This is a genomic window from Gordonia marina (assembly GCF_052036135.1).
Classification (GTDB): Bacteria; Actinomycetota; Actinomycetes; order Mycobacteriales; family Mycobacteriaceae; genus Gordonia.
Map to the genome: position 1 here is coordinate 137,309 of NZ_JBPSDN010000005.1, position 57,671 is coordinate 194,979.

At 69.6% G+C, this 57,671-nt stretch carries 44 protein-coding genes (1 of these 44 cut by a window edge); 6 read left to right on the forward strand and 38 right to left on the reverse strand.

Going from position 1 to position 57,671, the window contains the following annotated elements; genetic code table 11:
- Window positions 1–154 precede the first annotated feature (154 nt).
- From ACSEEN_RS04515 to ACSEEN_RS04545, 7 genes are all read right to left on the reverse strand, one after another.
- Window positions 155–1,615: an aldehyde dehydrogenase family protein gene (locus ACSEEN_RS04515; RefSeq protein ID WP_440712445.1), complete on the reverse strand. Its 1,461-nt coding sequence runs from the start codon at window positions 1,613–1,615 to the stop codon at window positions 155–157.
- Entirely contained in the window at window positions 1,615–2,757 is a 1,143-nt protein-coding gene (locus ACSEEN_RS04520; RefSeq protein ID WP_440712446.1) for an NDMA-dependent alcohol dehydrogenase, read from the reverse strand. Before ACSEEN_RS04520 ends, ACSEEN_RS04515 begins: the two co-directional genes overlap by 1 nt.
- A 31-nt stretch (window positions 2,758–2,788) precedes the next feature.
- The gene (locus ACSEEN_RS04525; protein ID WP_440712447.1) at window positions 2,789–3,052 is read right to left on the reverse strand and encodes a hypothetical protein; all 264 of its coding nucleotides are present in this window, start codon (window positions 3,050–3,052) and stop codon (window positions 2,789–2,791) included.
- Window positions 3,049–5,025: a hydantoinase B/oxoprolinase family protein gene (locus ACSEEN_RS04530; RefSeq protein ID WP_440712448.1), complete on the reverse strand. Its 1,977-nt coding sequence runs from the start codon at window positions 5,023–5,025 to the stop codon at window positions 3,049–3,051. Before ACSEEN_RS04530 ends, ACSEEN_RS04525 begins: the two co-directional genes overlap by 4 nt.
- A gap of 1 nt (window position 5,026) precedes the next feature.
- On the reverse strand, window positions 5,027–7,093 hold the full coding sequence (locus ACSEEN_RS04535; RefSeq protein ID WP_440712449.1) for a hydantoinase/oxoprolinase family protein: 2,067 nt from the start codon (window positions 7,091–7,093) through the stop codon (window positions 5,027–5,029).
- Between the two features lie 123 nt (window positions 7,094–7,216).
- Window positions 7,217–8,329 (reverse strand): helix-turn-helix transcriptional regulator, encoded by a 1,113-nt coding sequence (locus ACSEEN_RS04540; protein WP_440712450.1) that lies wholly within the window; start codon window positions 8,327–8,329, stop codon window positions 7,217–7,219.
- A gap of 13 nt (window positions 8,330–8,342) precedes the next feature.
- Window positions 8,343–10,409: an acetate--CoA ligase family protein gene (locus ACSEEN_RS04545; RefSeq protein ID WP_440712451.1), complete on the reverse strand. Its 2,067-nt coding sequence runs from the start codon at window positions 10,407–10,409 to the stop codon at window positions 8,343–8,345.
- Between the two features lie 178 nt (window positions 10,410–10,587).
- On the opposite strand from ACSEEN_RS04545, the gene ACSEEN_RS04550 reads away from it, so the two are divergent.
- Window positions 10,588–11,232 (forward strand): TetR/AcrR family transcriptional regulator, encoded by a 645-nt coding sequence (locus ACSEEN_RS04550; RefSeq protein WP_440712452.1) that lies wholly within the window; start codon window positions 10,588–10,590, stop codon window positions 11,230–11,232.
- On the opposite strand, the gene ACSEEN_RS04555 is transcribed toward ACSEEN_RS04550, so the two are convergent.
- Both ACSEEN_RS04555 and ACSEEN_RS04560 read right to left on the reverse strand, forming a co-directional pair.
- Window positions 11,216–13,168, reverse strand: a complete 1,953-nt coding sequence (locus ACSEEN_RS04555; protein WP_440712453.1) for an AMP-binding protein — start codon at window positions 13,166–13,168, stop codon at window positions 11,216–11,218. The two genes, ACSEEN_RS04550 and ACSEEN_RS04555, sit on opposite strands and share 17 nt — an antisense overlap.
- Window positions 13,169–13,217: 49 nt before the next feature.
- A complete protein-coding gene (locus tag ACSEEN_RS04560; protein WP_440712454.1) occupies window positions 13,218–13,724 on the reverse strand; it encodes a MaoC family dehydratase in 507 nt (168 codons plus the stop codon).
- A gap of 82 nt (window positions 13,725–13,806) precedes the next feature.
- On the opposite strand from ACSEEN_RS04560, the gene ACSEEN_RS04565 reads away from it, so the two are divergent.
- Window positions 13,807–14,991 (forward strand): acyl-CoA dehydrogenase family protein, encoded by a 1,185-nt coding sequence (locus ACSEEN_RS04565; RefSeq protein ID WP_440712455.1) that lies wholly within the window; start codon window positions 13,807–13,809, stop codon window positions 14,989–14,991.
- Between the two features lie 179 nt (window positions 14,992–15,170).
- Here the strand turns inward: ACSEEN_RS04565 and ACSEEN_RS04570 are convergent, their stop codons facing one another.
- The 17 genes from ACSEEN_RS04570 to ACSEEN_RS04650 all read right to left on the reverse strand — a co-directional run bounded on the left by ACSEEN_RS04570 (window position 15,171) and on the right by ACSEEN_RS04650 (window position 35,099).
- Window positions 15,171–16,313, reverse strand: a complete 1,143-nt coding sequence (locus ACSEEN_RS04570; protein WP_440712456.1) for a lactonase family protein — start codon at window positions 16,311–16,313, stop codon at window positions 15,171–15,173.
- A 300-nt stretch (window positions 16,314–16,613) separates the two neighbouring features.
- Window positions 16,614–18,095, reverse strand: a complete 1,482-nt coding sequence (locus tag ACSEEN_RS04575; protein WP_440712457.1) for an aldehyde dehydrogenase family protein — start codon at window positions 18,093–18,095, stop codon at window positions 16,614–16,616.
- 54 nt (window positions 18,096–18,149) lie between these two features.
- Window positions 18,150–19,412 carry a CaiB/BaiF CoA transferase family protein gene (locus tag ACSEEN_RS04580; RefSeq protein WP_440712458.1) on the reverse strand — a complete coding sequence of 421 codons (1,263 nt, stop codon included), beginning with the start codon at window positions 19,410–19,412 and terminating at the stop codon, window positions 18,150–18,152.
- Between the two features lie 352 nt (window positions 19,413–19,764).
- Window positions 19,765–20,451 carry a GntR family transcriptional regulator gene (locus tag ACSEEN_RS04585; RefSeq protein ID WP_440712459.1) on the reverse strand — a complete coding sequence of 229 codons (687 nt, stop codon included), beginning with the start codon at window positions 20,449–20,451 and terminating at the stop codon, window positions 19,765–19,767.
- Window positions 20,452–20,780: 329 nt separating this feature from the next.
- The gene (locus tag ACSEEN_RS04590; RefSeq protein WP_440712460.1) at window positions 20,781–21,653 is read right to left on the reverse strand and encodes an SDR family NAD(P)-dependent oxidoreductase; all 873 of its coding nucleotides are present in this window, start codon (window positions 21,651–21,653) and stop codon (window positions 20,781–20,783) included.
- A 175-nt stretch (window positions 21,654–21,828) separates the two neighbouring features.
- Complete coding sequence (locus ACSEEN_RS04595) at window positions 21,829–22,770, reverse strand: alpha/beta hydrolase (RefSeq protein ID WP_440712461.1); 942 nt, start codon at window positions 22,768–22,770, stop codon at window positions 21,829–21,831.
- Between the two features lie 147 nt (window positions 22,771–22,917).
- The gene (locus ACSEEN_RS04600; protein ID WP_440712462.1) at window positions 22,918–23,562 is read right to left on the reverse strand and encodes a PaaI family thioesterase; all 645 of its coding nucleotides are present in this window, start codon (window positions 23,560–23,562) and stop codon (window positions 22,918–22,920) included.
- A gap of 11 nt (window positions 23,563–23,573) precedes the next feature.
- On the reverse strand, window positions 23,574–24,698 hold the full coding sequence (locus tag ACSEEN_RS04605) for a CaiB/BaiF CoA transferase family protein (protein WP_440712463.1): 1,125 nt from the start codon (window positions 24,696–24,698) through the stop codon (window positions 23,574–23,576).
- A gap of 27 nt (window positions 24,699–24,725) precedes the next feature.
- Window positions 24,726–25,898: an acyl-CoA dehydrogenase family protein gene (locus ACSEEN_RS04610; protein WP_440712464.1), complete on the reverse strand. Its 1,173-nt coding sequence runs from the start codon at window positions 25,896–25,898 to the stop codon at window positions 24,726–24,728.
- 5 nt (window positions 25,899–25,903) lie between these two features.
- A complete protein-coding gene (locus ACSEEN_RS04615; RefSeq protein ID WP_440712465.1) occupies window positions 25,904–27,865 on the reverse strand; it encodes an AMP-binding protein in 1,962 nt (653 codons plus the stop codon).
- 16 nt (window positions 27,866–27,881) lie between these two features.
- Window positions 27,882–28,343, reverse strand: a complete 462-nt coding sequence (locus tag ACSEEN_RS04620) for a MaoC family dehydratase (RefSeq protein ID WP_440712466.1) — start codon at window positions 28,341–28,343, stop codon at window positions 27,882–27,884.
- Between the two features lie 72 nt (window positions 28,344–28,415).
- Window positions 28,416–29,819 (reverse strand): MmgE/PrpD family protein, encoded by a 1,404-nt coding sequence (locus tag ACSEEN_RS04625; RefSeq protein WP_440712467.1) that lies wholly within the window; start codon window positions 29,817–29,819, stop codon window positions 28,416–28,418.
- Window positions 29,820–29,851: 32 nt separating this feature from the next.
- Window positions 29,852–30,535: a GntR family transcriptional regulator gene (locus ACSEEN_RS04630; protein WP_440712468.1), complete on the reverse strand. Its 684-nt coding sequence runs from the start codon at window positions 30,533–30,535 to the stop codon at window positions 29,852–29,854.
- A 34-nt stretch (window positions 30,536–30,569) separates the two neighbouring features.
- Window positions 30,570–31,469 carry an HpcH/HpaI aldolase/citrate lyase family protein gene (locus ACSEEN_RS04635; protein ID WP_440712469.1) on the reverse strand — a complete coding sequence of 300 codons (900 nt, stop codon included), beginning with the start codon at window positions 31,467–31,469 and terminating at the stop codon, window positions 30,570–30,572.
- A gap of 42 nt (window positions 31,470–31,511) precedes the next feature.
- Window positions 31,512–32,690: a CaiB/BaiF CoA transferase family protein gene (locus tag ACSEEN_RS04640; protein WP_440712470.1), complete on the reverse strand. Its 1,179-nt coding sequence runs from the start codon at window positions 32,688–32,690 to the stop codon at window positions 31,512–31,514.
- Between the two features lies 1 nt (window position 32,691).
- A complete protein-coding gene (locus ACSEEN_RS04645) occupies window positions 32,692–33,915 on the reverse strand; it encodes an acetyl-CoA C-acetyltransferase (protein ID WP_440712471.1) in 1,224 nt (407 codons plus the stop codon).
- 32 nt (window positions 33,916–33,947) lie between these two features.
- Window positions 33,948–35,099, reverse strand: coding sequence for an acyl-CoA dehydrogenase family protein (locus ACSEEN_RS04650; protein ID WP_440712472.1), 1,152 nt, complete (start codon window positions 35,097–35,099; stop codon window positions 33,948–33,950).
- Between the two features lie 97 nt (window positions 35,100–35,196).
- Here ACSEEN_RS04650 and ACSEEN_RS04655 point away from each other — a divergent pair, with 97 nt between their 5' ends.
- The gene (locus tag ACSEEN_RS04655) at window positions 35,197–36,660 is read left to right on the forward strand and encodes an aldehyde dehydrogenase (RefSeq protein WP_440712473.1); all 1,464 of its coding nucleotides are present in this window, start codon (window positions 35,197–35,199) and stop codon (window positions 36,658–36,660) included.
- Window positions 36,661–36,874: 214 nt separating this feature from the next.
- Here ACSEEN_RS04655 and ACSEEN_RS04660 read toward each other — a convergent pair whose 3' ends face one another.
- The 5 genes from ACSEEN_RS04660 to ACSEEN_RS04680 form a co-directional block, all read right to left on the reverse strand.
- Window positions 36,875–38,356, reverse strand: a complete 1,482-nt coding sequence (locus ACSEEN_RS04660) for an aldehyde dehydrogenase family protein (protein WP_440712474.1) — start codon at window positions 38,354–38,356, stop codon at window positions 36,875–36,877.
- A gap of 45 nt (window positions 38,357–38,401) precedes the next feature.
- Window positions 38,402–39,418 carry an alcohol dehydrogenase catalytic domain-containing protein gene (locus ACSEEN_RS04665; RefSeq protein WP_440712475.1) on the reverse strand — a complete coding sequence of 339 codons (1,017 nt, stop codon included), beginning with the start codon at window positions 39,416–39,418 and terminating at the stop codon, window positions 38,402–38,404.
- A gap of 80 nt (window positions 39,419–39,498) precedes the next feature.
- Window positions 39,499–41,433, reverse strand: a complete 1,935-nt coding sequence (locus tag ACSEEN_RS04670; RefSeq protein ID WP_440712476.1) for a hydantoinase B/oxoprolinase family protein — start codon at window positions 41,431–41,433, stop codon at window positions 39,499–39,501.
- The gene (locus tag ACSEEN_RS04675) at window positions 41,430–43,481 is read right to left on the reverse strand and encodes a hydantoinase/oxoprolinase family protein (protein WP_440712477.1); all 2,052 of its coding nucleotides are present in this window, start codon (window positions 43,479–43,481) and stop codon (window positions 41,430–41,432) included. Before ACSEEN_RS04675 ends, ACSEEN_RS04670 begins: the two co-directional genes overlap by 4 nt.
- Window positions 43,482–43,529: 48 nt before the next feature.
- Window positions 43,530–43,733: a hypothetical protein gene (locus ACSEEN_RS04680; protein ID WP_440712478.1), complete on the reverse strand. Its 204-nt coding sequence runs from the start codon at window positions 43,731–43,733 to the stop codon at window positions 43,530–43,532.
- Window positions 43,734–43,976: 243 nt separating this feature from the next.
- Between ACSEEN_RS04680 and ACSEEN_RS04685 the strand changes: the two genes are divergently transcribed.
- The 3 genes from ACSEEN_RS04685 (at window position 43,977) to ACSEEN_RS04695 (ending at window position 47,957) form a co-directional block, all read left to right on the forward strand.
- Entirely contained in the window at window positions 43,977–44,960 is a 984-nt protein-coding gene (locus ACSEEN_RS04685) for an AraC family transcriptional regulator (RefSeq protein ID WP_440712479.1), read from the forward strand.
- Window positions 44,961–45,092: 132 nt separating this feature from the next.
- Window positions 45,093–46,253 carry a lactonase family protein gene (locus ACSEEN_RS04690; RefSeq protein WP_440712480.1) on the forward strand — a complete coding sequence of 387 codons (1,161 nt, stop codon included), beginning with the start codon at window positions 45,093–45,095 and terminating at the stop codon, window positions 46,251–46,253.
- A 108-nt stretch (window positions 46,254–46,361) separates the two neighbouring features.
- Window positions 46,362–47,957, forward strand: coding sequence for a sigma-54-dependent Fis family transcriptional regulator (locus ACSEEN_RS04695; RefSeq protein WP_440712481.1), 1,596 nt, complete (start codon window positions 46,362–46,364; stop codon window positions 47,955–47,957).
- Between the two features lie 337 nt (window positions 47,958–48,294).
- Here the strand turns inward: ACSEEN_RS04695 and ACSEEN_RS04700 are convergent, their stop codons facing one another.
- From ACSEEN_RS04700 to ACSEEN_RS04730, 7 genes are all read right to left on the reverse strand, one after another.
- Window positions 48,295–49,719, reverse strand: a complete 1,425-nt coding sequence (locus ACSEEN_RS04700; protein WP_440712482.1) for an MmgE/PrpD family protein — start codon at window positions 49,717–49,719, stop codon at window positions 48,295–48,297.
- 135 nt (window positions 49,720–49,854) lie between these two features.
- Window positions 49,855–50,688, reverse strand: a complete 834-nt coding sequence (locus ACSEEN_RS04705; RefSeq protein WP_440712483.1) for a mycofactocin-coupled SDR family oxidoreductase — start codon at window positions 50,686–50,688, stop codon at window positions 49,855–49,857.
- Window positions 50,689–50,699: 11 nt separating this feature from the next.
- The gene (locus ACSEEN_RS04710) at window positions 50,700–51,815 is read right to left on the reverse strand and encodes an NDMA-dependent alcohol dehydrogenase (protein ID WP_440712484.1); all 1,116 of its coding nucleotides are present in this window, start codon (window positions 51,813–51,815) and stop codon (window positions 50,700–50,702) included.
- Window positions 51,816–51,905: 90 nt separating this feature from the next.
- A complete protein-coding gene (locus ACSEEN_RS04715; protein WP_440712485.1) occupies window positions 51,906–53,405 on the reverse strand; it encodes an aldehyde dehydrogenase family protein in 1,500 nt (499 codons plus the stop codon).
- Between the two features lie 143 nt (window positions 53,406–53,548).
- On the reverse strand, window positions 53,549–54,298 hold the full coding sequence (locus ACSEEN_RS04720) for an SDR family NAD(P)-dependent oxidoreductase (protein WP_440712486.1): 750 nt from the start codon (window positions 54,296–54,298) through the stop codon (window positions 53,549–53,551).
- Window positions 54,295–56,250, reverse strand: a complete 1,956-nt coding sequence (locus ACSEEN_RS04725) for a flavin-containing monooxygenase (protein ID WP_440712487.1) — start codon at window positions 56,248–56,250, stop codon at window positions 54,295–54,297. Before ACSEEN_RS04725 ends, ACSEEN_RS04720 begins: the two co-directional genes overlap by 4 nt.
- Window positions 56,251–56,264: 14 nt before the next feature.
- On the reverse strand, window positions 56,265–57,671 hold the 3' portion of the coding sequence (locus ACSEEN_RS04730; RefSeq protein ID WP_440712488.1) for a class I adenylate-forming enzyme family protein. 165 nt of this gene lie beyond the right edge of the window; the window shows 1,407 of its 1,572 coding nt (coding positions 166–1,572); its start codon lies beyond the right edge, outside the window; its stop codon occupies window positions 56,265–56,267.

Genomic DNA, 57,671 nt, shown 5'->3' on the forward strand with positions numbered 1-57,671 from the left:
AGCCCCCCCCCCCCCCCCCCCCCCCCCCCCCCCCCCCCCCCCCCCCCCCCCCCCCCCCCCCCCCCCCCCCCCCCCCCCCCCCCCCCCCCCCCCCCCCCCCTCCCCCCCCCCCCCCCCCCCCCCCCCCACGACGTGGCCGGCGGTTCGTCTCAGGTCAGCGGATCGGCCACTGCACGTGCTTCACCTCGAAGAACTCGCGGTACCCCTCCTCGCCGCACTCGCGGCCGATGCCGGAGTGACCGGGACCGCCCCACGGCGCGTCGAGCCGGCGCCCGCCGCCGCCGTTGATGGTGACGGTGCCCGAACGCAGTCGCCGGGCCACCGCGATGGCGTCGGTGGTGATCCCCCAGATGTTGGCGTTGAGCGCGTACCTGGCGTCGTTGGCCATCGCCACCGCCTCATCGACGTCGTCGTAGGGCAGCACCACCGCGACCGGTGCGAAAAGTTCCTCCTGCGCGATCTCCGACGAGTTGTTCACACCGGTGATGAGCGTCGGCGCGTAGAAGTGTCCGCGGGGCAGGCCCTCGGGACGCCGTCCGCCGGTGACGATCGTCGCCCCCGCATCCACCGCACGCTGCACATAGCCTTCGACGCGGCGCAGGTGCTCGTCGCTGATCAGCGGCCCGACGAAGCTCTTCGGATCGCTCGCGTCACCGACGACGAGGCCCGCCATGTACGCCGCCGATTCGGTGACGAAGTCGTCGAAGTCGGGCCGGGGCACCAGGGTGCGCGTGGTGGCCCCGCATGCCTGGCCCGCGTTGGCGCAGAAGCGCAGCGCGGAGCCGGCGATCGTCGAATCGATGTCGGTCCCGGGCAGGATCAGATTCGGCGACTTGCCGCCGAGCTCCAGCACCACCTTGGTCAGATTCGGAGCGGCGAGCCGCTGGATGATCGTGCCGACCGCGGCCGACCCGGTGAAGGTGGCCATGTCGATCCGCGGCGAGCCGACCACCTGTTCGGTGACCTCCGGGCCGCCGAACACCAGGTTCACCGCGCCGGGCGGGAAGCCCACCTCGTCCATCAGCCGGACGACGGCGACGGTGCAGGCGATCGCCCGGGGCGACGGGACCAGCACCGAGGTGCAGCCGGCCGCCAGCGCGGCGCACACCTTCCAGACGATCAGCATGATCGGGTAGTTGTAAGCGGTGATCGCCGCCACCACCCCGATCGGCTCGCGCAGCAGCATGCTCGACGTGGTGACCGGTTCGTAGTGCAGCGGCAACTGCTGCTCCAGGCCGTCGGCCGGACCGCGCTCGGCGGCGTCGGCGAACCACCGGATGAAGGCGATCGGGCTGAGCACCTGCTGCTGCGCGGTGCTGATCGCGGTACCGACCTCGCGGGCGATCAGCGCCATCAGCTCGTCGGCGTCCCGTTCCATCAGGTCGGCGAGCGCGCGGAGGAGCCGTGCCCGTTCGGTGCCCGGCAGCGCGCGCCAGGCGCCGCCGTGGAACTCGCGGTACGCCGCGTCGAGCGCGGCCCCGACCTGTCCGGCGTCCGCCGCCGTCGCCCGGAACAGCGGTTCCTCGGTCGACGGGTTGTACGACGTCATCTCGGCACCACCGCCGACGACCCATGCGCCGTCGATGTAGTTGCCTGCCTGCGTGTCGGCACTCATCACTGTTCTCCACTCGACGCCGCGTGCCGGTCCTCGAACGAGATGACACCGCGGATGTTCTTGCCCGCGTGCATGTCGAGGTATGCGTCGTTGACCTGGTCGAGCGTGTACTGCGTGGTGATCATCTCGTTCAGCCGCAGGGCACCCCGCTTGTACAGGTCGAGCAGCATCGGCACCTCGCTCTGCGGTCCGGCCATCCCGTACAGCGCACCCTGGATGCGCTTCTCGCTCATCGTCAGATCGAGCACCGGAATGCTCATCTCTGTCAGGGTGTGCGGCGCGGCGCTGGTCACGACCAGGGTGCCGCGCTTGCCGAGCACGTCGTAGGCCTGCTTGAACTGCTCCTGCGTCGGCACACCGATGCAGACGATCACCGCGTCGGCCCCCTGCCCGTTGGTCAGCGACCGGGCGAGTTCCCCGGCCTCGTCGATGGTCTCGACGGCGTCGGTGGCGCCGAGCTTGAGCGAGAGGTCCCGCTTCATCGGGACCGGATCGACGGCGATCACGCGGCCGGCGCCGCGGAAGGCCGCGCCCTGGACCGCGCTCATGCCGATGCCCCCGGTGCCGACCACGACCACCACGTCGCCCACCTCGATGTCGGCGGCGCGGGTCGCCGATCCCCAGCCGGTCGGTACCGCGCAGCCCACGATGCAGGCGGTCTCGAACGGGATGTCGTCATCGATCTTCACGACGCATTCCACGGGTACGGTGGTCCACTCCGAGAAGGTGGACAGGCAGGCGTTCTGCGCCACGCCGACATCGTCGATGTGCATGCGGAAGCTGCCGTCGGGGCGGGTGCCCTTGGTGATCAGGTGCCCGGCGTCGCAGAGGTTCTGGTGCCCGGTCACGCACATCCGGCAGTGCCCGCACGCCGCGATGAACGAGGTCACCACGTGATCGCCGGGCTCCACCCGGGTCACGCCCGGGCCCACCGCCTCGACGATTCCGGCGCCCTCGTGCCCGCCGCACGCGGGATACGAATGGAACTGCATGTCGCCCTTCGCGAAGTGGTCGTCGGAGTGACACAACCCTGAGGCCATCACCTTGACCAGGACCTCGCCGTCGCCGGGCTCGTCGAGCTCCACCTCACGGACGTCCCAGTCCCCGGGCGCCTGCCACAGGATCGCTGCTGTCGTCTTCATCGTTCGTTCTCCTTCGGGGTCGTTCGGATACTCAGCCGGCGCGCGAGGCGTCCCAGTCGATGGTCGGCGAACGCCACGGCGGCCAGTGGTCGTCTTCAGCGGGCACGTCCACGGACAGCGCGCAGAAGCAGTCCTGGCACTTGGTCACCATGCGCGGACCGATGTAGTTGGCGACCGGGTAGCGGCGGACGTCCGCCGATCCGCACTCGGGGCAGACCGCGTCCACCGGCATGCGCTCGACGTAGATCCGGTCCTCCGCCGGCGGCGGGAACAACAGACGATCGACTCCACTCATGCTGAGACCTCCTTGACAGTGCGGCTCCCGCGGAAGTTGGGTGAGCACGCGGTGGGTACCTTCCATTCGCCCGCTTCGCGGGCGGCGGCGAGTTCGGCGCGGCGCACGGCCGTCGCCTCGCGGTCGACGGTGCCGTCGGCGCCGAACACCAGGCCGTAGGCCCGCTCGACGAATTCGGCGCTGTAGACGCCGTCGTCGACGTCCTCGAGGACGGCGTCGACCTCCCGGCGCAGCGGGTCACCCCAGCCGCCACCGCCGCCGACGATCAGGCGCAGGCCCTGCCCCGGCGCCAGCAGCACCTGGCTGATCTTGCCGGTCTGATACTTGGCGCCCTTGCCGAACTCGCCGTGGTCCGGATCGGGGCGGCCGTCGTCATCGAAGATGCCGAACAGCGGTTCCGCGCCGGTGTAGTCGAGCGAATCCATCGCGACCGACGGATCGAGGTCGTGCAACAGCCAGCCGTAGAACGGCATGCCGGTGCCGCCGCCCTGCACACCCGGCGCACCGGCCCGGATGCGGTCACCGGTGATGGTCACGACGGTGGGGGCGAGCGCCTCGACGGTGTAGAGCGAACCTGAGCCACCGCGATGCTCGCCGGCCCCCGCGGTGTCGGGCATCAGTTCGTGCTCCCAGACCACCACCGGGTTCTCCCGCTCCACGTGCTCCTGCACCGACGAACGGCAGTTGCCCATCGAGACCAGGCACAGGCTCAGTCCATCGCTCTTCCAGGTGCCGCCCCAGCCGCCGCCGGGCAGCGAGAACGTCGCCCACGGGGTGCCCTCACGGCCGGTGCGGGTATCGATGCCGCCGATGTTCATCATTCCGGCGGTACCCGAGTCACAGGCGATCGCCTGGTCACTGAGCGCAACCGCCATGGCCTGGGTCATCAGGTTGACGATGCGGCTGCCGGTGTCGACGTGGTTGGAGCAACTCGACGGCGGCAACACGCACACGGCGCTGCCCGGCGGCATGATCGCCTCGACCGGCCGCAGCGTGCCGCTGTTGACCGGCGACGACGGGTCGAGGATGAACTTGGCCCCGATGATCGCGCGGGTCGACTCGATCCAGGCGGTACCGACGTTGCCGTTCGGCTGACGCGAGGTTCCCGAGTAGTCGATCTCCATCGAATCACCGCGGACCTTGACGGTCATCACGATCTCCACCGGCACCGGGTCGATCGAGTCGTCGTCGAGGAAGTCGCTGACCCGGTAATCGCCGTCCGGCATGGCGGCGATCCCGGCGCGCATGGCCGCCTCGGTGACGTCCATGCCGTAGGCCGCACCGGCCTTGACCCGGTCGATGCCGTACCGGTCCAGGACGCCGGTCAGCTGCCGTGAGCCGACCTGCAGGGCGCCCGACAACGCACGGATGTCGCCGAGCACCAGGTGCGGTACCCGGTTGTTCTCCAGGATGTAGTTGAACACCGGACGCACCGGCACGCCCTCGGCGTACATCAGGGTCGGCGGGAACTTCAGCTGCTCCTCGAAGCAGGTCTGGGTACCGTTGGCGAAACCGCCGGGGATGGGCCCGCCCATATCGGCCACGTGCGACGTGGTGTGCAGGAGGAATTGCACCTCGCCGTGCCAGAAGACCGGCATCAGCAGGTTGATGTCCGAGCAGTGCACGGCACCGCGCCACGGATCGTTGACCATGATCACGTCGCCCGGTTTGAGGATGGACTCGTCCCACTCGTCCATCACGAAGTTGGCGATGTGCTGGCTGACGAAGGCGTGCTGCACGCAGCCCTCCCACGACGCGGCCATCTCCCAGCCGGCGTCGGTGCGCACGTGCACGGCGGCGGTGCAGTCGCGGACGTCTCGCACGATCGGCGAGAAGCCACCGCGCATCAGCGTCTCGTGCATGTCCCGCGCCACCTCGATGAGGCCGTAGCGAAGAGTCTCCAGGTCGACGAGGTCGAACCCGTACTTCTCGTGCGCGTCGACCGCCGAGATGATCTGTTTCTGTTCGGTCATGTCACTCTCCCAGGTGGACGATGAGGTTTCCGGACGCGTCGATACGGGCCACCGAGCCCTCGTCGATCGCGGTGGTGGCGTACTGCTCGACGATGATCGCCGGGCCGTGCACGCGGTCGAGGGTGCTCAGGCGCGCCCTGTCGTGCACCGGGACGACGCCGAAGTCCCGGCCGGCCAGCCTCAGCGGGGCGTGCCGGATCAGGCTCTCGCCCTCCGCGTCGACGGTGCTGCGCGGCGCCTCGGCGGGGCGCGCGGCGGCCGCGGTGACCTCGATGGTGGTCACCATGATCGGCAGTTCCTCGGCGGTGAAACCGAACCGCTGGCGGTAGAAGTCGTGCACGCTCGCGGCGATCTCCTGCAGGCCGTCGTCATCGATGTGGTCGAGCCGGACGGGAATGCGGTTGTCCCAGGTCTGGCCCGCATACATGGCGAAGATCTCGCGGGTGGTGTGCACATCGCTCTCGGTGACGCCCTGGTTGAGCAGGTCGGCCCTGGCCTCGGCCGACAGTCTGCTGAACTCCGCCTCCAGGGTCTGCGCGCCGAGCGCCGTCAGGGTGTCCATCGGCGAGACCGCCTTGGTGACCCGCAGGTCCGAGGAGATCAGGCCGTAGGCGGAGAACTCTCCCGGATGCCGCGGAACGACGACGGAACCGAGGCCGAGTTCACGCGCCACCTGGATCGCCATCATCGGCCCGGCGGCGCCGAATGCCAGCAGCGAGAACTCGCGCAGATCGAGGCCGCGGTAGGTGGAGATCGACCGCAGGGCGCCGGCCATGTCCGAGCACGCCAGGCGGTACGCGCCGTCGGCGAGTTCGGTCGCCGACATGCCCAGTTGCGCGCCGACCGTCGCCAGCGCCTGTTCTGCCAGTTCCGGCCGCAACCGTAGGGAACCGCCGGCGAACAGGTCCGGCTGCAGGATCCCCAGGTGCAGGCACGCGTCGGTGATGGTCGGTTCGGTGCCGCCGCGGCCGTAGCTCGCCGGCCCCGGCACCGACTGCGCCGACTTCGGGCCGACACGCAGGGTACCCAGCTCGTCGACGTGGATCAGACTGCCCGCCCCCGAACCGACCGACTGGACGTCGACCGCGGGCATCGTCATCACGAGACCGTGCTCGACGGTCCACAGGTCGGTCATCGGGGTGCTGCCCTCGCGTACCGCGGCGATGTCGGTACTGGTGCCGCCGACGTCCATCGTCAGGTAGTTGCCGGTCCCGCCGCCGTGAGTGCGGGCCAGCTGCACGGCCCCGGCGACGCCGCCGACCGGTCCGGAGACCAGCTGGAAGACCGGCGAGTTGGAGGTCTCCCGGATGGAGCCGACACCACCGTTCATCGTCATGATCCACAACGAGCCGCTGAAGCCGATGTCGGCGAGCCGCTTCTCCAGGCGCGACAGATAGCCGGTGACGGTCGGGCCCACGTAGGCGTCCATCGCGACCGTGGTGGTGCGTTCGTGTTCCTTGGTGACCGGGTAGAGCGCCGAGGTCTGGATGTAGATCTCCGGGCACTCCTCGCGGACGATCGCGGCGGCGCGGCGCTCGTGCTCGTCGTTCAGGTACGAATTCATGAAGCAGATCGCGACCGCCTCGACGCCCTTCGCCGTGAGCGAGCCTGCCACCTCGCGGACCTGGTCCTCGTCGAGTGGCAGGATCGGGGCGCCGTCGTAGCCGATGCGCTCCCGGATGCCGTACCGATCGCGGCGCCGGACGATCGGCCGCTCCTGATGCGGACGGAGCCAGGTGGGGTCGTACAGGCGCGGGCCGAACTCGCGGTCCATGCGGCCCAGGTCGAGGAGGTCGCGGTGTCCGGCGGTTGCCAGCAGCGCGGTGTGTGCGCCGGTGCGGCTGAGCACCGCGTTGATGCCCTGGGTGTGGCCGTGCACGATCTCGTCGATGTCGGCGACGGCGATCCCCGACTCGGTCACCGCCTCGAGCACACCGTCTTCCTGGTGGGGCCGAGTGGTGAGCACCTTGAGTTCCTTGATCTCGCCGGTGGTGCGATTGATCGCCACCAGATCGGTGAAAGTGCCGCCGACGTCGATCCCGAGCCACCAACGTTCGCCGGTTGCCATGGTCTCTCCTTCGTGAGTGAATGTGTCACTTCTCACTCTCGCTTTCCGATGTGACCTGGCGGATCAGTCATCGGTCGCGGTTTTCTCATCCCTTCGAAGGAGATCGGGGGCGCACGGCGGCCGTCAGGCCCGACCGGCCCGCAGCCAGCGCGCCACGGCGTCCGAGCGGCTGGCGGCGCCGAGTTTGCGCAGCACGTTCGACACATGCGATTTGACCGTCGCCTCGGAGAGGTTGAGGCGGCGCGCGATCTGCCGGTTCGACGCTCCCTCGGCGAGGAGCCCGACGACCTCGGACTCGCGCCGGGTCAGCGGTCCCTGCGGCAGCGGTGCGGGCACCGCCGGCGACGGCGGCGAGGCACCCACCGGGTCGCAGACCAGCGCGGCCAGACCCTCCCGCATGCGAACCAGTGTCAGGCTCTGGGCGAAGCCCTCGGCCAGAGCCTCCAGCAGCACCCGGTCGGCCGGCGTGATCACCCGCTGCTCGAAGTACTGGTCGGCGTGGACCATCCCGACCGCACGGCCGTTCACGACGACCGGCGCCATTCCGTACGACTGGGACAGGCCGACCTCGGCGAACTCGCGGAACACCCGCGGGTTGCCCGGCACCTCGGTGACGATCGCGGCGCGGCCGTAGGTGACGACGTCGGTCTCGATGAGACTCGCATCGAGGACGTGCGGGTCCGCCATCCCGACCGCGAGCATCTCGGCGGCCCAGTCGGGTGCCTGGGGGACGTGCATCGCCCGCATGTTCCAGCGCCCGCCCTCGACGGTCGAGATCAGGGTGCGGTCGAATCCGAGGCAGTCGTGCCCGACATGCGAGGCGATGATGCAGAGCTCGTCGAAGGTCGCCGCGGTCCGCATCTCCGCGATCGCGTCCCGGATCCCGCGGGCGACGTCGAGCCGGTGCCGTTCGGCCCATTCACGTTCGGCGCACACCTGCAGTTCCCGAATCTCGGTGAGCAGCCCCGACACACGGGAGGCCAGCTCCGGTCCCGGCACCGACGGTCCCACCGTCATGGAGGCGACCGCCGCATTCGACGCCTCCTGTAGGACTCTCTCGAACGCGGCCCGGTCCGGCCGCGCGGGGGGCCGCGACAACGTCCCGCCGGGCAGTTCACTCACCCGACGCACGAGCTCGGCCAGCCGTTCGGCGAGTTCGCCGGGCATGCGCGCGGGGCCGCTACCGGTGATCGACACCGGTGACGGCCCCTCATGGTGCTGTGGTTGCGCGGTCATGTCACCGACGGCCTCACTCCCCGGTATCCCGCGGCGCGCCGGCCAGGCGGGCGGCGCGGATCATCCGGGCCGGGTCGTCGAACACCGGAATGCCGGCCGCACGCAGCATGCCGAGTCCCTTGGGGGCGAGTTCGGCGGCGATGGTCCAGGCCACCAGGACCGGTTTGCCGGTCGCCTCCACCGCACCCCGGATCTGTGCGGCGAGTTCCTCGGCCATCGGGTCGGCGACCGTGGTCACCAGGACCGCGACGGCGTCGGCCTCGTCCGACGCGGTGATCGCGTCCAACGTCTTGCCGTAGATGCCGGGGTCGGCGGTCACCCGGCCGGTCACATCCACCGGGTTGGCGATGGCCGCGTAGCTGGGCAGGATCTCCCCGATCGCCGAGCGCAGCCGCTCGCCGAAGACCGGCACCTCGAAGCCGGCCTGGGTGGCGAGGTCGGCGAGCATCGAGCAGGCGCCGCCCGAGGTCGATACGATACCGATCCGCGCCCCCGCGTCCAGGCCCGCGCCGATGTTGCGGAGCGCGAGGGCGTCGAGCAAGTCGGTGATCGTGTCGATCGGCGTCGCGCCGGCCCGGGTCAGCAGCGACTGGTAGACGGCGTAATCGCCGGCCACGCTGCCGGTGTGCGAGGCCACGGCCCGCGCACCGACGGCGGTGCGACCCACCTTCAGGACCAGCACGGCCTTGTCGCGCGCGGTCGCCCGCTCGACGGCGCTGAGCAGCCGACGGCCGTCACTGACACCCTCCACCACCACAGCGATGGTGTCGGTGGAGTCGGTGCCTGCCAGGTAGTCGATGTAGTCGGCGATCTGCAGCGCGGCCTGGTTGCCGACACTGATGAAGTGGCTGATGCCGATGCCGCGTTCCCACGCCTGCGAGGCGAGACTGCCGCCGAGCGCGCCGGACTGGGCGATCAGCGCCACCTTGCCCCGCGGGATCTCCGCCATGCTCTGCGCCTGCGAGAAGCAGACCTGCACGTGGCGCTCCGGGCTCATGATGCCGACGGTGTTGGGCCCGCAGAGGGCGATGCCGTACTCGGCGGCGACGGCGGCCAGCCGCTCCTCCGCCTCGTGGTCGCCGACCTCGGAGAAGCCGGAGCTCAGCACGACGGCGGCACGCACCCCGATCTCACCGCACTGAGCGAGGACGTCCTCGCAGGCCTTGGCCGGGACCGCGATGCAGGCGAGGTCCACCGAACCGGTCTCCAGGTCGCCGATCGACGGCACCGCCGGGTAGCCGTCGATCTCGGTCGCGGTCGGGTGCACCACGGTCACCCGTCCGGCGTAGCCGTGCTGGCGCAGGTAGCCGAGCACCCGGTTGCCGGGCTGCAGCGCGGTCGCGCTCGCGCCGATCAGCACCAGCGACTCCGGCTCCAGCAGGGGCGCGAGATCCGGGATCTCGTGGGCGGCGCCGGACACGGAGGTGTCGAGCGTCGAGTCGACGCCCATCCGCGCGTCGACCACGAACGGCCCCTGGTCGGTGATCACCAGCGGGTTGAGGTCGGCCTCGACCAGCCCGGGCACCAGCGCGGGCAGCGCGGTGGCGGCGGCGATCACCTCCGCGACCTCGCGGGTGACGTCGGGATTGCCGCGGAACTCCCCGAGGGCGGTGCCGATCGCGAGGCCGCGCAGCAGGTCGTGCGCCTCGTCGACGGTCAGCGGGCAGGCGGCGATGGCGCGTTCGGGCATGATCTCCACCAGGCTGCCGCCGGCGCCGAGCACCACGACGTGCCCGAAGGTCTCGTCCCACTTGAGGCCGATGAAGATCTCCGGGCGGCGGGTGGAGACCATCTGCTGCACCAGGATCTGCCAGGCCTCGTCGATCAGGCCCTGCCCGGCGGCGACCTCGGCCAGTCGCCGCGCCGCGGCCTCGGCGTCGTCGCTGGTGGCGATGTCGAGGATCACCGCGCCGACGTCCGCCTTGTGCACGATGCTCCGGCTGATCAGTTTCATCACCACGGGGCCCGGGATCGCGGCGGCGGCCTCGATCGCCTCGTCCGGGGTACCGACCAGGCGTTCGGCGGCCACCGGCACGCCGGCCGCCGAGAGGTGTTCGGTCAGTTCGGTGTAGTCGAGCATCACTGTGAGTGTCTCCGCTTTCGATCGTCTTCGGCGAGTGGCGCCGATCATAATTCTAACGTTACGTTTGATTTACGACAACGCTTGGTTCCGGAACGTCCACCACCGGTCGTTTAGGCTGGGACGGACGCTCACGAGGAGGTAATCCCGGGAGGTTTCCGGTAGAGGAGGAGTGGGTATGACGGTCGCCAAGACGGACGGCGCGCCGGCGCGGCGCGTGTCCAAGTCCGAGGCCACCCGCGCGCGGATCATCGCCGCGGCGGGCAAGGTTCTCGCCGAGCAGGGCTACGAGCACACCCGCCTGTCGGCGATCGCCGAGGAGGCCGGCCTGCAGACCGGCAGCCTCTACTACTACTTCGACTCGAAGGAGGAACTGGTCGAGGAGGCTCTCGGCGGGGGCGTCGAGTACACCCACCGCCGGGTGCGCGACGCCGTCGACGGCCTGCCCGAGTCCGCGACCGCGGGAGAGCGGTTGTTCGTGGCGACCCGGGCCTTCGTCTGTGCCCGCCTGGAGATCGGCGCCGTGTCGCCGGCCCACATCCGCAACTACCGGACGCTCCCCGACGAGATGCGCGAGCGGCTGCGGCCCGAACTCGAGGCGTTCTCCGCGCTGTGGGACCGGCTGGTCGAGGAGGCCGCGGCCGCCGGCGAGATCCGGAGCGACATCGATCCGTTCGTGCTGCACCTGTTCGTCGTGCACACCTCCGAGCAGCTCGTCAAGTGGCCGGAGCACACCAAGCCGTCCATCGACCAGACCGTCGACACCATTCTCGCGCTGATGTTCGACGGCCTGGTCGGCCCGGCCGTCAACCGCGCGGAATAGCCTCGATCGGGGTCTGCGGGTCCAGCGACGACAGGTCGCCGGGATCCTCGCCCAGGTGACGCGCCCGGATCGCCCGGCGCATCACCTTGCCGTTCTTGGTCTTCGGCAACGACGCGACCACATGGACGGTCGGCGCGAACGCCCGGCCGACGTTCTGTTCCGCGGTCCGCGCGATGTCGTCGTGATCGGCGTCCCCGGATCCGAAAGCACCGTCCGCCAGCACGACGAATCCGACCACCCGCTGGCCGCGCTGCTCGTCCGGCACCCCGATCACCGCGGCCTCCACGATGCGCCGGTCGACCAGCATGCTGGCCTCGATCTCGCCGGGGCCGACACGGCGGCCGGAGACCTTGATGGTGTCGTCGCTGCGGCCGTGGATCCGCCAGGTACCGTGCTCGTCGACGCCGGCCAGGTCGCCGTGCACCCAGATGCCGTCCCACCGGCTCCAGTAGGTCCGCAGGTAGCGCTCGCGGTCCCGCCAGAACGAGTGCGTCATGCCCGGCGAGGTGTTCAGCACGCAGACCTCGCCGACCTCGCCGATCACCGGCTCGCCGTCGGCGTTCAGCACGGCCAGATCGACGCCGAGCATCGGAGCGTTGAACGACGCCGGCTCCATCGGCAGGAACGGGTACGAGATGGCGATGCCGCCGCCGATCTCGGTGCCGCCGCTGTAGTTGACGATGGGCCTGCGACCCTCGCCGATCGTGTCGAACAGCCAGTGCCAGGTCGGGGAGTCCCACGCCTCCCCGGTGGAGGCGAAGGTGCGGATCGAACTCAGGTCGGCGCCGGGATCGTCGCCCTGCGCCTTCAGCGCGCGCGCCGCGGTGGGCGCGATGCCCTGGAAGGTGACCTGGTTCCGCTCCGCGACCTCCCACAGCCGATTCGGAGTCGGGTAGGTCGGCACGCCCTCGGTCAGCACCAGGGTGGCACCGAGCTGCAGCACCGAGGTGATCAGCAGGGGCCCGAGCAGCCAGCCCATGTCGGCGATCCAGGCGACCACGTCGTCCTCGTGGATGTCGAAGCCGTAGGCGAAGTCGACCGCGGCCTTCACCGCGAAGCCGCCGTGGCTGTGCACGATGCCCTTCGGACGCCCGGTGGTGCCCGAGGTGTAGACGATGGTGACGGGCTCGTTCGACTCGGTGGACGCGGTCGGAACCGGCGCCGGATCCTGCTCGAGCTCGTCGTAGAGGACGTCGCGGCCGTCGGCCATCGCGACGGAATCGCCGACGTTGCGCACGACGATCACGGTGTCCACGACGCCCTCGGCGAGCGCTACGGCCTCGTCGGCGGTCGCCTTCATCGGCACCGTCTTGCCCCGGCGGGTGGAACCGTCGGCGGTGATCAGCACCTTCGCGCCGGAGTCGGCGAGCCGGGTAGCCACCGCGTCGGCGCCGTAGCCGGAGAAGGCCGGCACCGAGACGGCCCCGATCATGGCGCACGCCAGGTACGAGATCACCGCCTCCGGGACGATCGGCAGGAACAACACCACGCGATCGCCACGGCCCACGCCGCGCGCCGCGAGGTTGGCCGCCAGGCGGCGGACCTCGACGTCGAGCTCGGCGTAGGTGAGCGTGCGACGGCGCCCGCTGTCGCCCTCGTAGATCACGGCCGTCTTGGCCGCGGACTCGCCGGCCGCATGCCGCGCCGAGCAGAGGGTGGCGAGATTGATGCGCCCACCGGTGAACCACTTCGGGAACGGTTTGCCGTCGCTGTCGTCCAGCACGCGCTCGAAGGGCGCGTCGAACTCGATGTTCAGATCGTCGACGGCGGCCCGCCAGAAGCGCTCCGGCTCGTCGACCGAGGCGCGCTGCACGTCCGCGAGCGTGTCGTAGTTCCAGGTGCGCATCGCCGCCAGCAGGCGGCTGCGGCCGATGACCTCATCACTCGGCGTCCACGCCGGATCGTCGAGCCTTCCGAAGATTCCGGGTCCTCGCATGGTGTCTGCCTTCCAGTCCAGCACGATTCGCCTGTCGCGGTGCCGCGGCTCAGGCGTCGCCCTGCGGCCGCTTGAGCATGAGGCCGACGCGGGTGGTGTCGCAGACCACCTCGTCGCGCTGATTGATGCCCTGGTGATGGAAGGTCACCAGACCCGAATCGTCCCGGCTCTTGGACTCACGCACCGCCACGATCTCCGTCCGCACCCGGATGGTGTCACCGTGGAACGTCGGCTTCGGGAACTTGGTCTCGGTGAAACCCAGATTGCCCAGCGTCGTGCCGTACGTGGTCTCCTGCATCGAGATGCCACACACCAGACCATGCAGAAACAAGCTGTTCACCAGCCGCTGACCGAACAACGAATCCTTCGAGTACTCCGCATCCAGATGCAGCGGCGCCATGTTCAGCGTCATCGTCGAGAACAACACATTGTCGGCCTCGGTGATGGTGCGACGCACCTCGTGCTCGATGACCTGTCCGACCTCGAACTCTTCAAACCACATACCGGTCATTGCAGACTCCTCACGTCCTGCGGCGTTGTTGCCGCCGCAGCACAACGTACAATATTTTCTAACGTGTCAATAGATTTTCTGTTAGATTCGGCATCGTTCCCGTTCCCCCGGCAGAGAGGTGCTCGCAATGTCCGTAGCCGCCCACAATCCCGAAGTCAGCGACGACGACTTCGATTCGATCCTGACCTCGGTCCGCGAGTTCGTGCAGACCAAGGTGATCCCGCGTGAGCGCGAGATCGCCGACACCGACGCCATGCCCGACGACATCCGGCAGGCGTGCAAGGACATGGGCCTGTTCGGCTACGCGATCCCCCAGGAGTGGGGCGGCCTCGGCCTGAACCTCGTCCAGGACGTCGAGCTGGCGATGGAGCTCGGCTACACGACCCTGGCGCTGCGCTCGATGTTCGGCACCAACAACGGCATCGCCGGTCAGGTCCTGGTCAACTTCGGCACCGACGAGCAGAAGGCCGGCTGGCTCGAGGGCATCGCCTCGGGCGACGTGGTGGCCTCCTTCGCCCTCACCGAGCCCGGCGCCGGCTCCAACCCGGCCGGCCTGCGCACCAAGGCACGCCAGGACGAGAACGGCGACTGGATCATCGACGGGGAGAAGTGCTTCATCACCAACGCACCGACGGCCAATCTGTTCGTCACCTTCGCGCGCACCCGCCCCGCCGACGCCGACGGCCCGGGCATCGCGGTGTTCCTGGTGCCCGCCGACAGCGAGGGCGTCTCGGTGGCCCCGCACGACGCGAAGATGGGCCAACAGGGCGCGTGGACCGCGAACGTGTCGTACGCGGGGGTCCGTGTCCCGAACTCGGCCCTGGTGGGCGGCGACGTCGACACCGGCTACAAGGCCGCCATGACCTCCCTCGCCCGCGGCCGCGTGCACATCGCCGCCCTCGCCGTCGGCTCCGCGCAACGCGCCCTCGACGAATCCCTCCGCCACGCCGCCGTCACCACCCAGGGCGGCACCGCCATCAGCGACTTCCAACTCGTCCAGGCCCACCTCGCCGACATGCAGACCGGCATCATGGCCGGCCGCGCCCTCGTCCGCGACGCCGCCCAGAAGTGGGTCCTGGAACAGGACCGACGGATCGCGCCCTCGGTCGCCAAACTCTTCTGCACCGAAATGGTCGGCACCGTCGCCGACAAAGCCGTCCAGATCCACGGCGGCAGCGGCTACATGCGCGAAATGACCGTCGAACGCATCTACCGCGACGTCCGCCTCCTCCGCCTCTACGAAGGCACCAGCGAAATCCAGCGCCTCATCATCGGCGGCGGCCTCGTCCGCACCGCGAAGAAGCTCGGCTGACCCGCGGTCCAGCGCCGCGAACCCGAAGCCCGCCTGCCCTCCGGCAGGCGGGCTTCACCCTGTGCCACGGTCGGCCACCGGTCCGGGATCGGTGGTGACGACCACCCGGCCCCGGCACGACGAAGCTCCCACCCGGACCGTGTCGGGTGGGAGCTTCGCGCGGCCCGGGCCGCCCTTGGTCAGCCGGTGATCTGGGCGACGGGACCGTCGACCACCCGCAGGCCGGTGCCGACCGAGCCGATCTTCGCCAGCGCGCCGTTCGGGCGCACCGCGAACGAGTGAACTTGCGTGTCGCCCGGGTGACCCGGAGTCATGACATCGACCCCGTAGACGTACTTGCCGTTCGGGTTGAGCACCACCAGCGCAGGCAGGTTGCCGACTCCAGCGGCGAAGGGCGAACCCGCGATCGGCGACAGCTGGCCGTTCTTGTGGACGTTCCAGCCACTGATGCTCATGCCGAAGGCGTTCGGGGTGTACAGGTGCTTGCCGTTCGGAGTGATCTGGACCTCGTGGGAGATCGGGCCGCTGAACCACGAGCCGATCGGCGCCAGGTTGCCGTCCCCGAGGATGCGGAAGCCCCGGATATCCATGCTCTGCTCGTGCGCGATGTAGAAGAAGCGACCGTCCGGCGTGGCGTTGCCGTTGACCGGGACGATGCCGGCGGGCACCGTGCCGAGCGGGAGAAGCCGCCCGCCGGGGGCGACGCGATAGCTCTTGATACCCATCTCGAATGCGCTGGCCACCCGCACGAACTCGCCGTTCGGGTCGACGGTGACCATGGGTGCCACGGTCGCGATCAGCTGGTCCACCGAATGGCCGGTGTCGCGCAATCGTCCCGACCGGGTGATCTCCAGGGTCTTGAGCTTGCCGAGGCCGTTTGCGACGAACAGGAACTTGCCGTCGGGCGACGGAGTGAAGGTGACCGGCACGCCGCCGACGCGGAACTTCTGGATCTGGCGCAGCGTGCCCCCGTCAGACAGCCGGTAGACCGCGATCGCGTTGTCGAGCATGTTCCCGACGAAGACGGTACGGCCGTCCTGAGCCACTTTCACCGCCATCGTGCCGGCACCGGTCGAGTGCTCGGAGACCTTCCTCAACTGACCGCTGCCGAGGACTCGCAACACGACGATCTTGCCCGCATCGGTACCGGCGACCAGGAGGAACTTCGCCGGCTTCTCGGCCTGCGCCTCGCTCGCCCGCGACTCGGCGGAGGCCGTCGCGGGCACGACGAGGGCGAGGACGAGCGCGGCGATGGCCGCCAGCACGGCCGGCAGCCGGACGGGGTGGTGCCGGCACCGGACGGCACCAGTGGATTGCTTCATGAATCATCTGCTTTCTGCTTCGATGGTCAGTGATCTGAGACCCCGGGTGAGCCATGGACCTCAATGCTCGCCTCGACGCTAAGACGGCATCCGGCACACGACTGTTCAGGCTTTTGCACAGGTCAGTTCACGGCTCCGTACGCCTAGGCACCGTGTCGCTCGAGTCTTCTTCGAAGGCATCGGTGGATCCGCTGGGCGACCGACGACAACGCCGCCAAGCGTTCAGCGGGCCGCTGAGGACCCGAAAGGGCGCCGGCCTCCGGGGTCCGCGCCTCGCGCATCTCGGCACCGACCGGGCGGTCAGGTCCAGATGCGCGTGACCACGGACTTGGTCTCCAGGAACTCGGCGATGCCCTCCGGTCCGCATTCGCGCCCCCAGCCCGACTGCTTGTAGCCGCCGATCGGCAACTGCACGCCGCCCGCGCGGTGGATGTTGATGTTCACCCGGCCGGCCCGCAGTTTGCGTGCCACGGTCAGGGCGTTGTTCACGTCCCTGGTCCACACGCTGGATGCCAGCCCGTACGACGTGTCGTTGGCGACCTTGACCGCCTCGTCGACGTCCGACCACGACATCACTCCGAGCACCGGACCGAATATCTCCTCGCGCACCACGCGCATCGACGGATCGACGTCGGTGAGCACCGTCGGCTCGTAGTAGTAGCCTCGATCGCCGGTGCGCCGGCCGCCGGTCAGCACCGTCGCCCCCTCCTCACGGCCGCTCGCCACGTACTCCTCGACGCGGTCGAGCTGCCGCCGGCTCACCAGCGGCCCCAGCTCGACGCCCGGCTCGGTCCGGTATCCGATCTTCATGGTGCGCGCCGCCTCGGCGACGCCCTCGGCGACCCGTTCGGCGACGTCCGCGTGCGCCAGGAGGCGGGTCCCCGAGGTGCAGATCTGCCCGGAGTTCCAGAACATGCCGACCGCGAGCGCCGGGATCGCCGCCTCCAGGTCCGCGTCCGGCAGCACGATCATCGGCGACTTCCCGCCGAGCTCCAGCGACAGCTTCTTGAGGTTGCCCGCGGCCGCTTCCACGATCCGCTTGCCGACCACCGTCGAACCGGTGAAGCTCACCTTGTCGACGTCGTCGTGCGCGGTGAGCGCCGCCCCGACCTCGCTGCCGACGCCGGGGAGCACGTTCACCACCCCGGCCGGGACGCCGGCCCGCAGCGCCAGGGCACCGAGCGCGAGGGTGGTGAGCGGCGCTTCCTCGGACGGTTTGAGAACGGTGGTGCAGCCGGCCGCGAGCGCCGGACCGAGCTTCATCGCGTTGCCGATCATCGGCGCGTTCCACGAGGTGATGAGCGCGGCGACGCCGACGGGCTCCTTCCGCGTGAAGCCCTGGAACCGCATCTCGGCGGGGCCGATCTCGGCGCTCACGCCATAGATCTTGTCGGCCCAGCCGGCGAAGTAGCGGTACATGTTGATCGCCTCGGTGATCATCGCCTTCGCGGTGGGCTCGGGCATGCCGACGTCCATGCTCTCCAGGCGGGCGAGCTCGTCGATGTTCTCGGCGATCAGGTCCGAGAGCTTCCAGATGATCGCCGACCGCTGCTGCGCCGAGAGCCGCATCCAGCGTTCCTCGTCGAACGCCCGGCGCGCGGCGGCGACCGCCACGTCGACGTCGCCGGAGGTGGCGAGGCCGACCGCGCCGATCTCCTCCTCGGTGCCCGGATCGATCACCGTCAGCCGCCCACCGGCGAGCGGGGCGACCCATTCCCCGTCGATCAGCAGCGAGCCGGGCGTGACGAGGGGTCCGAAGACCCCGGTTTCCGTCGTTGTCATGTGTGGACTTCCTTTCGATGGGTGCGAGGTCCGGCGTCGCGGCGCCTCGCCCGGTCAGATCACGTTCGCGGCACGCAGTGCGGCGATGTCCTCGTCGCCGCAACCCGCGACCTCGCGCAGCACCCGCTCGGTGTCGGCACCGAGCGCGTGGGCGGGTTCGTCGAGCCCGACGCGGGACGCCGAGAGGGTCAGCGGGATGCCGCTCGTCACGGCGTCGAGCTCCTCACCGGCGAGGTTCGGCAGCGGCGCGATCACGCCGCGCTCGGCCAGGTACGGGTCCTCGAGCACTTGCGCCGCGGTGCGTACCGGAGCACACGGGATCCCACGTCGTGTCGCCAGCTCGTCGATCACCTCGGCGCTGGTCCGGGCGGCGGTCCACTCCTCGATCATCGCGTTCAGTTCGCCGGCGTTCGCCGCGCGCTGCCCGCGGCCGGCGAACCGGGGGTCGTCGATCAGCTCGGGCGTGCCCAGCGCGTCGAACAGGGCCGCCGCCCACGCCTCGGAGGCGGCCGCCATCGAGACGTGGCCGTCGCTCGTGCGATAGACGCCGAACGGCGCGAGCCGATTGTGGACGTTCCCCGATCGCGGCGGGAATCCGTGGCGGCCGAGGACGTCGCCGTGCTCGAAGGGCAGCAGCGAAGCGAGTGATTCGAGCATCGAGACGCTGACGTGCTGGCCGAGTCCGGTGCGCTCGCGCTGCCGCAGGGCCGCCTGTACGCCGATCACCCCGTGCAGGGGCGCCAGCAGATCGGCGATCGGCAGACCGAAGCGCAGCGGCGGGCCGTCGGGCTCGCCGGTGGTGTCCATGACGCCGCTGAGACCCTGCACGATGATGTCCATCGCCTTGATGCCCGGAAAGGCGCTCGGCCGGCCGAGCCCGCTCAACGAGCAGTAGACGAGGGCCGGGTTGAGTTCGCGGAGCGTGTCGTAGTCGACGCCGAGCCGCTCGACCACCCCGTCACTCAGGTTCTCGAAGACGACGTCGGCGTGACGCGCCATCCGGTAGAACACCTCCCGGCCGGCCTCGGATTTGAGATCGAGCTCCACCGACTTCTTGCCGCGGCTGCGCGCGAGCACCGACAGCGAGACGTCACCTTCGGCGATCGCCCCCATATGGAGCTCCCCCTCCGGGGTCGCGAACGGCGGATTGAAGCGGGCGATGTCGCTGCCGCCGGGGGACTCGATCTTGATCACCTCGGCCCCCAGGCCGGCCAGGATCAGCGTCGCGTACGGACCCGACAGGGCGACCGTGAGATCCAGGACGCGGATGCCCTCCAGCGGGCGCGATGCCGGATCGATGGGAGAACTCGCAGGCATGGATCATTTCTAACACATTGTTTGAAATAGTGTGTGGAGTAGGCCACACCCGATCGGCGTCCATGGAGAGCGGCGTGGCAGCGCGTGGCCGCAGAAGCAGCGCGTCGTCGCGCAGGCAGCGCACGCGAGCGCAGCTTCCGTACCGGACCGCTGCCACGACGGGCGGGCGGCGCGACCCGCCGCCCGGCGGGAACTAGGCCATGCCTCCCGAGTCTTCTCCGAAGGCATCGGCGGATCCGCTGGGCGGCCGGCAAGGCGGAGGAGGGAGGCATAGCGGAGCTATGCCGACCGACGACGACGCCGGGCGCTGCGCGGGCCGCCGAGGACCGGAAAGACAGTCAGGAGACGTGGCCTAACCCTCGGGCCACATCCCCTGCTTGGCCAGGGTGGCGACCAGTTCGTCGGCACCCGACATGATGTGCTCGCGCATCAGCGTCTCGGCCCGCGCAGCGTCTCGCGCGGCGAGCGCGTCGATGATCTTCGGGTGGGACTCCATGGTGTCGTCGGTGTGGCCTTCGATGTCGTTGTAGAAACGATTCGGCAGCTGCCGCACGATCGAGGCGAGCATGGTCGCCAGGCGGCGCGACCCGGCGGCGAGGTTGACGCAACGGTGGAATTCGTGGCCGTAGCGCACGGTTCCCTCGTCGTCGCCCGCCGCCAGCGCCCGCTGGTGATCCGCCAGAATCTCCCGCAAGCGCTCCAGGTCGGCATCGGTGATGCTCTCCGCGGCGCGCCGGGCGAGTTCCGCGGCCAGCACGGCCTGAGCCCAGAACAGGTCGCGCACGTCCTGCTTGGTGAATTCGCTGACCACGAACCCCCGCCGCGGCACCAGCTCGACGAAGCCCTCACCCGACAGGATGAGCAGACCCTCGCGCACCGGCGTGTTGCTGACACCGACGGCCTTGGCGATCGGCTCGGTGCGCAAGAAGTCGCCGGGCCGGGCCTGGCCGGAGATGATCAGCTCGCGGACATAGGCGGCCACGTCCTCAGAGAGTTGCTGCCGCCCTGCGGCCACCCGCGATCCCGTATCCACCGTCATCTGTGCACCACCGTCTCGATTTCCGGCGCGATTCCACGCCCCACCTGCGAATATATAATACGTTCCGGCAGAATCCCCGGATCTCGCGGACGACGGCCACGCAGGAATTCCGAACTCGGTGGTGTCAGACCTCCGTGGTCTCGGTGTTCCTCGGACTCCTTCGAGCCCGGGAAGCCGGGATGCGCGTCACAATCCGCACAGCGACGGCCCGGATCCGGATAGCGACAGACCCGCGTGAGGCCGCAACCGGTGTCCGTGAGCCCACGGACCGCCCCGGCAGACGAATCGGCCGGCCCCGGGGAGGGACCGGCCGATACGCGGACGCCGGTCTATTCGAACAGATCGAGCAGCGAGACCTCGCCCTCGGTGCCGACGATGCCGAGCGGCTTCGCCGACGAGTCGTCGACGATCGCCTCGAGATTGGCCTGCACATCCTCCGGGGTCAGCTCCGGGTTGGTGTAGCCGTCGTTCATCGCCAGCGAGAAGCGCTGGATCAGGCCGCCCTGCGCGAGGATGGTCTCGCCCGCCACGGCGCATTCGTCCGACGCCAGGTACGCGACGACCGGCGACACCATCGCGGTGGTCATGGTCGCCTTCAGCTGATCCTTGAGCGACTGCGGGATGTCGGCGGCCTCGGCCAGCGCGGTGTACGCGGTCGGCGCGATCGCGTTGACCCGGATGCCCTTCTTCAGTGCCTCGATCGAGAGCGTGCGGGTCCACGCGTACAGCGCACCCTTGGACGCGACATACGGGGTCTCCCCCTCCCAGCCGGACAGGGTCGGCGAGGCCGTGCTCACCACCCGCCCGTTCCCGCTGGCCACCAGGTACGGCCACGCCGCGGCGGTCACGGCGACGGTGCCGAAGAAGTTCACCTCCATGTGGCGGCGGGTCTGCGCCAGCGCGTTCTCATCGAAATCGGTGTGCTGGTCGATACCGGCGTTGTTGATGACGATGTCGAGCTTGCCGAAGTTGTCGACGGCCGCCTTGACGATGGCCTCGGCGTCGGTGGTCACATCGCCCTGGACGCCGACGGCCTTGCCGCCGGCCGCGACGATCGCGGCGGCGGTCTCCTCCGCGGCGGCCTGGTTCATGTCGCTCACCAGTACCGCGGCCCCGCGCGACGCCAGCAGCTCGGCGTGCGAGCGGCCCAGGCCCCGGCCGGCACCGGTCACCAGTGCCACCTTGTCGTTGAATTCCAGCATGTCCTCGCTCGTTTCTGTCGGTGTGTGGACCCGCCCGGGGAGATCCGCCCGATCGGTTCGGCCGGCGGCCCATGCGCGCTCATCGCGCCTCGCGGGAGTCCCCTCATTTATGGCATGTGTCCCGCGTCACGGGTGTCCACGTTCTTGGACACCGGCACCGAAGAGCCCGGCCGGCTCAGTCGCCCAGGTGCAGATGCGTGCCGAAGAACGGAACGAGGTGCGCCAGCGCCTCACCGGTCGGCTCCGGCCGGTCGTACAGGTCGTAGTGCGAGGCGCCCTCGACCACGACCAGCTCCTTGTCCTTCGACGCCGCACGACCGTAGAGCTCCATGCTCAGCCGGTACGACGCGAACGCACCGACCTTGTCGCCGATCACCACGCAGAGCGGCTGGGTCAGGAAGGTCTCCACCCGGTCGTAGGCGTCCCAGGTCGCCAGCGGGCCCTGGTAGACGAAGTTGAAGCTGGTCTCGCCGCCCGCCGCCTGACCACGGTCGGTCTTGTAGTAGTCGGTGGCCTCCACCACGTCGATGTCGGTGAGCCCGGCATCCTTCGCCGCCTGCACCGACGGCGGCAGCAGCGGGTTGATCTGGGCGGCGGCGCCGCGCGCCTGCGCGGTGCGCTGTGCGGCCAGCGCCTCGAGCATTCCGAGCGGGTTGTATTCGGAGAAGCCCTCGCGCATCAGGCGGCCGACGTTGCTGCCGACCACGGTGCCCAGCGCCTTGATACGGCGATCGATCTTGGTCGCCGCCACCGCGTACCCCGCACCTCCGCAGATACCGAGCACTCCGATGTTCGCGTCGTCGACATACGGCTGTGTCACGAGGTAGTCGATGACGAAGCTGAAGTCGCTCGTACGGAAGCCGGGGTCCTCGACCAGCCGCGGTTCGCCGCCGCTCTCCCCCTGGAAGCTCGCGTCGAACGCGATCACCACGAACCCGGCGTCGGCCAGTGCCGTGCCGTAGATGTTGCCCGAGGTCTGCGCCTTGCAACTGCCCGTCGGATGCCCCGACACGATCGCCGGGTACTTCTTCGCCGGATCGAACGACGGCGGGAAATAGACATCGGCGGCGATGTCCCACGCCCAGCCCTTCAGCGACACCGTTTGCTTCTCAGCCATGACGGATCCTCTCCATAGTCCGAATCCGGCCTGTCCGGAATCGGTCGACTACTCGAAAACTACGGAAGCCCGTTCGGCACAAACAGGCACGGATTACTCCTATGACCGGCGTTACACGGGAGGGCGCGGACGACGGCCGGCCTCGCCTCAGCGGTTGCCCGGGCGGAGGGTCACCATCAGGGCGTCGCATTCGGCGAGCAGCACGCCGTCGTCGTCCGTCAGCTCCCCGGTGATGAAGACCTTCCGGCCCTCGACCCGGGTGACTCGGGTGCCGAACCGCACCGGCACGCCGATCGGCGTCACGCTGCGGTAGTCGACCTTGAGGTACGCGGTGCGTCCGATGGGCAGTTCACGGTGGTACATCGTCCAGCCGACGAGTTCGTCGAAGAGATGCGCGATGGTGCCGCCGTGCGCGGCGGCGTGTCCGCCGACGTGGAAGCGGCTGAAGGTCACCGTGCCGCCGAGGCCGTCGCGCGCGGTCGTGTCGAGTATCCACGGCGGTGCCAGCACCGATCCGCGCCCCGGCATGTCCGGTATCCGGCAGGCCGGCCCCTCCGCCTCGCCGGCCTCCACGTGCGGTTCCAGGATCGCGGAGACCTCGCGGATCTTCGCCGCCGCGCGCGCATAGACGTCGCCGCTGCCGTCGGTCGACACCGCCAGATCCATGAGGTCCCGCATCGCGTGAAAGAACTCGCCGTACGAGGCGGGTGCCTCGCGGGGGAAGTACTTCGGGAACTCGCTGCGCCGGTCGACGAGTTCGCCGGCGCCGTCGTTCGTCGTGGTTCTGTCCACGTGCACTCCCATCAGTCGGCTTCGGATCGCCATTCGCCGAGGACCTCGAGCATGTCGCGGGGCCGGGTGGGCGACGGCGCGGGTGTGCGCGCCGGGGTCTGCGAGAAGCGCGGGGCGGGCGCCGGGTGCAGCACGTCGCCGACGCGCGTGTAGAGCCCGCGCTCGCGCCCGTGCTCGCTGGCGGCGGCCTCGTCGAAGGTGAGGACCGGGCTCACGCAGGCATCGGTGCCGGCGAAGACGGCGGCCCACTCATCGCGCGACCGCTCGGCGAGGGCGCCGCCGATCAGCTCCCGCAACCGCGGCCATCGCGCACGGTCGTTCTGGTCCGGCCAGTCGGCGGTGTCGACGCCGAGCCGGGAGACGAACTCGGCGTAGAAGTCGGCCTCCAGCGCACCGAGCGCGAGGTAGCCGCCGTCGGCGCACCGATAGGTGTCGTAGAAGGGCGCCCCGGAGTCGAGGAAGTTGGTGCCGCGCTCGTTCGAGTACAGGCCTGCCGCCCGCAGGCCGTGCAGTTTCGCGGACAGCAGCGCGGCGCCGTCCGCCATCGCCGCGTCGATCACCTGGCCGCACCCGGTGGTCCTGGCGGACAGCACCCCGGCGACGATCCCGAACGCGGCGAGGAGTCCGCCGCCGGCGTAGTCGCCGAGCAGATTGATCGGCGGCAACGGCGGCTCCCCGGCCCGGCCCAGATGGCCGAGCACGCCGGACGCGGCGACGTAGTTGATGTCGTGCCCGGCCTCCCGGGACCGCGGGCCGTCCTGGCCGAAGCCGGTGAGCCGGGCGTAGACGAGCGCCGGATTCGCCTCGAGCAGCACCTCGGGCCCGAGACCGAGGCGTTCGGCGACGCCCGGCCGGTAGCCCTCGACGAACACCTCCGCCACGGCTGCCAACTCGATCACCGCCTCGCGGCCCGCCGTCTCCTTGAGGTCGGCGACGACGAAGCCGACGCCGCGGCCGACCACATCCATCTCCGGCGTCATGCCGCTGACCTGGGCCAGCGGGCGGGCGCTGCGCCGCGGTGGACGATCCACCCGCACCACGTCCGCGCCCAGGTCGGCCAGCAGCATGGACGTGTACGGCACCGGCCCCATCCCGGCGAGGACCACGACGCGCACGCCGTCGAGCGGACCGCTCATCCGGTGATCTCCTCCCTGTCGCCGCCGTCAGTACGAGCGCGGCATGCCGAGCACGTTCTGGGCGACGAAGTTGCGGACCATCTCCTGCGAGAAGGGCGCGTTCGGCAGCAGCCGGACCTCCCGCAGCAGCCGCTCGATGTGGTACTCCTTCGCGTAGGCGTAGCCGCCCAGGGTCGAGAAGCCGCGGTTGGCGGTCTCGTAGCCGGCCTCGGCACCGAGGTACTTGGCGCTGGCGGCTTCCGGGCCGCAGGGCTTGCCCTCGTCGTACAGCTTCGCGGCGTTCATCGCGACCTGCCGGGCCGCCTGGATACGGATCCACGAGTCGGCCAGCGGATGCGCGACGGCCTGGTTCTGGCCGATCGGCCGATCGAAGACGACGCGCTCCTTGGCGTACTTCGTGGCGATCTCCAGAGCGCAGCGGGCGATCCCGAGGCCCTCCATGCCCACGACGATGCGCTCGGGATTGAGACCGTCGATGATGTAGTTGAAGCCGCGGCCGACCTCGCCCACCACATCCTCGTCGGCGACGAACAGGTCGTCGATGAACAGCTCATTGGTGTCGATCGCCGCGCGGCCCATCTTGTCGATCTCGCGCACGGTGACGTGCTCGCGGTCCATCGGCGCGCAGAAGATGGTCATGCCGCGCAACGGGTGCTCGTCGTCGCGCGGGGAGGTGCGGGCCAGCAGCAGGATGCGCTCGGCGTTCTGCGCGTTGGTGATGAACACCTTCTGGCCGTTGATCTTCCAGCCGCCGTCCACCTTCTCGGCCTTGGTCTTGATGCGGGAGGTGTCGACGCCGGCGGTGGGCTCGGTGATGCCGAAGGCCAGCAGCAGCTCCCCCTTGGCGATGCGCGGCAGATACTTCTTCTTCATCTCCTCCGAGCCGTAGTTGATGATCGGGGCGGGCGGGAACACGTAGAAGTGGATCGCCGAGCCGCCGCTCATCCCGGCCCCGGACGCGGCGATCTCCTCCATCATCACCGCGCATTCCTGCAGGCCCAGGCCGATCCCGCCGTATTCCTCGGGGATCATCGCGCCCAGCCAGCCGCCCTCGGCGAAGGCGTTCACGAACTCCCACGGGTACTTGTGGTTGCGGTCGCAGTCGAGCCAGTAGTCGAGATCGAACTTGCCCGCCAGTTCCCGGACGGTGTTCCGGATCAGGTCCAGGTCGGGGGCGTCGGTCTGCGTTTCGGTGGTCATGGGATTCACGCTCCTGCGGGGATGGTGGGGATGTTCTCGATGGGCGTGCCGGGATCCAGGGCGGACAGGTCGCCGGTGGGGGCGCCGAGGTAGCGGGCCCGGATCAGCCGCCGCATGATCTTGCCGTTCTTGGTCTTCGGCAGGCCGGCGACCGGCACGACGGCCGGCGCGAACGACTTGCCCGCGTGCTCGATCGCCGTCGCCTCCAGATCGTCGACGGCCACGTCGCCGGCGTCGTCGCGCAGCACCACGAAGGCGACGGCGCGCATGCCGCGCCGCTCGTCGGGGACGCCGATCACGGCGACCTCGGCGATCCGGGGATCACGCAGCAGTGCGGTCTCGATCTCGGCGGGGCCGACGCGGCGGCCGGACAGTTTCAGGGTGTCGTCGGAGCGCCCGTGGATCACCCAGCTGCCGTCGGTCTCGATGGAGGCCAGGTCGCCGTGCACCCAGGTGCCGTCGAAGCGGTCCCAGTAGGTCGCGAGGTAGCGGTCGCGGTCGTGCCAGAAGGCGTGCGTCTGGCCAGGGAAGGTGTTGGTGATCACCAGTTCGCCGATCTCGCCGGTCACCGGCGCGCCGTCGTCGTCGAACACGGCGGCGACGACGCCGGGCAGCGGAGCGCTGAACGCGGCGGGACCGGCCGGAAACACCGAGTAGCCGATGAGGATGCCGCCGCCGACCTCGGTGCCGCCGCTGTAGTTGATGATCGGGCGGGTGCCGCCGCCGACCTTCTCGAACAGCCACCACCAGGTGGGCTCGTCCCACGCCTCGCCGGTGGAGACGAAGGCGCGCAGCGACGGGATCGGGCGGATCGCGTCGTCCCCGGCCGCCCGCAGGGCGCGGGCCGCGGTCGGGGCGATGCCCTGCACGGTGACGCCGTTGCGGTTGATCACGTCCCACATCCGGCTCGCGTCCGGGTAGGTGGGCAGGCCCTCGACCATCACGATGGTGGCGCCCAGTTGCAGCGGGCCCACCATCAGCATCGGGCCGACCAGCCAGCCCAGATCGGTGATCCAGCAGACCACGTCGTCGGTGCCGACCTCGAAGCCGTAGGCGAAGTCGACCGCGGTCTTGACCGCGAAACCGCCGTGGCTGTGCACGATGCCCTTGGGCCGTCCGGTGGTACCGGAGGTGTAGACGACGCACAGCGGGTCGTTCGATTCGGTGGCGATCGTCGGGACCGGAGCGTCGGTGCCGTCGCGGCCCGTTCCCGGCACCGATGGCAGCTCGTCGTAGTAGAGGTCGCGGCCGGCCGTCATGGGCACCTCGGTGCCCAGATGCCGCACGACCACCACATGCCGCACGCTCGGCGACAGGTCCACCGCGGCGTCGGCCGTGGTCTTCATGTCGACGATCCCGCCCCGGCGGGTGGTGCCGTCGGCGGTGATCAGCACGACCGCCTCGGAGTCCTGCAGGCGGGTGGCCAGCGCGTCGGGCGCGTAGCCGCTGAAGGTCGGCACCGCGACGGCGCCGAGCATGGCGATCGCGAAGAACGCGACGACGGCCTCCGGGACCACCGGCATGAACAGCACCACGCGGTCCCCGCGCGCCACGCCGAGGGCCGCCAGGTTCGCGGCGAACGCGCGGACCCGCTCGTCGAGCTCGGCGAAGGTGAGTGTGCGGCGGGTGCCGTTGTCGCCCTCGTAGACGACGGCCGTGCGGTCGGCGAGCGGACCCGCCGCGTGCCGGTGCACGCAGAGATCCGCGACGTTCAGGGCGCCGCCGGGGAACCACCGCGGGAACGGCTTACCGTCCGACTCGTCCAGCACGGCGCCGAACGGGGTGGTGAACTCGACGTTCAGATCGTCGACGACGGTCCGCCAGAACCACTCGGGATCGGCGGCCGCGCGGGCGTTGAACTCGCGGTAGGCGGCGAGGTCGCCGCCGAAGCCGGCTCCGCGCATCAGGGTGAGGAGCCGGCTGGTGTCGCGGAGGGATCGGTCCGGATTCCACGCGTACTCGGTCATGACAGTCCCGTCCCGATCAGTTGCCGGTGGCCGGCTTCTTCATCATCAGGCCGACGCGGGTGGTGTCGCAGACCACCTCGTCACGCTGATTGATGCCCTGATGATGGAAGGTCACCAGACCCGAATCATCCCGGCTCTTGGACTCACGCACCGCCACGATCTCCGTCCGCACCCGGATCGTGTCACCGTGGAACGTCGGCTTCGGGAACTTGGTCTCGGTGAAACCCAGATTGCCCAGCGTCGTGCCGTACGTGGTCTCCTGCATCGAGATGCCACACACCAGACCATGCAGAAACAAGCTGTTCACCAGCCGCTGACCGAACAACGAATCCTTCGAGTACTCCGCATCCAGATGCAGCGGCGCCATGTTCAGCGTCATCGTCGAGAACAACACGTTATCGGCCTCGGTGATGGTGCGACGCACCTCGTGCTCGATGACCTGTCCGACCTCGAACTCTTCAAACCACATACCGGTCATGGGGGCTTCCTTCTCAGTGGGTAGCGGGGTATGACTCACACCATAGCGATATTATATATAATATTCAATACCTTAGTCGCCTGCTGGGACCCACAACGCCGTCAGGTCGCCGACCGGCCGGTCCAGATCCTTCTTCCGCAGCGCCGCGAGCAACTGCGTCGAGCGCCCGGCGCCCAGCACGTCGACGGTGAGTTCGGCGAACTTCGCGTCTTGTTCGTCGAGCGGCATCGGATTGCGGTCGGTGCCGATCGGGTCTTCGACGAAGGTGTGCTCGACGCCGCCGTCGGCGAACTCGACCTCCACGTCGGCGACGAATTTGCCGGGGAATCGCTCGGCGAGCGACGCGTCGGGGATGATCTCGATCCGGTCGGTGAACGCCAGCACCGGCGCCAGATCGACCTCACCGGCCAGATAGTCGCGGTGCACCCGATAACCGTTGCCCAGGCCCAGCAGCGTGAACGACGCTTGCGCGGGCAGGCTGAACTGCACGTGCTCGATGTTCCGCGGGGCGAAGGCGTTCGCGTTGGCGTTGCCGACGATCACATCGAAGGCCGGGTGCAGCCGCAGCCGCAGCTTCTCGATCTCGGCGGCGCGCGGCGCGAACGGCCGCAGTGCGTCGATGTAGGCGTGGGTGCAATAGCAGGCGCAGTAGGCCTTGAGCCAGACGGTCGAGATCTCCATGGGCAGGTCGCGGGCGAACGCCGCCGCCGCGCCCTCCCCCGCGTCGCGCCGCAGGAAGGTCCGGAAGAAGCCCTTGGCCCCGGACAGGAAGCCGCGCGGACCGGTGAGTCCGGCGGCGGCGAGATCGGCGGCCACCATGCCGCCCTGGGTGCCGATGCCGGCGTGCACCCGCTTGATCGACCCGCCGGTGGAACTGTACTCGGTGGTGCCCGACGCGCGGCTGAGCGCGATCGCGAGCGCGTTGAGGGTGGTCTCCGCGTCGAACCCGCGCAGTTTGGCCGCGACCGCGGCCGCGCCGAAGGTGGAGAGCACGGCGTGCGGGTGGAAACCGGCGGCCAGCAGATCGGGGGCCGCCAGAACGCCGATGCGTGTGTACACCTCGTACCCGGCGACCAGCGCGGTGAGCACCTGACGCAGATCGGCGCCGAGCTCCTCGCCGATCGCGAACGCCGCCGGGATCACGCAGCTCCCCGGGTGCGCGGCGCTCGGGCCGTGCGCGTCGTCGTATTCGAAGCCGTGGCCGTAGGTCGCGTTGACGAACGCCGCATCGAGCGCGCTGACCGTGCCGTCATGCGCGGCGATACGGCTGCGGCCCGGCCGCGCGGTGGCCAGCGTGTAGTCGAGGACCTGCCGCGACCACGGCATCTGCGAGGTGCCGATCTCCAGGGCGATCTGATCGCGAAGCAGCCGGTCCAGGCCGGCCAGAGCCGCCTCGTCGAGGTCGTCGTAGGTCAGTTCGGAGATCAGCGCGACGACCGCCGCCTCCAATTCCGGGGTGTCGGGGAGTCGGTCCATGGGGGAGTTCCGTTCTCGATGAGCGGCGGACGTCAGTGCTGGTGAACGTCCTGATCCGCGTGGGTGGCGAGGAAGTCGTCCGCGCCGGACATGATGTGGGCGCGCATCAGTGCCGCGGCGGCGGCGCCGTCACGGCGGACCAGCGCGTCGATGATCCGCGGATGGGCGTCCATTGTGTGCCCGTGGCGGCCCTCGATGCCGTTGTAGAAGCGGTTCGGCAGTTGTCTGACGAATCCGCCGAGCAGGGTGGCGAGCCGGGGTGAGCCGGCGGCCAGATTCACGCAGCGGTGGAACTCGTGTCCGCACCGCTCGGTGGTCTCGGCGTCGTCGGCGGCCAGGGCCGCCGCGTGCCGCCCGACCACCGCGCGCAGGCTGCGCAGATCGTCGTCGGTGATCCGGCCGGCGGCCCGCCGGGCGAGTTCACCGGCGAGTTCGGCCTGTGCCCAGAACAGACCCGTCACGTCCTGCGCGGTGAAGGGATTGACCCGGAATCCGCGCCGGGGGACCAGATCGACGAGGCCCTCACCGGCGAGCAGCAGCAGGCCCTCGCGCACCGGGGTGTTGCTGACGCCGACCGCCGCGGCGATCGGCTCGGTCCGGAGGAAGTCACCGGCCGTGACACGACCCGAGATGATCAGTTCACGGACGTACGCGGCGACGTCCTCGGGCAACTGCTGCCGCCGCTCCGTCCGTCGCCGCGTACCGCGTTCCGTCATCTCGCAGGTCCCGTCACCGCGTCCGCCGTGGGGTTCAGGCGCCCGCGTCGATGGCCTCGGCCAGGTCGATCAGGGCCTGCGCCGTCTTCACGTGGGCGATGTCGATGTGCTGGCCCTCGAAGTCGACGGCCGAACTGCCGGCGGCCTCGGCCTCGTTGTAGACGGCGATCAGGCGACGCGCGGTGGCGACCTCCTCCGGGTCCGGCCCGTACACCTCGTTGGCGACGGCGACGTGCGAGGGATGGATCGCGACCAGGCCGCGGTAGCCGAGGCGGCGGTTGTCCTCGCAGAAGGTCCGCAGACCGTCCAGGTTCCGGATGTCCTGCCACACGCCCACCATCGGGTGGATCAGGCCGATCTGGCGCAGCGCCAGGTTGACCCGCGACCGCATGTACAGGGTCTCCAGGCCCTCCAGCGTGAACTCGATGCCGAGCGAACGGCCGGCGTCGGCGTTCGGACCGGTGGCGCCGAGCGCGGAGACCATCCGGCCGGAGGCGGCGACGATCTTCTCGCAGGAGCCCATGGCCTCGGCGGTCTCGAAGCAGGCCAGCAGCTTCACGTGCCCGTCCTGAAGACCGCGCAGCCGCTCGATGTGGCTGAGCACGGCGTCGAGCCGCACCACGTCGGTCTCGTTGTAGATCTTCGCCAGGAAGAGTCCGGTCAGACCCGGGCGGACGACGGCCTCCAGGTCGCCGTTCATCAGGCCGGTCTCCTCGGGATTCACCCGAACCCACAGATCGGGGCGCACGCCCTGCCCGGTGAGCCGGTCGATGGTCTCGGCGACCACCTCGCGCGCGGCGACCTTCTCGACGGGCGGGACCGAGTCCTCGAGGTCGAGGATCAGCGCATCGGTGCCCGAGTTGACGCCCTTGTCGGCCCAGGCGCCCTTGTGGCCGGGGACGAACAACATGGAACGGTACGGCTTCATGGTCATGCGGTGTTCTCCAGATTTCTTATCGGGTGGATGGGGAAGCGGTCAGGATTCGCCGTCGTCGTCGAACAGCACACCGGCGGCGACGAGCCGGTCGATCCGCTCGGCGGGCAGTACCTCGCCGGCGACCGCGCGCGTATCGGCGCCGACGCGCGGCGCGGTGCCGGGGCGGTCCGGCCGCCGGCCGTCGAACGTCCAGGGCGGCCGGATCAGGGCGAGCTCGTCGTCTTGCGGCTGCACCATCTGCAGATGCTTCACCTGCTCGTTCTCCAGGTAGCCGCCCATGGTGAGGACCGGCGCGAAGGGCACGTCGTTCGCGAGGAGGGCCCGCTCCCAGAACGGTGTGGACCGGGTCTTGAACTGTGCGGCGATCACCCCGGCGAGTTCGGCGTAGTTGGCCTCGCGCGGGCGGTAGGTGGCGAACCGCGGGTCGGTCAGCAGGTCGTCGCGTTCCATCGCGGTGCACAGCGCGGTCCAGAACTTCTCCGACGACGAGAGGTGCAGCGCGAAGAAGTCGCCGTCGGCCGTCTCGACGCAGAAGTTCTGCGCCTGGGGATGTCTGCTGGTGCGCGTCGGGTCGTAGCCGTACTCGAAGTACTGGGTGATGCTGTCGATGGTGAGCAGGCTGACGGCCTCCATGATGGACGTCTGCACGTAGGGTGCGGTCCCGTTCTTGTACTTGCCGACGAGCGCGGCCAGCACTCCGGCCGCGGTGCACACGCCGGTGATGAGATCGGCGTTGAGGCCGCCGGCGAGCTGGGGGTGCCCCTCGTCGCCGAGGATCGAGTAGATGCCTCCGAAGGATTGCCCGATGGTGTCGTAGGCGGGCCGGTCGGCGAGCGGGCCGGAGCCGCCGAAGCCGGTCACCGACACGTAGATCAGGTCGGGGTTGAGGGCCTTGGCGTCGTCGGGTCCCAGGCCCAGGGCGGCGACCTTGCCCGGCCGCATGTTCTCCAGCACCACGTCGAACTCCGGGATCAGCGCCCGGACCACCTCGACGCCCTCCGGCGATTTGAGGTCGACCGCGAGGGACCGTTTCCCGGTGTTGTACTGGCGGAAGTAGGGGCTCTTCTCGTTCATCCGGCGGCGGAAGTCCTCGCCGACGGCGGGCCGCTCCACCTTGACCACCTCCGCGCCGAGCGCGCACAGCATCGACGTGCCGAACGGCAGCGAGATGTAGCCGCCGATCTCCAGGATGCGGACGCCTTCCAGTGGCTTGTTCATGTCAGACGGCCTCGAAGGTGGCGGCCAGTCCTTGGCCGCCGCCGATGCACATGGTGGCCAGGCCCGTGCCGCCGCCGCGGCGGTGTAGTTCGTGGAGCATGGTCGTGACCATCCGCACCCCGGTCGCCCCGATCGGATGCCCCAGCGAGATCCCCGACCCGTTCACATTGACCCGATCCGGATCGTTCCAGCCCCACCCAGCCAACACCGCGAGAACCTGCACCGCGAACGCCTCGTTCAACTCCACCAGATCCAGCCCATCGAGCAGCCCGGAAACACTCACCCCCGCCCGGGCGGCGAGTTTCGCCGTCGCCGGAACCGGCCCGATACCCATCCGGTCCGGGGCGCACCCGGCCGCCGCCCAATCGGTGAGGAAACCGATCGGTTCCAGGCCGAGTTCATCGAGTGAGTCCTCGGCCACGACCAGACACGCCGCGGCGGCATCGTTCTGCTGACTCGCATTGCCCGCGGTCACCGTCCCGTTCTGCATCAACGGCCGGAGCTTGCCGAGCGATTCCACCGTACTGTCCGGGCGGACACCTTCGTCGCGGGCGAACACCACCGGCTCACCCCGCCGCCGCGGAACACTGACCTCGACCACCTCGTCGACGAAACGGCCCTCATCCCACGCCGCGGCCGCCCGCCGATGACTACCCGCCGCATACGCGTCGGCCTGTTCCCGGGTGATCCCGTAGTCGTTCGCGAGGTTCTCCGCGGTCTCGATCATCCCGGAGATCTTCCCGAACCGATCCTCGGGCTGCGACCGCTCGCGGCCGCGATCAAGGCGGTCGTAGAGCACACTGTTCCCGGCGCGTTTCCCCCACCGGCTGTCGGTCGAGTAGTACTCGATCCTGCTCATCGACTCCACGCCACCAGCCAAAACCGCGTCCGCGGCTCCGGTCTGCACCATCATCGCCGCCGTGACCAGCGCCTGCAGACCACCACCACACCGCCGATCCAACTGCATACCCGGCACACCGATCGGCAGACCGGCATGCAACGCCAGCCACCGACCCACACACGGCACCTCCGACGAGGCATACGACTGCGCGAACACCACATCATCGATCCGCTCCGGGTCGATACCACTACGCTCGACCGTCGCCGTCACCACCGCCGCACCCAGGTCCTCCACCGGCAGATCCCGCAACGCACCACCGAACGTGCCCACCGGAGTCCGCAACGGGGCCACGATCGCCGCACGACGCAAAGACTGAGAACTCATCAGCTCCTCCTGCTCTTCCCGGCCGCCGGCGATCAGATCTTGTGGCGGGCGATGTGCTGGGCCGCGATCACATTCCGCTGAATCTCATTCGTGCCCTCACCCACGATCATCAACGGCGCATCCCGGAAGAACCGCTCCACCTCATACTCCTTGGAGTAGCCGTAGCCGCCGTGTACACGCACCGCATCCAGAGCGATCTCCATCGCCGTCTCCGACGCGAAGAGCTTCGCCATCCCGGCCTCCAGATCCGCGCGCTCACCGCGATCGAGCTTGTCCGCCGCGTCGAGGGTGAGCAGGCGCGCGGCCTGCTGCTTGGTCGCCATATCCGCGATCATGTTGCCCACCGACTGATGCTTCCAGATCGGCTTCCCGAACGACTCCCGCTCCTGCGCATACTTCGTCGCCGCCTCCAGCGCGGCCTGACCGACACCCAGCGCGCGGGAGGCGACCTGAATACGGCCCACCTCCAGGCCGCGCATCATGTGACCCCACCCCCGATTCGGCTCCCCACCGAGGACCGCGTCGGCGGGCACCTGAGCGTCGTCGAACACCAGCTCACAGGCTTCTACGCCGCGGTAGCCGAGCTTCGGGATCTTCGTCGACACCGAGAAGCCGGGCGTGCCGGCCTCGACCAGGATCACACTCATACCCTTGTGGGCGGGCTTGGCCGCCTTGTCGGTGATGCACAGCAGACCGAACAGACCCGAGTGGGCCGCGTTGGAGATCCATGTCTTGGAGCCCGTGATCGAGAAGCCGTCGTCGTTCGGCGTTGCGACCGTCCGCATCGCCTGCAGGTCCGAGCCGCCGCCCGGCTCGGTCAGTGCCATCGTGGCCCGGATCTCGCCCTCGGCCATCTTCGTCAGATACTTGTCCTTCTGCTCCTGGGTGCCGAAGGTCTTGATGAGGTAGGTGATGACGGAGTGGCCGCCGACAGCGCCCGCCAGACTCATCCAGCCCCGCGCCAACTCCTCACACACCGCCGAAAAACACGCCATCGAAATATCCACCCCGCCGAACTCCGTCGGCGCCAGCAGACCGAAGAAACCCAGTTCCTTCATCTCCTCGATCCATTCCTCCGGATAGATGTCGTCCTGCTCGAACTCCCGCACCCGGCCCACCACCCGGGTATCGACGAAATCCCGCACCAGCGAGACCATCTCACGCTCATCCATCGTCAGTGCCATAGATCCGGTGTCCTTCCATATGAGACTGTCGTCACATCTCAGTGATAATAATATATTATACATACTTGATAGTCCTCCCGACAGCAAAGGGGCCGAGATGGTCTGGCACGGCAACTACGACAAGTTCTTCATCGACGGGCAGTGGGTGGCGCCATCCTCTGACCAGGTGTTCCGGGTGATCTCACCCGCCACCGAGGAGGTGGTCGCCACCGTTCCCGAGGGCACGGTCGCCGACATCGACCGCGCCGTCGAGGCCGCCCGGCGCGCCTTCGATACGGGCCCCTGGCCGCGCATGTCCCTCGAGGAGCGCAGCGCTGTGCTGCGCCGCGTCGCCGGACTGCTCGGCGAGCACCAGGCCGACATCGCCGAGTTGGTCACCACCGAGATGGGCTGCCCGATCACCCTGTCGACCGGCATGCAGTCGATCGGCGCACGCCTGCTGCTGGAGAGCTTCATCGAGACGGCGCCGCAGGTCCAGTGGGAATCGGTGCGCTCGTCGATCACCGGCAAGGCACTGGTCACCCGTGTTCCGGTGGGCGTGGTCGGCGCCATCGTGCCGTGGAACGCCCCGCTGCTGACGTCGGTCCTCAAGCTCGCGCCCGCACTGCTCACCGGCTGCACCGTGGTGCTCAAGCCGTCGCCGGAGACGCCCCTGTCCGCGTACCTGCTGGCCGACGTCTTCGACCGCGCCGGGCTTCCGGCCGGGGTTCTGAACATCGTCGCCGCCGACCGGGAGGCCGGCGAGCACCTGGTACGACACCCCGGAGTCGAGAAGATCTCGTTCACCGGGTCGACCGCCGCCGGCCGCCGGGTCGGTGAACTCTGCGGCCACGACATCCGCCGGGTGACGCTCGAACTCGGCGGCAAGTCCGCCGCGGTGATCCTCGACGACGCCGACCTCGACGTCGCCGTTCCGGCGATCCGCGCCCTCTCGCTGCGCAACACCGGCCAGGTGTGCAGCAACAAGACCCGCATCGTCGTCGCCCGGTCCCGCCGCGACGAGGTGCACGAGCGTCTCGTCGACCTGGTGCGGTCGATGCCGGTCGGCGACCCGTTCGATCCCGCCACCGAACTCGGCCCGCTGGTCAGCGCCACCCAGCGCGACCGGGTCGAGGGCTACGTCACCGCGGCCGTCGACGCCGGAGCCCTCCTGCTCACCGGCGGCGGCCGGCCGGACATCGAGCGCGGCTACTACGTGCGGCCGACCGTGTTCGGCGACGTCGACCCGGGCTCGGTGATCGCCCAGGAGGAGGTCTTCGGCCCGGTGCTCACCGTGCTCACCGCCGAGAATGACGACGACGCCGTCGCCATCGCCAACAACTCGCCCTACGGTCTCAACGGCTCGGTCTTCTCCGCCGACGACGACCGCGCGCTGGCCGTCGCCCGCCGGATCCTCACCGGCACGGTGGAGATCAACGGCAAGGGTGCGGGCTTCTCGTCGCCGATGGGCGGCTTCAAGCAGAGCGGTATCGGCCGCGAGGGCGGTGTCGAGGGCTTCGACACCTACGCCGAGATCAAGTCGTACGGCCTGACCGACGCCCTCTACGACAAGCTCTCCTGACCTCGGGGCCCGCAGCGGCGCGGGGCCGCCACCGCACCCGCGGTGGCCCCGTGCCCGCATTCCGTCCACCCGCCCGCATTCCGTCCACCCACTCGGTTTCCGTCCCACCACACGCTCTATTCCAGGTGGTGGAACGGAAACCAGGTGCGGGGACGGAATGCGGCAAGGAGGTGCCCTCCGGTCCGCCGCTCAGCCGGCCCGGCCGCCGTCCCGCTCAGTCCAGGTTGAGGTAGACGGCCTTCGGATACAGGTAGCCCTCGACGTGCTCCCGGCCGCCCTTCCAGCCGTAGCCGCTCTGTTTGGTGCCGCCGAACCCGATCGACGGATCGAGCACGCCGTAGCAGTTGACCCAGATGGTTCCCGCATGCAGCGCCTGCGAGGCTTTGTGCGCGGTACCCAGGTTCTGCGTCCACAGGCCGCCGGCCAGGCCGTACGGGGTGTCGTTGGCGATCGCGATCGCCTCGTCGTGGGTGTCGAACGGGATCACCGTGGCGACCGGACCGAAGATCTCCTCGCGCGCGATCACCATGTCGTTGTGCGCGTTCGCGAAGACGGTCGGCTCGATGTAGAAGCCCGCCGACTTGTCGCCGCCGATCCGCTCGCCGCCGGCCACCAGCCGGGCCTCCCCGGAGCCGATCTCGATGTACTTGCGGACACGCTCGAGCTGCCGCTGCGAGATCAGCGGGCCGAGTTGCGACTGCGGGTCGAGACCGTCGCCGACGCGCACGGTCTTGGTGAACTCGCCCAGCCGGGCGACGAACTCGTCGTGGATCGAGCGCTCCACCAGGATGCGCGTACCGGCGACGCACACCTGGCCGGTGTTGGTGAAGACGCCCATCGCGGCGCCCGGCACGGCCTTGTCCAGGTCGGCGTCGGCGAAGACGATGTCCGGCGACTTGCCGCCGAGTTCCAGTTGCAGCCGCTTGAGGTTGCCCGCCGACGCCCGCACGATGCTCTGCGCGGTGCCGACCGAGCCGGTGAACGCGATGCGGTCGACGCCCGGGTGCTCGGCCAGGGCCGCGCCCGCCTGCGCGCCGTAGCCGGTGACCACGTTGATCACGCCGTCGGGCACCCCCGCTTCCTGCATCAGTTCGGCGACACGCAGCACCGACAGCGAGGCGTCCTCGGCCGGCTTGAGCACGGCCGTGCAGCCGGTGGCCAGCGCCGGGCCGAAGATCCACCACAGGCCGATGAGCGGCCCGTTCCACGGGATGACACCACCGACCACGCCGACCGGCGCCAGGTACTTGAGGGACAGGAAGTCGCCGGGCAGTGAATTCTGCGCCGGCGTGGCCGAGCCGGCCAGCGCGGTCTGACCGGCGTAGAACTGCAGCACCTGCGAGGTCCACTCCTTCAGGCCGCGGGTGCGGGCCAGGGGTGCGCCCATGTCCAGGGTCTCGATGGTCGCCAGTTCCTCGAAGTTGTCCAGCAGGACGTCGTGCACGCGGAGGATCAGCTTCCGGCGCTCGTGCGGGGTCCAGCGACTCCACTCGCCCTCGAATGCCGCGCGCGCGGCCGCGACGGCGGCGTCGACGTCGGCCGGGCCGCTCGCCGCGATGGTGGCGATCGGCGCACCGGTCGCCGGGTTGATCGCGTCGATGGTCTCCCCCGACGCGGCGGGCACCCATCGCCCGCCGATCAGATTCTTCTTCTCTCCCCCGACGAAGGCGGGGATCTGCACCTGCGCAGATGTCATGGGATCGGTCCCTTCTCGTTGTTCTCGATGATGTGCTCTTCCGGGTCAGTCGAAGACGAAGACGCCCTTGCCCGCGTCCTGCTTCTCGAACCAGGCGTAGGCCTCCACGGCCTGATCGACGGACCACTCGTGCGAGTACAGGGCGTCGACGGGCAGGTCGTGGGCGACGACGAAGTCGGCGCACCGCGCCTGCTCGACGGTCGACATGGTCCAGGAGGTCATCAGCGTCCACTGCTTCTTGTAGATCGCCTGCGTGGTGAACGAGACCTCGCCGGGCAGCCCGACGAAGACCGCCCGGCCGAAGGTGCCGAGCACCGACAGGGCGTCCTCGCCGGCGCGGCCGGAGGTGTCGATCACGACATCCGCGAGGCGGCCGCCGGTGAACCCGGACACCGCGTCGACGAGCGATTCCGAGCGGGAGTTGACGGTGAGCGCGGCCCCGAATCCGGCCGCGCCGGCCAGGCGCGCGTCGTCGACGTCGACCGCGATCACGGTGGCCCCGAGGGCCGCCGCGAACATGGTGGCCGAGAGCCCGACCGGACCCTGGCCGAAGACGACGGTCACCGTGTCCTCGACGCCGCCGGCCCGTTTGAGGGCGCCCCACGCGGTCCCGGTGCCGCAGCCGATCGCGGCGCCGGCCCGGTACGACAGCCCGTCCGGCATCGGCAGCAACGACGACGCCGGGATCACCGCGAGCGGGGCGTGGCCACCGTGAACGTGGACGGCCATGGTGGCCGCCGGCGCCGTCTCGCACATCTGCGGCCAGCCTTCGCGGCAGCGGCGGCAGTAGCCGCAGCCGTAGTAGTGGTGGACCATCACCCGGTCGCCGGGTTTCACCTGGCCCTCGGGTACCCCGGGCCCGACGGCGAGCACGTCGCCGCAGGGCTCGTGCCCCTGGATCACGTCGGCGCCGACCGGGAAGGTCCCGTGCACGAAGTGCAGGTCGCTGCCGCACATCCCGGAGGCCCGGATCTTGACCAGGGCCTCGCCGGGGCCGGGTTCGGGCTCCGGGAATTCACTCAGGGCGACGGTCCCGTCGCCCGGGAAGATGATGCCTTTCATCGATAACTCACTTCTCTCACTGTTCTTTACGCACAAAATATTATGTTTGAGTAGGGCTGTCCGGCGGATCGTCCGGAAGGTCAGCGCGCACGCAGCGCCGCGGTGGCGTCGTCATCGATCCGCAGGCCCTCCGGGTCGCGGTGCGGATCGCCGACCACCACGACGCCGTAGTCGCGGGCGGCGCCCGCCACACTCACGTATTCGTTGCGGACGTCGCGCAGCACGGCCCGCGGGTCGCGGGCGAACGGGTCGCCCCAGCCGCCGCCACCGTTGGTGAGGCAGCGCAGTACCGTGTTCGGCGCCGTCTTCCACACCGGCTCCTGCGCGAAGTAGTGGTAGACCCCGTTCTCCGGATCCAGCGCCTTGGTCTCCGGATCGAGGACGCCGGCCACCGGCACGCTGTCGCGGTAGTCGGCCGGGGCGGTACCGATCATCCGGCGCTCACCGTCGCGCGACGGGAAGAGCCACATGGCGCCGTTCGGGCCGGGGCCGCCGCCGTCGGCGCCGACGCCGCTGGGCTCCTTGGTGCGGAACGGCGAGAGATACTGCTGCGCCGCAGTGAACCAGAGCGCATCCTTCAGATTCGCCGCGCCACCCCGGTGCGTGCCGGGTCCGCCGGTGTCGATCGCGTGTTCCTTGCGCAGCACCACCACCGGCGAGTCGTGCTCGATGGTCTCGGTCGCCGGATCGAGATTGTTCAGGGTGAACAGCACCGTGTAGCTGTCGCCGTCTCCGGCCGCGGTGGCACCCCACGGGCCGTGCTCGCCGCCGCACTGGGTGGCGCTGGTCCAGAACCGGCCGTCGTCGGTGAGGCCGGACGCGTTGTGCGTGTTGGTCGAGCCGTAGTCGCCGGCCACCCCGCGCGCGCCGAGCACCGGATTCAGGGCATCGAAGATCGCCGAGACCACCGCCCCGGAGGCCTCCCAGAACATCATGATGCCGCCGTCCGGCGGCAGCGACGAGACGATCGAGCCGGGCGCGGTCACCAGGTCGATGTTCCGCCAGGTACCGGAGGTGAACGGCACCTTCGGGTCGAGCAGCATGGTCAGCGCCACCCCGACGGAGGTCTTGGCGTCGAGCACCCCGCAGTTGATACAGGTGCGGGCCTGCTCATCGGTGTCCGACAGGTCCACCTCGATGTCGTGCCCGCGCTTGCGCAGGGTCACCCGCACCCGGTATTCGAGCGTGTCGTCGAGACCGTCGGCGTCGATCAGCGCCGAGCCCGAGTAGTCGCCGTCGGGCACCAGCGCGATCGCCTCGCGCATCCGCTCGGCCGACGAATCGCACGCGTAGGTCATGGTGCCCAGGAAGGCGTCGATGCCGTACCGCTCGATGTTGCCGAGGATCAGCTCCTCGCCCAGGTTGAGCTGGGCGAAGATGCTCTTGAAGTCGGGCAGCAGCATGCCGCCCCAGCGCGTGTTGTCGAAGATCAGGCTGAACGTCCCGCGGACCGGCTCGCCCGCCGACCACAGCAGTATCGGCGGGATCACCAGGCCGTTCTCGAACACGTTCTGTTTGGTGGCCGAGAAGCCGCCGGGCACCGTGCCGCCCATGTCGAGCTGATGGGCGCACATGTTCACGAAGGCGACGATCCGGCCCTCGTGAAACACCGGCCGGATGAACGCGACGTCGTTCACGTGCCGGCCGCCGCGATACGGGTCGTTGCAGATCAGCACGTCACCGGGCTTCAGCTTGTCCGGACCGTACTCGGCGACGGTGTTGCGCACCGCGTCGCCCATGGTGCCGAGGAAGACCATCAGGCTGTTGGACACCACCGCCATCGGGTAGTCGTGCTCGGCCGGACCGCTGATGGTGCAGGCGAAGTCGTACCAGTCGCGGATGATCGGCGAGAACGCCTCGCGCATGAAGCCGGCCGACATGTGCTCGACGACGTAGTCGAGACGGTTGCGCAGCACCGAGGCGGTGAACCGGTCGCAGGCGTAGCGCGCCGCGAACTCGTCGTCGGTCAGCTCGCGGATCGGGGTGTCGGTCGCGGGTTCGAGTGTGCTGGTCATGATGCGTGGTTCCTCCGGATGACGAGTTCGCCGTGGCGGCCGACGGTGGCGTGCTGGCCTGCGCCGACGTGGGTGGTCGAGAGATCTTCGTTGACGATCGCGGGGCCGGCGATCACGTCGCCGGCGCGCAGTCGGGTCCGGTCGTAGACGTGGGCGACCTGCCGCCCGTCGCCGTCGGCCAGGTCGCCGAGGTAGCGCAGGATACGGGTGCCGTCCGGCTCGAGCGGATCGGCCGGGTCACGTTCGGGCAGTTCCGGATAGCTCACCTTCTCGGTCGCCAGCACGGCCCGGATGCGGAAGGTGACGCCCTCGACCGGGATCATCTCGAACCGATTGCCCGACCGCTCCTGATAGGTGTCGTGGAAGGCGTTCACCATGGTGACGACCGCGGCCTCGTCGAGCGGGCCGTCGGGCACCGGCACGAACGGCGTCTCCCAGCTCTGGCCTGCGAGGTGGGCGTCCATGCTGCGGTGCAGCGTCGCCGCCTCGGCACCGTCGCCGATCTGCGCGCGGATCTCCCGCTCCATGTCGGTGAAGATCGCGTCGATCTTCGCGGCGTTGGCGCCGTCGAGCATCAGGTAGGCGCTGCGGTTGACGGTGTACACCTGGTCGGCCGACAGCAGCCCGAGAGCGGAGAACAGGCCCGGGCTCGGCGGCACGATCACCTGCGCGCAGCGCACGGCGTCGAGCACCGCGGGCAGCAGCATCGGCCCGGCGGCGCCGAACGCCATCAAGCTGTAGTCGCGGGGGTCGACACCGTTCTTGATCGCCACGTTGAACAGGCCCTCGGCCATGTTGTGCACGGCCATCTCGTAGGCGTACCGGACCCGCTGGGCCAGCGTGAACGACGAGTCGAGCCCCTCGAAGGCGCGCTGCGAGAGCGCGCGGTCGATCCGCACCTCGCCGCCGGCGAAGCCCTCCGGGTCCAGGATGCCGATCATCAGGCAGGTGTCGGTGGTGGTCGGCGCGGTACCGCCGCGGCCGAAGCAGGCGGGGCCGGGTTCGGCGCGGGCACTGTCCGGACCGACCAGGATCTCGCCCTGCCGCCCGATGTGCACGATGCTGCCGCCGCCCGCGCCGATGCTGGCGACGTCGTTGGCGAGGGCGTCGACCACCAGGTCGTGCTCCAGCTCGAACGACGTGTTGACGCGCGGTTCACCGTCGGTCACCACGCTGATGTCGCAGGAGGTGCCGCCGACGTCGGCGCACAGCAGGTGCCGGAGACCGATGAGGTCGCCGAAGTGCGCGCACGCCACGGTTCCGGCCGCCGGGCCGGAGAAGACGATCCGGAACGGCCGCTCCATCGCGTGCCGCGCGGGCACCAGCGTGGCCGCGCAGTCGGCGAAGTTGAGCGCTCCGCCGAAGCCGAGTTCGGCCAGACCGGCATCCAGCCGAGCCGTGTAGTCGGTGTAGATGATCTTCATCAGGGTGTCGACGACGGTGGTCGACGCCCGCGCGTACTCCTTGGCGAGCGGCGAGACCTCGCTGGAGATCGACACCGGCACGTCGCCCAGGATCTCCCGGACCAGTTCGCGCAGCCGCACCTCGTGCGCCGCGTTGACGTAGGCGTTGATCAGGCAGATCGCCACGCCGGTGACACCGCATGCGCGCAGCACCTCGATCTCGGCGCGGGCCTGCTCCTCGTCGAGCTCGAACAGCACCTCACCGGAGGCGAGCATCCGCTCGCGGATGCCGCGGCGCAGATACCGGTCGACGAGCGGCTGTGCCGCGTCGCCGAAGCTCCGCCGCCAGCCCGGATCGAGGATCGCATCGGCCGGCCGCCAGACCCGTCCCATGTCGAGGATGTCGCGGTGACCTTCGGTCGCCAGGAAGCCGATCTTCGGCAGCTTGCGGGTGATGATGGCGTTGAGGCCGTGCGTGCTCGCGTGGTTGAACACGCCGGACGCCTCGACGCCGAGCCGCTCGGCGCCGGTCAGCACCGGCGCCGCGACATCGCCGTACTCGGTCGAGACCTTGGTGGTGTGGATCCGTCCGTCACGCCAGCCGACCACGTCGGTGAACGTTCCGCCCACGTCTACTGCAATCACGTCTGTTACTCCTCTGCGGGTTACTTGTCGTCGTCTTCGGGGCCGCGCTCAGACCAGGTCGACCAGCAGCGTGATCGGTCCCAGCCGGTTGGCGGGTGTGCGCTCGAGCGAGTGCAGGCACTCGCCGCATTTCACGACGGTCACCCACCCCTCCTCGCCGACCAGGTCGTAGCGGGCGAGTGCGGTCGCGCCGCAGCGCGGGCAGGTTCCGTCGACCGGCTCCCGGACGGTCGATGGCTGGGGTCTGCTCATGGGGGCTCCTCGTGTGTGATCTCGGCGGCGAAGAAAGCCGCCGTGTGGTGCACGACACGCTAGGAATCCGGGGATCGGGCACACAATCCCGTATGCGCATGACCATCCGGATTGCGCACCGTCGGCCGCGATGCGCAGCCGGATGTCCCGGATGCGCACGGCCGCGGCGGCCGGCACCTGGGCAGCGGACCCTCGCGGTGCCACACTGGAACCTGTGACCGGCCTCACTGAGAGGAGCTGAGCGTGCCGAACATCGGCCATGACATCCCGGTCGTCCACCGCGAGATCAAATCCGCCGATCCCGACGAGGTGCACGACCACGTCGCCGCGACCTTCGCCGACCACGAACTGATCCTCGGCAGGCCCGAGGTGCGGTTCCGGCTCGACGCCGCGGTGACCGGCGGCGTCACCGTCGGCCGCATGGCGTACGGCGCCCAAGCCCGGCTGAACGGTCCCGCGATGCGGGAGTGGTACCACGTGAATCTGCTGGTCTCGGGCCGGTGCGCCGTCGCGCAGCGCGATAAGCACGCGTCGTTCTCGGCGGAGAACGCGCCGTCGGGGGTGGTCTTCGGTCCCGACGATCCGGTGGTCATCGACTGGAGCCGCGATGCGGCGCAATACCACCTGAAGCTGCCCCGCGAGGCGTTCGAGGCGCACGCCGCCCGCCTGGCCGGGCAGTCGGCGCCGGCCGCGATCGACTTCGATCTGACGTTCCCGCTCGATTCACCGGCGGGCAAGTCGCTGTCGTCGTCGGTCGCCTTCTACTATTCCCAGCTGGCGCATGAGGGCGGGATCTCCACGATGCCGATCGTGCAGCGCGAACTGGAGTCGGCGCTGATGACGCAGGTGCTCCTGGTGGCCCACAGCAATCTCACGCCCCGTCTGCTGCGCAGCGACGTGGCGCCCACCGACGACGCGGTCCGGGCCGCGATCGAGCACATCGACCGGCACGCGCGGCACGACATCACCATCGCCGGGCTGGCCGAGCTCAGCGGCATGTCGGTGCGCGGCCTGCAGAACGGATTCCGGCGGACCGTCGGCGTCACCCCGTCGGAGTATCTGCGCAACACCCGGCTCGACGGCGCCCGCGCGGATCTGCTCGCCCGGGACGGCGAATCGGTCAGCGCGGTCGCCCAGCAGTGGCACTTCTTCCATCTCGGCCGGTTCGCCCAGCACTATCGCGCGCGTTTCGGCGAGACCCCGTCGCAGACCTTCCGCGCTCGGTGACGGGCGCCACCTGTCCAGAGACTTGGACAGGTGGATCACACCTTCTCGACCACACTCGACCGGTAGACACGCTCCCGCGCAGGCCGGGAGGGCGGCGCGCGCCGTCTACCGCGAGTCGAGAGGAATCCCCCCATGAAGCCCACTCGCAGCCGCCGGAGCCTCCGGTCCCGCCTGGCCGTCGCGTCCGTCGCGGTCGCCACCGTCGCGGGCCTGGTGACGACCGCCGCACCGGCGCCCCGCGCGGACGCCGAGCCCACCGTTTCGACCGCACCGAATCCGGCGCCCGCTCGCGGTCCGCAGTTCCTGCTGGTCGGTGCCATGGGCACCCCCGCCATCACCGTGTTCCGCGCCCACGGACCGCGGCTGACCAAGGTCGGGCGGGTCGAGACCGGCCAGCTGGGCTCGATGGGCGTCGTACCCCATCCGAACGGCAGATTCGTCTACACCTCGGGCTCGGTCTCCGGCACCCTGCGCGGCTACCGCATGCATCCGAACGGCACCATGACGCCGCTGCCCGGTTCGGCGAAGAACCCCGGCCCGGTCACCGGCATCGTCTACAGCCCGGACGGCAAGTATCTGTTCGCCACCGTCGGCATGCCGAACACCACCGTCGTCACCTACCGGGTGCACGACGACGGCTCACTGAGCCGGCACAGCGCCACCCCGATGCGGGCGCCGATCAGCACCCTCTCCATTCCGGTCGTCTCTCCGAACGGCAAGTTCTTCTACGCGCCCAGCTTCCTCGGCATGTCGATGGAGGGATTCCGGATCACCGATGGCAGGCTGTCGCCGATCGGCGACGTCAAGATGCTGACCGGTCTCTCGCCGGCCCTCCCGACGATGACGCCCGACGGCAAGTTCCTCTACATCGGCAATGAGGAATCGTTCGACATGAACATCTGGCGCGTCCGCAAGGACGGCACGCTGGAAGACCGCGGCCGCACCTTCGTGGGCGTGATTCCGCACGGTTCGGTGATCACCCCCGATGGCAAGTTCATGTACTTCCCCCTGGTCGGCGGCGGCCAGGTGCAGGGCCGCCGGGTTCTCGCCAACGGCGGGCTCGCGCCGCTGCCCGGCGCCACCGCCGCGGTGCCCACCGCCGGGCGGGTGGTGCTCAGCAACGACGCGAAGTGGCTCTACGTCGTCAGCGTGACCGGAGCGCACGGCACCGCCGAGGTCACGTCGTTCCGGATCATGCGCAGCGGCGCACTCCGGCGAGCGGGCGGCCCGTTCGACACCGGCCTCTACTTCCACGACGGCGCGACGGCGAACATGGTCGCCCCGGGCGCCTGATCGGCGGAAACGGCACCACCGCACCCAAAGGGTCGCTATATTATGCGTAATTCTGAGAGCGGGCGACGCGACGACGCAGCACCACGCCGTCAGTGAAGGGACCCACACATGAAGGCCGGCAACACCCTCACCCCGGACGATCTCCGGCCGGAGATCGAGGTCTCGTGGCGGCGCTCCCGCCTCTACGGACTCACCCGGGAGACCCCGCCGGCGCTTCGCGTCAAGAAGCCCGGGTGCCGCGGCTCGCTCCAGCGCGCCGCGGACCCGGTCTTCGACCGGCTGGACCAGGAGTTCAGCGGTGCGCCGCTGATCGCCACCCTGGCCGACGGCGAGGCGCGGATCACCGACCTGCGCACCACGCATCCGACCGCGCAGGACGCCATCGCGTCGATCGGACTGCGCCGCGGTGTGGAGATGGCGGAGGACGTCGTCGGCACCAATGCGATCGGCACGGTCCTGGAGACCCGGATTCCGCTGATGCTGCACGGCACGGACCACTTCGCCCATGCGTTCTCCCAGTTCACCTGCTTCGGCTACCCGGTGATCCACCCGGTGACGCATCGCCTGGAGGGCGTGCTGAACGTCGGCGGCTCGTCCACCCAGGACGACCGGTTCTTCGAGCCGATCGCCCGCACGCTGGTGCACGACATCGAGAAGCAGCTGGCCCTCAACTCCCCCGCGGCCCAGCAGGAGCTGCTCGCCGCGTTCCACCTGGCCGCGGCGGCGAGCGACGATCCCGTGATGGTGCTCGGCGAGGGACTGACCCTGGCGAGCCCGGCCGCCCTCGACCTGCTCGATCCGGTGGCCCATGCCGCGCTGCGCGCCACCGCCGAATCCTCCCCCGACATCGGCGACCACACCCTGCTCCTGACCTCGGGGGAACTGCTGCGTTTCCGGTGCCGTCCCGTCGCGGGCAGCAACGGCGTCCTCGTCGACTTCCTCGACTGCCTCCCCACCACGGCTCGGGCGTCGACCCGGTCCGACGAGCTGGCCACCGGCCCGCTGCTCATCTGCGGGGAGACCGGCACCGGGCGCACCACCGAGGCCACCCGGATCGCCGGCGACGACCACCTGGTGCTCGACGCCGCCGACGTCGTGCGCGACGGCGAGCGCGAGTGGGCCGGCCGCGCCCGGCACGAGCTGACCCGCGAGCACGGCGTGCTGGTGATCGAGAACGTCGACCTCCTCGGCGACTGCGTCGCCACCGTGCTGTCCCGGCAGATCGGCGAGAGCCGCCGTCGGCTCGTCCTCACCGCGACCGGCCGCGACCGGGTGCACCCGGGCCTGCTCAGTGTCTGCGACAGCCGTCGCGAACTCGTTCCGCTGCGGCGCCGGCGGCAGGACGTCCCCGGTCTGGCCACCCGGATGCTGGCCGACGAGGCCGGGACCGCCCCGGTCCGGCTCACTCCGCAGACCCTGCGTGTCCTGGCGGGCGGCACGTGGCCGGGGAATCTCAGTGAACTGCGCCGGGTGATCCGCACCGTCGCGCAGACCCGCTCGGCCGGCGACATCACGCCCGCCGACCTGCCCGAGGCGTACCGCCGCGTCGGCGCCCCGCTGTCCGCCTTCCAGCTCGCCGAGCGCGACGTGATCGTCTCCGCCATCGAGGCCGCCGGCGGTAACAAGCTCCGCGCCGCCCGGGCCCTCGGCGTCAGCCGCTCCACCCTCTACAACCGGATGCGCGCCCTCCGCATCACTCCGTGACGGTCGAGACGGGCCCCGAAGCCCGTTGAACCGGGCGGCCCCCACAGCCCGTTGAGCCGGACAGACCCCCACCGCCTGTTGAACCGGGCAGGCCCCCCACAGCGCGATGAACCGGACGGTCCCCACAGCCCGCCGGACCAGACAGACCCCACGGCCCACTGAACCGAGCAGGCCCCCACAGCCCGCTAAGCCGGACCCCCAGCCCGTTGAGCCTGGCGGGCCCCCCACAGCGCGCTGAACCAGACGTGTCCCCACAGCCAACTGAGCCGGACAGGCCCCCTTCAGCCCGTTGAGCCGGGCAGGCCCCCCAGGGGCCTGCCCGTGTCGAAACGCCGCTCTAGAAACCCCGGCCGCTCATCGCATCCAGGATCACCGACACGTCGTCGACGCCGCCCAGGTGGAACACCGCCTCGACGACCGCGTCCGCCGCGGCGTCGCTCACCACGCCCTCGACGTTGTGCCGGAATTTCGCGATCAGCTCCGCGTCGGTCATGTACGTCGACGGGTCGGGCGAGGGCGAGCCCTTCGGGTAGGCGCGTTCGGCGACGAACTCCCGCCCGCGCGCCCGGACCGCGACCCGCGAGGCGCGCGCGGCCGGGTCCTTCGCGAGCGCGGCGGCATGGTCGGGGTGCGGCGCGAATTCGCTGCGCTCGGTGAGCGCGAGCACCGACGGGTCCTGCACGATCTCGGGCGTTTGCCAGGCCTTGCCCGGCGGGATCCGGTGCGCCGCCATCGCCAGTCCGTGCGTCATCGAGAACTGGGCGTCGCGCGGGTTGGTGATGGTCTCGTTGACCCAGGTCGGCTGCTGGACGAAGCTCTCGCCCCACGCGGTGATGCCGTCGATCTCGCCGGGTGCGAGGTCGTTGTCCTCGACGATCTCGATGAGCCCGTCGAAGATCGCGTGCATCACGCGGCAGTGCGGGTACGGCTTGAACGACTGGAACGGGGTGAACATCCACGTACTGCCGAGCCGGTCGGTGATCGTCGCCGGCTCCCAGCGCGTGGTGCCGATGAAGCGCGGGAAGCCGTACTCGCGGTCGTCCAGTATCAGCCGATCGCCGGTGTGCCCGGACTCGGCGAGGTGCGCCGCGGTCAGCCCGGTCAGCGCCATGCCGCCGGCCAGCTGATACTTGATGGTGGTGGCAGGGGCGTGCATCATCCAGGCGCGCTGGGCGTTCACCGGCGCGGTGCTGCCTGCGATGCCGAGGGCATCGGCGGTCGTCTCGGTGCTCAGGCCCATCACCTTGGCGATCGCCGCGGTGCCGCCGAAGATCGTGCTGCTGTATCCGATGACGTCGGGGATACGGACCGCGCCGTCGACGATGTCGCGCAGATAGTCGGTGCACTTGCCGATCCGGAACGACATCTCATGGGACAGGGCGATCGCTTCCAGGAGGCGTGCGCCGGAGACCTTGTGCGCCTCGGCCATCGCGAGCGCGGCCGGCACCACGTACGGGGTCACGTGACCGGGCGGCAGCACCGCGTCCTGATCGAGCGCGTTCACCAGCTCGGCGTTGGCGAAGGCCGCCCCGATCGGCGACAGCTTCTCCCCGGTGCCGATCACCGACGACCGCGGATCGGTGCCGCCCAGCACGCGGCCGTAGGCGACGCCGCGCTGGGCGCCCTCGTCATCGAGCGAGGCGGCCGCGCAGCCGAGGGTGTCGAGCAGGATCCGCTGCGATTCATGAACCACGTCGGCGGGCAGCCGCTCGGCCGTCGTCTCCGTGGTGAACTCCGCGAGCGCGTCGATCAGGGTTGTCATGACGAGATCCCTTCGGCAGGAGGCGAATTATTTAATATTATGCACTATCTATCATCTCGCGCGCCACACCTTCACCCGCCGACGGAGCCCGCCCCAGTCGGGTGCGGGCTCCGTGGTGCGATCGGCCGAGCGACGTCAGAAGCGGCCGCCCGCATCGACGAGATGCTTGGATCCCGTCACATAGCGGCTGTCCTCGGAGGCCAGGTAGAGCACCGTCGACGACACGTCGTCCGGGCTCAGCGCCGGCGGCTCCATCGGCAGCTTCACCAGCGTGTGCGCCGCCACGTCGAAGTCGGCGCGGGTCGGATTCGCCAGGTCCGGCCGGAAGGCCCGGAAGGTCGGCTCGTTGATGATCATCTCGGTGTCGACCAGCGTCGGGTGCACGGTGTTCACCCGGATGCCGTGCGGCGCGAACTCCGTCGACAGCGACTGCATCAGGCCGACCAGCCCGGCCTTGGCCGCGGTGTAGTGCGCGATGTTCGCGTTGCCGATCTCCGACGCGAGCGAGCTGATCAGGATGACCGATCCGCCGCGGCCGCCGTCGATGATGTGCGGTACCGCCGCCTGCACCGTCTTGAACGAACCGGTCAGGTTGATGTCGATCATCGTCTGCCAGGTGTCCTCGCTCATCTCCAGCGCGGGCACCAGGGTGTGGATGCCCGCGTTGGCGACGACCACATCGAGCCGGCCGAAGCGGTCGACGCCCGCGGCGACCGCGGCACGCAGCGCATCCAGGTCGCGCACATCGGCCGCTGCCGCGACCATCTCGCCGCCGGCCTCCTCGACGGCCACTACCGTCTCCGCCAGCTGACCCGGACGGGCCGTGGCGTACGGCACCGTCTCGACCTGCTCGGTGATGTCGACACCGATGATCCGCGCGCCCTCGCGCGCCAGCCGCACCGCGTGGCTGCGGCCCATGCCGCGCGCGGCACCGGTGATGAAGGCGACCTTGCCGTCCATGCGTCCCATGCCGGTCCCTCTCAGTGCCGGTGGGCGATGACGCCGCGGATGTTCTTGCCCTCGACCAGGTCGTCGTAGCCCTGATTCACCTCGTCGAGCGTGTAGACGTGGCTCACCAGTTCGTCCAGGTGCAGGTCGCCGTGCCGGTACATGCCGAGCAGGCGCGGGATGTCGGTCATCGGGTTGCAGTCGCCGAAGTTGGTGCCTTTGATGTCCTTCTTGTAGAGGGTCATCACCGTGCTGGGCACGTGGACACCGCGGGCGTCGAGCGTGTTGAGGCCGGTCAGCACGATGATGCTGCCCTTCCCCGCGGCGTCGAAGGCCTCGTTGACGAGTTCCTCGGTCACCAGGCCGGCGGTGAGGATCACCTTGTCCGCGCCGTTGCCGTTGGTATCGGCCCGGGCGATCTCGGCCGCCTCCTCCATCGTCCCGAACGCGTGGGTGGCGCCCATCTTGATCGCGAAGTCACGCTTGTTCGAGAGCGGGTCGACGGCGATCAGGTTCTTGGCTCCCGCCATCCGGGCACCCTGCACCGCGTTCGCACCGATCCCGCCGATGCCGGCGACGATCACCGTCTCGCCGGGCCGCACGTTCGCGGCGTTGACCGCCGAACCCCAGCCGGTGGGGACACCGCAGCCGACCAGCACGGCCTTGTCGAGAGGCAGATCGTCGTCGATCTTCACCACCGAGGCCTCGGAGATGGTGCCGTACTGGGAGAACGTACCCAGCATGCACATCGCGCCGATGTCCTCACCGCCCTTGCCCTGGAACGGGAAACGGCCGTCGGGCAGGTAGCCCTCCAGGATGGTGGCACCCATGTCGCACAGCGGCTGCTGCCCGGTGGAGCACCAGTGACACTTGCCGCAGCTGGGGATGAACGAGCAGACCACGTGGTCGCCCGGCTTCACGCGGGTCACGCCGACGCCGACCTCCTCGATCACGCCCGCGCCTTCATGACCGAGCACCATCGGCAGGCGCGCCGGCAGGTCGCCGTGCTGGATGTGCAGATCGGAGTGGCACATGCCGGAGTATTCGTAGCGGATCAGTACCTGCCCGACACCCGGCGCGACCACTTCGAGCTCTTCGATCTCGATGGGCTTACCGGGTTCGCGGATCACTGCGGCCTGGGTCTTCATGGTGGATTCTCCTTGGATGAGGGTGGATCGGGCTCGCGACGCGACGTCGTGCCGCGGCGCGAGAACAGGACTGGGGGAAGCCGGTCCCGGTCAGAGCTTGAGGAAGACGGCCTTCTCCTCGGTGAAGTGCTGGTACCAGTCCGGCCCGAATTCGCGGCCGAGGCCCGACTCCTTGAACCCGCCGAACGGCATGGTCGGATCGAGCTGCAGGTAGGTGTTGATCCACACCGTGCCCGCCTGGATCTGCCGGGCGACGGTGTGCGCGCGGGACACGTCGCGGGTCCACACGGCAGCGGCCAGGCCGTAGGTGGTGTCGTTGCCCTGCAGCACCGCGTCGTACTCGTCGCTGAACGGGATCACCGAGACGACCGGACCGAAGATCTCCTCCTGGGCGATCCGCATGGAGTTCTCGACGCCGTCGAAGACCGTCGGCCTGACGAAGTAGCCGGGCCGGTCGAGCGTCTCGCCACCGGCCTTGGCGACGGCCCCCTCGGCCTTGCCGACCTCGAAGTAGCTCTGCACGCGCTCGAACTGGGCCTTGTTGGCGAGCGGGCCCATCGTGGTGGCCGGGTCGAGCGGATCACCCATGGTCAGCGAGTCGGCCGCGCCGGTGAGGGCGTCGACCACCTCGTCCTTGACGTCGCGCTGCACGAACAGCCGCGTGCCGGCGACGCAGACCTGGCCGGTGATGGTCGCGAAGCCGGCCAGCGAGTTCGCGATCGCCGCATCCATGTCGGCGTCCGGGAAGATGATGTTCGGCGACTTGCCGCCCAGTTCGAGGGTGACTCGCTTGAGGTTGGTCCGGGCCGAGGCCTCCAGGATGCCGCGGCCGGTGCCGACCGAACCGGTGAAGGTGAGCTTGTTGATCCCGTAGTGGTTCGCCATCGGGGCACCGACCTCGGGGCCGAAGCCGGTGAGCAGATTGAACACGCCGGGCGGGAAGCCGGCCTCGGTGATCAGTTCACCGAGCCGGATCGCGGTGAGCGGAGTGCTCTCGGCCGGCTTGAGGATCATAGTGTTCCCGGCCGCGAGCGCCGGGCCGATCTTCCAGCTGGCGGCGGTGAGCGGGGCATTCCACGGGATGATCGCGCCGACCACGCCCAGCGGCTGCCGCAGGATGTAGTTGAAATTGCCCGGGGCGCTCGGTGCGGTGGAGCCGAAGACCTGCTGGACGGCGCCGGCGTAGTAGTAGATCGATTCGATCGCGACCTGGACGAATGCCTGCGCGGTACCGATCGTCATGCCGTTGTCGAGCGTCTCCAGTTCGGCGAGCTCGTCGAGGTTCTCCTCCATCAGGCCGGCGAGGTTGCGCAGCAACCGGGCTCGCTCGCCGGGGGCCATCTGCGGCCACGGGCCGCTCTCGAAGGCCGCCCGCGCCGCGGCCACGGCGGCGTCGACGTCTTCCGGGCCGGCCTCGGCGACCGCGCCCAGTACCTGCTCGGTGGTCGGGTTGACGGTCTCGAAGGTCTTTCCGGACTTGGCGGGCACCCACCGTCCGCCGATGAGCAGCGAGTCGGACGAGCGGTCATCGAGCCATGCCTGAACCTTCGGGCTGCGGGCCTGGTTCGGGGCGGCGGTGGTGACGGTCATGGGGTCTCCTTGTTCGTCCCCGCGGGAGCCGCGGGAAGCCTGGCGATCGGGTTCGGGTGAGAGTGACTAGCGTCACGTCTTATCGTATTCAGTATACGATTGAATGTCGAGAGGGGCGTTCAAAATGGTGCATCGGTGCGAATTCAGGCGCCGACGGTGATCTCCTGCCCGGTCAGATTGCGGCTCTCCGACGAGGCGAGGAACAGGATGGTGTCGGCCACCTCGCCCGGTTCACCGTCCCGGTCGAAGCGCCGCTTGGCCCGGTACGAATCGACGTATTCGGGCGCGACGCCGGCGGTGAGCCGCTCGTTCCAGATCAGACCGGGCAGGACCGCGTTGACCCGGATGCCGTGCGGGGCGCCCTCCGCGGCCAGCGCGTGGGTGAGACCGAGCACGCCGCCCTTGGCCGCCGCGTACGACACCTCACCGAACGGCGCCGGATCCCGGGCGGCGAGCGACGAGATGTTCACGATCGCCGGTGCCGGAGAGTCCAGGAGCAGCGGCCACGCCTGGCGCGCGTGCAAGAAGTGCGAAGTGAGCGATGCCCCCAGCACGCGCTGCCACACGTCCAGCGGCGTGTCGGGAAAAGGAGCGAGCTGATTGAGCCCGACGCTGTTGACCAGCACGTCGAGTCCTCCGAAACGCTCGCGGTGCGCGTCGAAGAAGCGTCGCACCTGCGCTTCGTCGGCAGCGTCGACCGCCTGCGCGAACACCCGGTCGGCGCCGAACTCCCCCGCCATCTCCGCGGCGAACCGGTCCAGCCGCCGTTTACTGACATCGGAGAAGGCCACGCGGGCGCCCTCGGCCAGCAGCCGCCGGACCACCTCGCCCCCGATACCGGCGCCGGCCGCGGCGTTGACCACCGCGACCTGTCCGTCGAATCGCCGCGTCATGGTGTCGTCTCCTGCGTCTCAGCGGTGGTGAATCGGTACTCGTCCGGGTCGGCCCGGCGGGTCATCCGCCACCAGTCGACGACGCGCCAGGGGTTGGCGACCAGCACGCGGCCCCGCGAGTTCCGGTAGTAGGTGTCGAACCCGGGGTGGCTCCAGATCATCCCGGAATGCGCCGCGTCGACGTCGTCGTTGTAGCGCCGGGCGACTTCGTCGCGGACCTCGACCGAGGTCGCGCCGTCGGCGAACATCTCGCCGAGCACGCTCATCGTGTAGCGCATCTGGCATTCCAGGTAGTAGATGAGGCTGCCGCCGTGCCCCGCTTGGGTATTGGGCCCGTACAAGCAGAACAGGTTCGGAAAGTCGGGGATCGTGGTGCCCAGGTAGGCGTTGGCGTCGTCGTCGCCCCACTGTTCCTTGAGCGGAACCCCGGACCGGCCGGTCAGTGTCAACGACGACAGGAAGTTCACCACGTCGAACCCGGTCGCGTAGACGATCACGTCCACCTCGTGCAGGCGGCCGTCGGCCGTCTTCACACCGTCCGGGACGATCTCGGTGATCGCGTCACCGACCAGCTCGACGTTGTCCCGCCGCAGTGTCCGGTACCAGCCGTTGTCGAGCAGGATCCGCTTGCCGAACGGCGGATAATTCGGCACCACCTGCTCGATCAGATCGTCCCGGCCCTCGAGTTCGGACTCGATGTAGCGGGTGAAGAAGCGGCGATGGCCGTCGTTCGCGGCGTTGATCGCGCGCTCGGGATGCGGCCACTCCGGATCCACCTGCAACGCCGAATACAGCGTGTCGTTGAGCACCCAGGCCAGGCGCTGCCGGTACCAGGCGCGGTAGAGCGGAACCTCGCGAAGCAGGAAGCGCACCGGATCGGGCACCGGAGTGCGGAACTTCTCGAACGGCGCCACCCAGTGCGCGGACCGCTGGAACACCGTCAGCGACGCCACTCGCGGCGCGATCGCCGGCACGATCTGCATGGCCGACGCGCCGTTGCCGATCACCGCGACCCGCTTGTCCGTCACATCGAAGTCCGGCGACCACAGCGAGGTGTGCACGGTCTCGCCCGCGAAGGTCTCCCGGCCCGGGATGGCCGGGTACTTCGGATTGCCGAACGCGCCCACGCAGCTGATCACGATGTCGGCCGAGAGTTCCTCGGGAACCCCGTCGGGCCCGACGACGGTGGCGTACCACCGCTGGGCGGCCTCATCCCATGCGGCGGCGGTCACCTCCGTGCGCAGCCGGGTGACCGAGGCGAGATCCCAGTCCCGCCCGACCTGCTGCAGGTAGTCGTGCAGTTCGTCGCGGGTGGCGTAGTAGTACGGCCAATCCGAGGTGGCGGCGGCGAATTGATAGAGGTGACTCGGCACGTCGACGCCGCACCCCGGATAGCGGTTGTGCCACCAGGTTCCGCCGATCTGCTCGCCACGTTCGATCACGGTCACGTCGATACCGGCCTTGCGGAGGTCGTGCGCGGCCAGCATGCCGGAGATGCCCGCGCCGATCACCAGTGCCGAAAAACCTTCCGGTGCGGCCGGGACGTTCGCCAGCCACTGCGGGTCGCCACCGAGCGCTGCCATGTCGTCGGCGATCATCGGGCCGTACTCGTCGGGCACCGGCTCACCGATGCCCACCGACAGCATCCGCCGGTACAGCTCATCATCCGGCTGCTCGATCACGACCGGCGCGCCGTCGTACCAGGCGACGATGGCGTCGGCCGCCGCGGACCGGATCTCGGACTGGATCGCTTCGGGCAGCCCGCCGGTGTCGTTCTCACTGAGCCCGCGGCCGCGCGTCGGCAGATAGGGCTCCGCCAGCCACGTGAGGTCGCCGGTGAGCTGCACCAGGACCATCAGCAGCGTCGGCACGTTCGCGTCGCCGATCGCCTCGTGCACGATCGCGGCGAATTCCGCGGACTCCGGGCGCACGGTGTCGGTGGTCGTCGTCATGCGTTTCCCCTCCCTCAGCCGTTGACCAGTCGGTCGCGGCCCTGCCAGTACCGCGCTTTGACGTCGCGGCGCACGATCTTGCCGGTGCCGGTCTTGGGCAGGGCGTCGACGAACTCGACGCTGCGCGGCCGCTTGTACGGCGCGATGCGGTCCAGGCACGCCTGCTCGATCTGCTCGACGGTGACCTCCGCACCCGGGCGCAGCGAGACCACGGCGTGCACGGTCTCGCCCCAGCGCTCGTCCGGAATCCCGACGACGGCCACCTCGTCGATGCCCTCCAGCCGGTAGATCGCGTTCTCCACCTCGGTCGGGTAGACGTTGAAGCCGCCCGAGACGATCATGTCCTTCTTGCGATCGACGACGTGCAGAAAGCCCTCGCGCAGCGCGCCGACGTCGCCGGTCGCCAGCCACCCGTCGTCCAGGATCGTCGCGGCCGTCTCGTCGGGCAGGTTCCAGTACCCGGCCATGCGCGCATCGCCGCGCAGCTGGATCTCGCCGGGCTCACCGGGCGGCACGTCCCGCCCGTCGGCGTCGACCAGTCGGTACTCGACGAAGGGACTGACCCGGCCCGCCGACGCCAGTCGGGCCGGCACCTCGGCCGCCGGGTCGAAGACGTGGTCCTGTTTGGTGAGATAGGTGTTGAACGGCATCTCGGTGAGGCCGTACGACTGCAGGAAGACCGCCCCGAGGAGGCGGAAGGCGCGCGCCAGCCGATCCGGCGCGATCGGCGAGCCGCCGTAGACCACGGTGTGCACACTCGACAGGTCGTGGGCACCGGCATCCAGAACCGGCAGCATCATGTTGATCATGGTGGGCACCAGCGGCAGCACCGTCGCACGGTGCCGGGCGACGATCTCCACGTACGTCTCGGCCGTGAACTCGCCGACCGGAATGTGCCGTGCGCCGCGCAGGAAATACGCCATCATCGCGTAGCCGGACAGGTGGGTGATCGGCGCGACGTGCACCAGTACGTCCGCGCTCGACGCTCCGGGCAGTTCGACCAGCATGTTCCGCAGAATCGCGAGCAGGCTGCGGTGGGTGTGCATCACGCCCTTCGGGCGGCCGCTGGTTCCGGAGGTGTACGGCAGCCAGACCAGATCGCCGGGCGCGACCTCGACCTCCGCCGCCGGTACCGCACCGAACAGGGCGTCGAAGGCGACCACCCTAGGGTCGTCGCTCGGGTCGAATCCGGCGATCACGCCGGTGAAGCCGTTCAGCTCGGGCAGGAGCGCGGTGAGCCGGTCGTCGTCGGCGATGATCATCGCCGCCCCGCAGTCGTCGGCGATCTCGGCGACCTCGCGAGGGTGCAGACGGTAGCTCAGAGCCGCGCGGACGTAGCCGCCGATCGCGAGCGCGTGGTCCAGGATCATGGCCTCTGCCCGGTTGGTCGTCAGGATCACCACCCGATCGCCCTTGCCGAG

What these genes read in the sequence shown, in the direction of transcription:
- ACSEEN_RS04515 (WP_440712445.1), bottom strand. Translation starts at nt 1,615, where the DNA reads ATGAGTGCCGACACGCAGGCAGGCAACTACATCGACGGCGCATGGGTC.
- ACSEEN_RS04520 (WP_440712446.1), bottom strand. Translation starts at nt 2,757, where the DNA reads ATGAAGACGACAGCAGCGATCCTGTGGCAGGCGCCCGGGGACTGGGAC.
- ACSEEN_RS04525 (WP_440712447.1), bottom strand. Translation starts at nt 3,052, where the DNA reads ATGAGTGGAGTCGATCGTCTGTTGTTCCCGCCGCCGGCGGAGGACCGG.
- ACSEEN_RS04530 (WP_440712448.1), bottom strand. Translation starts at nt 5,025, where the DNA reads ATGACCGAACAGAAACAGATCATCTCGGCGGTCGACGCGCACGAGAAG.
- ACSEEN_RS04535 (WP_440712449.1), bottom strand. Translation starts at nt 7,093, where the DNA reads ATGGCAACCGGCGAACGTTGGTGGCTCGGGATCGACGTCGGCGGCACT.
- ACSEEN_RS04540 (WP_440712450.1), bottom strand. Translation starts at nt 8,329, where the DNA reads ATGACCGCGCAACCACAGCACCATGAGGGGCCGTCACCGGTGTCGATC.
- ACSEEN_RS04545 (WP_440712451.1), bottom strand. Translation starts at nt 10,409, where the DNA reads ATGCTCGACTACACCGAACTGACCGAACACCTCTCGGCGGCCGGCGTG.
- ACSEEN_RS04550 (WP_440712452.1), top strand. Translation starts at nt 10,588, where the DNA reads ATGACGGTCGCCAAGACGGACGGCGCGCCGGCGCGGCGCGTGTCCAAG.
- ACSEEN_RS04555 (WP_440712453.1), bottom strand. Translation starts at nt 13,168, where the DNA reads ATGCGAGGACCCGGAATCTTCGGAAGGCTCGACGATCCGGCGTGGACG.
- ACSEEN_RS04565 (WP_440712455.1), top strand. Translation starts at nt 13,807, where the DNA reads ATGTCCGTAGCCGCCCACAATCCCGAAGTCAGCGACGACGACTTCGAT.
- ACSEEN_RS04570 (WP_440712456.1), bottom strand. Translation starts at nt 16,313, where the DNA reads ATGAAGCAATCCACTGGTGCCGTCCGGTGCCGGCACCACCCCGTCCGG.
- ACSEEN_RS04575 (WP_440712457.1), bottom strand. Translation starts at nt 18,095, where the DNA reads ATGACAACGACGGAAACCGGGGTCTTCGGACCCCTCGTCACGCCCGGC.
- ACSEEN_RS04580 (WP_440712458.1), bottom strand. Translation starts at nt 19,412, where the DNA reads ATGCCTGCGAGTTCTCCCATCGATCCGGCATCGCGCCCGCTGGAGGGC.
- ACSEEN_RS04585 (WP_440712459.1), bottom strand. Translation starts at nt 20,451, where the DNA reads ATGACGGTGGATACGGGATCGCGGGTGGCCGCAGGGCGGCAGCAACTC.
- ACSEEN_RS04590 (WP_440712460.1), bottom strand. Translation starts at nt 21,653, where the DNA reads ATGCTGGAATTCAACGACAAGGTGGCACTGGTGACCGGTGCCGGCCGG.
- ACSEEN_RS04595 (WP_440712461.1), bottom strand. Translation starts at nt 22,770, where the DNA reads ATGGCTGAGAAGCAAACGGTGTCGCTGAAGGGCTGGGCGTGGGACATC.
- ACSEEN_RS04605 (WP_440712463.1), bottom strand. Translation starts at nt 24,698, where the DNA reads ATGAGCGGTCCGCTCGACGGCGTGCGCGTCGTGGTCCTCGCCGGGATG.
- ACSEEN_RS04610 (WP_440712464.1), bottom strand. Translation starts at nt 25,898, where the DNA reads ATGACCACCGAAACGCAGACCGACGCCCCCGACCTGGACCTGATCCGG.
- ACSEEN_RS04615 (WP_440712465.1), bottom strand. Translation starts at nt 27,865, where the DNA reads ATGACCGAGTACGCGTGGAATCCGGACCGATCCCTCCGCGACACCAGC.
- ACSEEN_RS04620 (WP_440712466.1), bottom strand. Translation starts at nt 28,343, where the DNA reads ATGACCGGTATGTGGTTTGAAGAGTTCGAGGTCGGACAGGTCATCGAG.
- ACSEEN_RS04625 (WP_440712467.1), bottom strand. Translation starts at nt 29,819, where the DNA reads ATGGACCGACTCCCCGACACCCCGGAATTGGAGGCGGCGGTCGTCGCG.
- ACSEEN_RS04630 (WP_440712468.1), bottom strand. Translation starts at nt 30,535, where the DNA reads ATGACGGAACGCGGTACGCGGCGACGGACGGAGCGGCGGCAGCAGTTG.
- ACSEEN_RS04635 (WP_440712469.1), bottom strand. Translation starts at nt 31,469, where the DNA reads ATGACCATGAAGCCGTACCGTTCCATGTTGTTCGTCCCCGGCCACAAG.
- ACSEEN_RS04640 (WP_440712470.1), bottom strand. Translation starts at nt 32,690, where the DNA reads ATGAACAAGCCACTGGAAGGCGTCCGCATCCTGGAGATCGGCGGCTAC.
- ACSEEN_RS04645 (WP_440712471.1), bottom strand. Translation starts at nt 33,915, where the DNA reads ATGAGTTCTCAGTCTTTGCGTCGTGCGGCGATCGTGGCCCCGTTGCGG.
- ACSEEN_RS04650 (WP_440712472.1), bottom strand. Translation starts at nt 35,099, where the DNA reads ATGGCACTGACGATGGATGAGCGTGAGATGGTCTCGCTGGTGCGGGAT.
- ACSEEN_RS04655 (WP_440712473.1), top strand. Translation starts at nt 35,197, where the DNA reads ATGGTCTGGCACGGCAACTACGACAAGTTCTTCATCGACGGGCAGTGG.
- ACSEEN_RS04660 (WP_440712474.1), bottom strand. Translation starts at nt 38,356, where the DNA reads ATGACATCTGCGCAGGTGCAGATCCCCGCCTTCGTCGGGGGAGAGAAG.
- ACSEEN_RS04665 (WP_440712475.1), bottom strand. Translation starts at nt 39,418, where the DNA reads ATGAAAGGCATCATCTTCCCGGGCGACGGGACCGTCGCCCTGAGTGAA.
- ACSEEN_RS04670 (WP_440712476.1), bottom strand. Translation starts at nt 41,433, where the DNA reads ATGACCAGCACACTCGAACCCGCGACCGACACCCCGATCCGCGAGCTG.
- ACSEEN_RS04680 (WP_440712478.1), bottom strand. Translation starts at nt 43,733, where the DNA reads ATGAGCAGACCCCAGCCATCGACCGTCCGGGAGCCGGTCGACGGAACC.
- ACSEEN_RS04690 (WP_440712480.1), top strand. Translation starts at nt 45,093, where the DNA reads ATGAAGCCCACTCGCAGCCGCCGGAGCCTCCGGTCCCGCCTGGCCGTC.
- ACSEEN_RS04695 (WP_440712481.1), top strand. Translation starts at nt 46,362, where the DNA reads ATGAAGGCCGGCAACACCCTCACCCCGGACGATCTCCGGCCGGAGATC.
- ACSEEN_RS04700 (WP_440712482.1), bottom strand. Translation starts at nt 49,719, where the DNA reads ATGACAACCCTGATCGACGCGCTCGCGGAGTTCACCACGGAGACGACG.
- ACSEEN_RS04705 (WP_440712483.1), bottom strand. Translation starts at nt 50,688, where the DNA reads ATGGGACGCATGGACGGCAAGGTCGCCTTCATCACCGGTGCCGCGCGC.
- ACSEEN_RS04710 (WP_440712484.1), bottom strand. Translation starts at nt 51,815, where the DNA reads ATGAAGACCCAGGCCGCAGTGATCCGCGAACCCGGTAAGCCCATCGAG.
- ACSEEN_RS04715 (WP_440712485.1), bottom strand. Translation starts at nt 53,405, where the DNA reads ATGACCGTCACCACCGCCGCCCCGAACCAGGCCCGCAGCCCGAAGGTT.
- ACSEEN_RS04720 (WP_440712486.1), bottom strand. Translation starts at nt 54,298, where the DNA reads ATGACGCGGCGATTCGACGGACAGGTCGCGGTGGTCAACGCCGCGGCC.
- ACSEEN_RS04725 (WP_440712487.1), bottom strand. Translation starts at nt 56,250, where the DNA reads ATGACGACGACCACCGACACCGTGCGCCCGGAGTCCGCGGAATTCGCC.